Below are 57671 nucleotides of genomic sequence, written 5' to 3'. Positions count from 1 at the left end.
CGTAGTTGGCGCAGTGTGGTGGCCTCGTCGTGTGTGACGGCCACCACCGAGAACTCCTTGAAACTCTGCAGTAGGTTGCGGAAACCTTCGGCGACCAGCCGTTCGGTGTCCATGAGCAAGATCCGAATCGATGACATCGGCGACCCTCCGTCGTATTCACGATCGTGAAGAGAGTGCGCGGGTGCATCGAGATGCCCCCGTTGTCGGCCTGTCCTCCGCTGGCTGTCGGAAAATGGGCCAACTGGCGACCGATAGTACACGACTGCTCATACTATTTTCGGACAAGGTCAGGAAGTTGATGCGCGCGTAACGCGTGCTCATTGGGGGCGGCATTCCCCATTCTTGTCATTTCCTGCGCGTCGGTAATTGAACGTCTGACCTATTTTCTTCGCGTGACGGGCGTGATTCGGCCGGGGTGGAGGGGTGGGGATTTCCCCGCCGCGCGCGACGGCTCGTGCGGGGCTGCCCGCCGGGAGGCTCCGTGGCCCCGCGTCGACGCCGACGGCGCCGGCTTCGGTCCGCAGGGGCGCGGCCGGAGCGCCACCGTCTGCGCCGCCGTCGGCTGTGCGCGGCCGATGCCGCCCGGGCGGACGCGCCGCGGCCCCCTTCCGCTCCCGGACGGGGAGGGAAGGGGGCCGCGGCGCGGGGGCGGGACGGCTCAGGAGGTCGTGGCGGGGGCCTCGTCCCGGCCGGAGGCGTCGACGGCCTCGCCCTCGTCGAGCCCGACGTCCTTCGTCTCCTTGCCCAGCAGCAGCGCGACCAGGGTCAGCAGCGCCATCGAGGAGAGGTAGACGCCGACCAGCCACGGCGAGCCGTCGCCGGCCTCCCACAGGGCGACCGCTATGAACGGGGCGACGGCCGCGCCGAGGATCGAGCTGACGTTGTAGGAGATCCCGGAGCCCGTGTAGCGCACGCTCGTCGGGAAGAGCTCCGGCAGCAGCGCGCCCATCGGGCCGAACGTCATGCCCATCAGCGTGAAGCCGAGCACCAGCCACAGCACCACGCCCAGCGTGCCCAGGCCGATCAGCGGCACCCACACCAGCCCGAAGACCAGGATCCCGGCGGTGACCGCGATCAGCGTGGCGCGCCGGCCGTACCTGTCGGCGAGCGGGCCGGAGACCAGGGTGAACGCGGCGAAGAACAGCACCCCGAAGATCATCATCAGGACGAAGGTGGTGTAGCCGTACCCCAGGCCGGGCACGGCGGCGTCCTCGGGGGTGCGGCCGTAGCTCAGCGAGAACGTGGTCATCAGGTAGAAGAGCACGTACGTCGCCAGCATGAAGAAGGTGCCGAGGACCAGTTGCCTCCAGTGGTTGCGGAAGACGGTGGCCAGCGGCAGCTTGCGCACCAGCCCGGCCTCGCGGGTCTTGGAGAAGACCGGCGCCTCCACCAGGCGCATGCGCACCCACAGGCCGATCGCGACCATCACCGCGGAGAACAGGAACGGGATGCGCCAGCCCCAGCTCAGGAAGGCGTCCGAGGGCTGGGACGGGTCGGCGCCCGCCGTGGACGGCAGCAGCGCGCCGATGATCAGGAAGAGCCCGTTGCCGATGATGAAGCCGAGCGGGGCGCCCAGCTGCGGGAACGTGCCGTAGAGGGCGCGCTTGCCCTTCGGGGCGTTCTCGGTGGCGACCAGGGCCGCGCCGCTCCACTCGCCGCCGAGCGCGAAGCCCTGCGCGAGCCGCATCAGCACCAGCAGTGCGGTGGCGGCCCAGCCGGCCTGCGCGTAGGTGGGCAGCACGCCGATGAGGAAGGTGGCGATGCCCATGGTGAGGAGCGACGCCACCAGCGTGCCCTTGCGGCCGAGCCGGTCGCCGAGGTGCCCGAAGACCACGGCGCCGATCGGGCGGGCGACCATCGCGGCGCCGAACACCGCGAAGGACGACAGCAGCGCCGTCGTCGGGTCGCTGTTCGGGAAGAAGAGCTTGGGGAAGACCAGGACGGCGGCGGTCGCGTAGATGTAGAAGTCGTAGAACTCGATCGTCGTGCCGATGAGGCTCGCGATGAGGACCCGGGACCGAGAGTTGACGGGTGCCGGGGCCGGACTGGTGGTGGGTGCGGGCATTTCACGGTCTTTCCGGGGAGGAACGGTCACCGGCGGCGTACACCGGCCGCCCGCACGGAGCCACGCGTTCTCCCTCGCGGGAGGCCGCGCGAACCGTGTGGGCCGTACAACGATCTCAGACATCTCACTGGTCAGAAACGTCGTACCACCATGTGAGACGTCGATATTGCGTGGCCCGGCCCTCCCCTCCCTCCCTACACTCATCGCACAGACGCCGCCCGCCGTCGGGCCGCGCATCCATGACCAGTGGGGGGAGACGGGCCGTGCGTGATCGCGCCGCTGCCGCCGCTCCCCGTTCCCGGTCCCGTCGGTCCGTGGTGATCCTGGTGTCCCGGTCCGCCCGGTGCCCGCTGCGCGGCCGGCACCGGACGCCCCCGACGCACATCTGATCCTCGACGCCCGGCACATCAGGGGCGTCCGAGGCCGTGCGCCGGGGAGATCGCGCCGCCCTTTCCCGGAACACCCGAAAGGCCACGGGCCATGCGCACCGACCCCCTCGCCACCGTCCGCAACCTGGGCATCCTCGCCCACGTCGACGCCGGCAAGACCACCGTCACCGAACGGATCCTGTTCGCCACCGGCACCACGCACAAGCGCGGCGAGGTGCACGACGGCACCACTGTCACCGACTTCGACCCGCAGGAACGCGACCGGGGCATCACCATCTTCGCCGCCGCCGTCAGCTGCGCCTGGGACGGTCACCGGATCAACCTCATCGACACCCCGGGCCACGTCGACTTCGCCGACGAGGTGGAGCGCTCCCTGCGCGTCCTCGACGGCGCGGTCGCCGTGTTCGACGCGGTCGCCGGCGTGGAGCCGCAGAGCGAGTCGGTGTGGCGGCAGGCGGACCGGCACGGTGTGCCGCGCCTCGCGTTCGTCAACAAGATGGACCGGGCCGGCGCCGACCTGGACGCCGCCGTCGCCTCCATCCGGGAGCGGCTGCACCCCGCACCCCTGGCGGTGCAGCTGCCGATCGGCGCGGAGGACGCCTTCACCGGCGTCGTCGACCTGCTGCACATGCGGGCCCTGACCTGGACCGACGCGGGCGAGGCACGCGATCCGGCACCGGTGCCGGACGACCTGCGGGAGGAGGCGCACCGGCGGCGCCGGCTGCTGGAGGAAGCCGTCGCCGAACTGCACCCGGGCGCGCTGGAGGAGTTCTGCGCCACGGGTGCGCTCGACGCCGGCACGCTCACCGCCGCCCTGCGGGACCTGACCCGCGACGGTGACGCCGTCGTCGTCCTGTGCGGCTCCGCCTACCGCGACCGCGGCGTCGAACCCCTGCTGGACGCCGTACTCGCCTACCTGCCGTCACCCCTCGACGTGCCGCCGGTACGCGGTACGCGTGAGGACGACGGCACCGAGCAGCGGCGGTCCGCCGACCCGGCGGCGCCGCTCGCCGCCCTCGCGTTCAAGGTGACCGCCACCGCCACCGGACGGCTGACCTACCTGCGCCTGTACGCGGGAACGATCGAGAAGGGAGACACCGTGTGGGACGCCACCGCGCGCCGCTCCGAGCGCATCGGCCGCATCCTGCGCGTCCGGGCCGACCGGCACGCCCCACTGGAGCGGGCCGTCGCCGGGGACATCGTCGCCGTGATCGGACTCAGGTCCGCCCGCCCCGGCTCCACCCTGTGCGCACCGCACGCCCCGCTCGTCCTGGAGCCCCCGGGGGTCGCCGAGCCGGTCGTCTCCGTGGCGGTCGAGGCGCTGAAGGGCACGGACACCGGGCGTCTGGCGTCGGCACTCGCGCGGCTCGCCGAGGAGGACCCCTCGCTGGTCGTGCGCACCGACCCGGAGACCGGTCAGACGGTGCTGTCCGGCATGGGCGAGCTGCACCTGGAGGTCGCGGTGGAGAAGATCCGGCGTGAGCAGGGGGTGGGCGTCACCATGGGCCGCCCCCGGGTCAGTCACCGGGAGACCGTCGGGCGCGGGGTGTCCGGGTTCGTGTACCGGCACGTCAAACAGGACGGCGGGGCGGGCCAGTTCGCCCACGTCGTGCTGGACGTCGAGCCGCTGGCGGCGCCCGGCGCCGGCTTCGAGTTCCGCTCGGCGGTCGTCGGCGGGCGCGTGCCGCAGGAGTACGTCCGCGCGGTCGAGGCCGGCTGCCGGGACGCCCTGACCGAGGGGCCGTTGGGCGGTCACCCGGTGACCGGGCTCCGCGTCACGCTCACCGACGGGTCGACCCATGTGAAGGACTCCTCGGACACCGCGTTCCGCACCGCCGGCCGGTTCGGGCTGCGAGGCGCCCTGCGGGCCTGCGCGATGGTCCTGCTGGAGCCGGTCGCCGAGGTCACGGTCACCGTGCCCGAGGACGCGGTGGGCGGGGTGCTCGGCGATCTGGCCGCGCGGCGCGGCCGGGTGACCGGTTCGGTCACCCGGGCCGGCGCGACGGTCGTCACCGCCACCGTGCCGCTGGCCGAACTGTTCGGCTACGCCACGCGGTTGCGCAGCCGCACCCAGGGCCGCGGCACCTTCACCACCCGGCCCACCGGCCACGCCCCCGCACCGGCCCCCGCGCGGTGAGCGGTAAGGCGTGAACGGCGGCCCCTTTCACGACCGGAGCCGGGAGGGGCCGCCCCCGCCGGCGTACGGGCCCGCCCCGGCCGACGCCGGCGGCCGGTGCGGGCCCGTACGCCGGGTCAGGGGTAGGACACGACCTTGGACGGCACGGTGTCGCTGCCCGAGGTCGGGGCCCCGGTGTCGTTGATGACGCACTCGTACTGGCCGTGCCCGCTCAGCGAGACGACCAGCAGGTCGTGGAAGCGCACGCCGGGACGGTCCGGGGCGGCGAAGCCGTGGTGCTGGACGATGCCCGGGTTCACGTTGTAGTAGCAGTAACTGCCCATGCCCCAGCCCTCGTGGGTGGTGACATGGTCGCCGACCTTGTAGGCCGCGTAGCCCTTGATCGAGCCGTTCTGGATCGCGGCCTGGTCGGGGGCGTCGTACGCCTTCTCGTTCTGGAAGAAGACCGTGCGGCCGCGTTCGCCGTTCCACTGCACGTCGTACTTGTTGAAGTGCTCGACGAACAGGCCGGTGGCGAGCACGTCGTGGCCGTTGACGACGACGCCGTAGTCGCAGCGGTTGGTCTCCCAGCCGACGCCGTCGCCGTGGTCGGCGCGCCAGACCCAGGTGTGGTCGACGATGGTGTTCCGGGCGTTGACCACCATGCCGGTGGTCGCCTTGCCGGGTCCCGCCCCGCCGATCCGGATGAAGACGTCCTGCACGGTGACGGGGTTCGCGGAGTGGTCCCGGCGCGCCCCGTCCGGGCCGACCTCCAGCAGCGTACGGGAGGTGACCGGACCGGCGTCGATCAGGAAGCCGGCGAGGCGTACACCGTCGACGTCGGCGACCTTCAGGGCGGTGGCGCCGTGGTCGGGGATCAGGGTGGCGTAGCCGAGGCCGAGGACGACCGTGTTGGGGCGGTTCACCCGGACCGGCTGGTCGACGTGGTAGACGCCCGGCGTGAGCAGCAGGTGCAGGCCCTGGTCGAGCGCCCGGTTGAGGGTGGCCGCCGAGTCGCCCGGCCTGGCGACGTAGAAGCGCTCCAGCGGCAGGGAGGTGCCGCGCGGGGTGCCGTTGCCCCAGGTGACGCCCCGCGCGTTCCTCCGCAGCGCGGGCAGGAAGACGCGGTAGCGGTCGCCGTCGAGGTACAGGAAGGGCTTCTCGCGGGAGAGCGGCGTCGTGGCGAGCGTGGTGTACGGCGGGTCCGGGAAGCTCTGCGCGGGAGCGCCCTCGACGCCCGAGAACACCATGTTCCAGACGGCGTTGGTCCAGCCGCCGACCGAGCTGTCCCGGGTGTACCACTGCTGCTGCGAGTACGGCCCGACCGTGCCGTCGACGCGGCTGTCGGCGATGTAGCCGCCGCTCGCCCAGCCGTAGCCGGACGGGGCGAGGTCGAGCCCGCCGCGCACGTGCATCCGGCGGAACGGCGCGGCCTGCGCGACCGCCCACCGGTTGGTGCCGCTGACCGGCACCAGCGCCAGGTTCTCCGCCGAACGCCAGAAGTTCTGCGTGGCGTTGCCGTCGAACCAGCCGGCGTCGACCGTCACGTCACCGTGGATGGTGGTGTCGTCGGGGGAGAGGCCGAGCCCGGAGACGGAGGTGTAGAAGCCGATCTGCGCGTTGAGCCCGTGGTACGTGCCGGGCCTGAACAGCAGTTGGCAGCGGCCGGCGCCGAACTGCGCCGACTCCTGCCGGGCGAACACCTCGTCGAGCCTGGCCTGGATGCCCGGCGTGGACGGGTCGAAGACGATCACGTCGGGACCGAGATCGCCACCGCCCTTCAGACGGCGCGGTTTCCCGCGTTTCACCGACGGCGCGGCGAAGGCCGCCGAGGGCAGTCCGGCCAGGACCGGGGCGGCGGCCGCGGCGCCGAGCACGGTGCGGCGGCCGATGGCCGGTGGCCGGGAGGACGACGGGGAGTCGGACGTCATGGGGCGGCTCTCCTGGTTCGGGAAGTGAACGGCGTGGGGTGGTGGGAGCGCTCTCTCGCCGCTGAATGGTTCATCCGTGGAACAGATGAGTCAAGGGGTGCGGCAAGAGTCGGACGAGCCCGTCCGAACCCTTGACGTCCCGACTCGAGAAGGTTTAACTCACGTTCTAAATTAAGACGTGAGGCGCTTCCCTCGCGCCGAGGCGCCGCCCCGCGCACCCCGAAAGGGGGCACCGGGAGCCATGCGCGGAATCCGAGCCGCGGCCACCGGCGCCGTCGTCCTGCCTCCCGCACGCGCCGCCTCGGCCCGCGGAGGCGGACCGGGCACCGGCGGCGGGTCCGACACCTCGCCGGTTCCCCGCCGCGACGCCACCTCGTCGCCGGCCTGACGGCGGGAGCCGTCACGTGCCGAATCCCCCGATCCCGAAAGGACTTACGTGACCATCGACTACGCCGCCCTCCCCGACGACTTCCTGTGGGGCACGGCCACCTCGGCGTACCAGATCGAGGGGGCCGTGGCGGAGGACGGCCGCTCCCCGTCGATCTGGGACACCTTCTCGCACACCCCCGGCGCCATCGCGGGCGGCGACCACGGTGACGTCGCCTGCGACCACTACCACCGCTGGCGCGAGGACATCGGCCTGATGCGACGCCTCGGCACCAACGCCTACCGGCTGTCCCTCGCCTGGCCGCGCGTCGTGCCGGGCGGCGACGGCCCGGTGAACGCCGAGGGCCTGGCCTTCTACGACCGGCTGGTCGACGGCCTGCTCGAGGCCGGCATCACCCCGTCGGTCACCCTCTACCACTGGGACCTGCCGCAGACCCTCCAGGACCGCGGCGGCTGGCCCGAGCGCGACACCGCCGAGCACTTCGCCGCGTACGCCTCCGTCGTCGCCGAACGCCTCGGCGATCGCGTGAGCCACTGGGCGACCCTCAACGAACCCCTGTGCTCCGCCTGGATCGGCCACCTCGAGGGCACGATGGCCCCCGGCTGGACCGACCTGACCGCCGCCGTCCGCGCCTCCTACCACCTGCTGCTCGGCCACGGCCTGGCCGCCCGCGCCCTCCGCGCCGCGGCCCCGGGCGCCCAGGTCGGCATCGTCAACAACCTCTCCACGATCCACGCCGCGAGCGACCGCCCCGAGGACCGGGCCGCCGCCGTCCGCATGGACGGCCACACCAACCGCTGGTGGCTCGACCCGGTGCACGGCCGGGGCTTCCCGGAGGACATGCGCGAGGTCTACGGCGTCGAACTCCCGGAGAAGCCGGGCGACCTGGAGACCATCGCGGCCCCGCTCGACTGGCTCGGCCTCAACTACTACTTCCCGCAGGTGGTCGCCGACGATCCCGACGGCCCGGCCCCCCGCGCCGCGTTCGTGCGCCGGGGCGGCGTACCGCGCACCGGCATGGACTGGGAGATCGACGCCGGCGGCATCGAGACGCTGCTGCTGCGCCTGACGAACGAGTACGGCGCCCGCAGGCTCTACGTCACCGAGAACGGCTCCGCCTTCCCGGACGTCGTCCGCCCCGACGGCACGATCGACGACCCGGAGCGCCAGGACTACCTCACCCGGCACCTGGCCGCCTGCGCGTCCGCGGCCCGCAAGGGCGCCCCGCTGGCCGGCTACTTCGCCTGGTCCCTGCTGGACAACTTCGAGTGGGCCTACGGCTACGACAAGCGCTTCGGCCTCGTCCACGTCGACTACGCCACCCAGGTCCGCACCATCAAGGGCTCCGGTCACCGGTACGCGGACATCATCCGCGGTCACGCGGAGCGGAGCCGACGGGCGGCCTGACCGCCGCCGCCCCGGAAGCCGACGAGTGGTCCTCGTGCGGGCGAGGCCGCGCGGCGCCGGCGGCCTCGCCGCTGACGGCGGCGGACGGATTCCGTACGACGCCGCCGTGCGGGGCGAGTCCGGTGGCGCCGGCGCCGCCGATGACGGCGCGCCCGCCGAGGCGCCGACCGTGGACGCGGATCCCGGCCGGACTCCCGGACCGGAAGGGGAACGGCCCCCCGTCGCATGCGACGAGGGGCCGTTCGTACGGGTGGGGTGCCGGATCAGGCGTGACGGTGGGAGTGGCGGTTGCCGGTGATCAGGCGGTAGAGGGCGAGCAGGATGACGGAGCCGACGATGGCGGCGATCCAGGTGGACAGGTCGAAGAAGCCGTCGATGGAGTCGACGCCGAAGATCACCTTGCCGAGCCAGCCGCCGAGGAGACCGCCCGCGATGCCGATGAGCATGGTGATGATGACGCCGCCGGGGTCCTTGCCCGGCATCAGGGCCTTGGCGATGAAGCCCGCGAGCAGGCCGATGAGGATCCAAGCGATGATGCCCATGAGGGTCTCCTACCTTGTCGTATAAAGTTTCTGTTAGCGCACCGTCTTTACCGTCGGGCCGCTTCCAAACACCTCACGCCGTCATTTGTCGAGACGGCTTCCGTATTGTCCTGTGATGTCCTTCTCCGTCCGATGGAAGAGTCACCGGACAGCGGGCCCGGCATGACGTCTGCCCCCTGCCGATCGGATGACTCCGAAGGGCGGCGCCGGGCCACCGCCCGGCGGGGGCGCGACGCGGAACCGTTCGCCGGTGGCGGGACCGTACGACGCGGGCGCGCCCGAACGCTTCCGGTGCTCGCGCGTCCCGTCGGATGATCGGTGTCATGGTGCTTTCGCCCGCTGTCCGGTGCTGGCTGCTGACCAACGCCGTCCTCCTCGCCGTCATGGGCGTCTGGGGCGCGATCCGTTACCCCCGCCTGCCGGAGCGGATACCGAAGCACATCGGTGTCGACGGAGTGGACGCCTGGACGGACCGGTCGATCGGCAGCGCGTTCGTCCTGGTCTTCGTGTACACGGGCGTGACGGTGCTGATGGCCGGCTGCGCCGAACTGACCCTGCGCATGACACCACGCGACGAACTGCCGGACACGCACGGGCCGTCGTTCGCCGCCGGGCCGTCCTCGTCCGTGGTCAACAGGCCCGGCAGCCGCGCGTCGGCACGCCGGATCGCCCGGGCCCTGTTGCTGTTCAACGCGTGCATCGGCCTCACCGTGCTCACGGGCTGCGGAATACTGTGGCGTTCCACGCCCGATCCCGACGTGCCCGGATGGCTGTTCGCCGCGATGCTGCTGCCGCTCCTCGCCGGCGCCGCTCTGACGGTCGCCGCGGCCCTGGGTGACCGCAAGCGCTGAAACGCACGCGGCCCCGCCCTTCTCCCGGCGCGTGGTGTGCCGGTGGAGCGCCGGCCGGGGCGAGGGCGCGAACCGGCGCCGTGACCGGGAGGGTTCGCCGGGCCGGTGGAGTGGCACGGGAAGTCCGGGCCGTTCGGTACCGTGTTCGCCCGGGGACCTCGGGGAAGAGGCGAACAACTGCCGTCGGCGGGCGACGGCGGCCACGCCGTGACGCGTTCCACGACCACGGACGTCGGCACGCCCTTCGGCCCGGGCCCGGGGGCCGGTTCACGAGACGGACGGGGGGACACCGATGACGACCGCTCACGCTTCGTCCGGGGCGGGGAGCAACCCGCCACCGGAGAGCGACACGGTCATCGACGTACGGGGCCTGCGGATGCGCTACCGCGACCACGAGGTGCTCAGGGGCGTGGACTTCACGGCCCGGCGGGGTGAGGTCCTCGTGCTGCTCGGCCCGAACGGGGCGGGCAAGACGACCACGATCGAGGTCCTGGAAGGCTTCCGGATGCGCTCGGCCGGCGACGTGAGCGTCCTCGGCGCCGATCCGGCCCGCGGGGACGAGCGGTGGCGTGCGCGCCTGGGCATCGTGCTGCAGTCCTGGCGCGACCACGGCAAGTGGCGGGTGCGGGAGCTGCTGGACCACCTCGGCTCGTACTACGCGCCGTACTCCACCGCCCTCGTCCGGAGGCCGTGGGACGTCGACGAACTCATCGCCGCGGTGGGACTGACCGCGCAGGCGCACAAGCGGGTCGGCACCCTCTCGGGTGGCCAGCGCAGACGTCTCGACGTGGCCGTCGGCATCGTCGGCAAGCCCGAGACGCTGTTCCTGGACGAGCCGACCGCAGGTCTGGACCCGGAGGCCCGGAACGAGTTCCACGGCCTGGTGCGCGGGCTCGCTGACGAGCGGACCACCGTCCTGCTGACCACGCACGACCTCGCCGAGGCGGAGAAGCTCGCCGACCGGATCCTCATCCTGGCCGGTGGCCGGATCGTCGCCGACGGCTCGGCCGAGGAGCTGTCCCGGCAGGTGTCGGGGGAGGCCACCGTGCGCTGGACCCGGGACGGGCGGCCCTTCGAGCGGGCGACGACCGAACCCACCCGGTTCGTCCGTCGGTTGTTCGAGGAACACGGTGAGGCGATCGGCGGTCTCGAGGTGCGCCGGGCGAGCCTGGAGGACACCTACCTGACGATGGTGCGGGAGCTGGAGACGGGAAACGGCCCCGGCGAGCGGGCGGCACGCGCTTTCGAGGAGGGACCGCGATGAGTCCGGTGTGGTATGCGGCGAGGCTGGGGGTGCGGCGCGGCCGGACGGAACTCCGGCAGACCTTCACCTCGGGCCAGGACGTGTTCGGGTACGTGCTCTGGACGGTCCTGCTCATGGTGCCGCTGTTCCTGGCCGGGGACGAGCGTCTGAAGGGCGCGGGCATCTCGGCCGGCGCGTTCATGCTGCCGAGCATGGTGGGCATGACGCTCGCGTTCACCGGGATGATGACCACGGCGCAACTGCTCGCGACCGAGCGCGAGGACGGCACGCTGCTACGGGCCAAGGCCGTGCCCCACGGCATGGTCGGCCACCTGGTCGGCAAGATCGTCATGGTGTCGGGCACGGCCCTCGTCTCCATGGCGCTCCCCCTCGTCGTCGGCGTGTTCCTGGTGGACGGGGTGGCCCGGCAGGGCGGCGGAGCGCTGCTGACGCTGGTGTGGGTGGTGCCGCTGGGCCTCCTGGCGACCCTGCCGATGGGCGCCGTCATCGGCTCGCTCGTCGACAGCCCTCGCACCGTCGGCCTGCTGATGCTTCCGGTGATGGGGCTGATCGTGGTCTCCGGCATCTACTTCCCGCTGTCGAAGCTGCCCGAGTGGCTGCAGATCGTGGGGCAGGTCTTCCCCGTGTACTGGCTCGGCCTCGGCCTGCGGGCCGCACTGCTGCCGGCCGGGGCGGTCGCCGCCGAGGTCGGCGCGTCCTGGCGGTACCTGGAGACGGTGGGCGTGCTGGGCGCCTGGGCGGCCGCCGGGCTGCTCCTGGCACCGTCCGTCCTGCGCAGGATGGCCCGCCGGGAGTCCGGGGCCACGATGGCGGAACGGCACCGGAAGGCGATGCAGCGGGTCGGTTAGCGCTGCCCAGGGGCGTCCGGCCGGACCGCCGGACCGCTTCCCACGGTCCGACAGGGCCGCGACATCGCGCAGGCGTACGGAGCAGGCATCGGGTGCGGAGGGCCCGGAGCCCGTGCCGGCTCGTCACGGCTGAGGACACGCCGGGTGGGCCGGTCCGGGGCGGGGCGCCGCCCGCTCGGGCGGACCGGAAAGATATTTGGCCATAGGTATGAAGACGTACTAGGATGAGGGGATGTCCGGTTCCCACGCGTCCGACCAGGACCTCAGCCACGTAGCCCGTGCGCTGACGGCGATCCTGCCGACGCTGAACCGGGCAGTGGACCGACGCCTCGCCCAGGACGTCGCGATCCCCAAGCCCCCCGAGGGGCAGTTGGCGCTGCTGCGGCTCGTCGCGGAGCGGGACGGCATCGCCGTGCGCGAAGCCGCCGACGTGATGCTGATGAAGCCGAACAACGTCAGTGCCCTGGTCTCACAGATGACCCGGCAGGGACTGCTGGAACGCCGGCAGGACACCCGCGACAAGCGAGTGGCGCACCTGCATCTGACGGTGCGGGCACGGCAGGACCTGACCCGGGTGGACGACCTCAGGCACGGTTACGTCATCGAGGCGCTGCGCGCCCTCACCGACGGAGATCTCGACGCCATCGGATCGGCTCTCGCCGCTCTGAACAATCTCGCACAGCGTCTCCACCCCGCCCACTGACGGCGCCACCGCACAACCCGCCCGGCCGATCCGGCCCGGCGGGCGCCGCCCCCTGTTCTCTCAGCACCGTTCTCTCAGCACCCGGGAATCGTCTTCATGTCCTCCACTGCCGTGGATCACTCACCCCTGTCCGCCGGAGCCCCTCAGAGCGTCCGGCGCGGCCGCCGGAGCAATCCGTGGCTGACCCTGACCGCTGTCGCCTTCGGCCTGTTCATGGTCGGGCTCGACGGCAGCGTCGTGTCCATCGCCAACCCCGAGATCGGACGTGACCTCAACGCGTCCACCGCCGATCTGCAGTGGGTCACCAATTCCTATCTCCTCGCCCTGGCCGCCGCGTTGATCCTCGGCGGCAAGCTGGGCGACCGCTTCGGCCGGCGCACGTACTACCTGATCGGTGTGGCCGGCTTCACGGCGGCCTCCGTGGCGATCGGCCTGGCCGGCTCGATCGAGGGCGTCATCGCCTTCCGCGCCGTGCAGGGCTTCTTCGGAGCCCTGCTCATGCCCAACACCCTGGGAATGCTGCGGGCGGTCTTCCCGCCGAAGAAGTTCGGCATGGCCGTGGGCATCTGGGCGATGGTGTCATCCGTGTCGACCGCGCTCGGCCCCATCGTCGGCGGCCTGCTCGTCGAACACGTCAGCTGGGAGTCGGTCTTCTACATCAACGCCCCCATCGGCGTCATCGCGCTCGTGTTCAGCGCGCTCGTCCTGCCGCAGAGCAAGAACTCCACCGGTCATCACCGCTTCGACATACCCGGTGTCGTCCTGCTGGCGCTCGGCCTGCTCGCGGTCGTCTTCGGCGTGGTCAAGGGCGAGACCTGGGGCTGGACCTCCGCCGGCACCCTGGGCACCATCGCCGCGGGCATCGTGATCCTGCTGGCCTTCGGCTGGTACGAGACGCGCGTCGAGCACCCGCTGCTTCCCATGCGCATGTTCCGCAGCCCCGCGCTGACGATCGGCACGATCATCACCGCCGTCAACTTCTTCGTCCTGCTCGGCGTGATCTTCTTCGTGATGCTGTACCTGCAGAACGTCCGCGGCTTCACCCCCGTCGAGGCCGGTGTGCGCACCCTGCCGCTCAGCCTCGCCTCCGTCGTCGCCTCGCCGATCGGCGCCGCGCTCACCGGGCGCTTCGGCGCACGGCTGTCGATGCCGCTGGGCATGGCCCTTCAGGCCGCGGCGTCCTTCTGGATGCTCACCTGGGACGCGCACTCCTCCTACGGCGTGCTGTGGCCGCCGTTCATCGCCCTCGGCCTGGGCGTCGGCATGGTGATGGCGGCCTCCTCCGACGCCATCGTCGGCAACGCCCCCGTCAAGGACGCCGGTGTCGCCGGCGGTCTGCAGGCCACCTCGCTGCAGATCGGCGGTGCGCTCGGCACCTCCGTCCTCGTCTCGCTGATCAGCAGCCGTGTCGGCTCGACGCTCCACGGGGAGCTGACCGCCGCCGGAGTGCCCGCCCCCGTGGCGCAGGGCCTGGCGGAGGCCAAGGACGCGGTGGCGATGGGCGTCTCCCCGGTCTCCGGGGACATGCCCGACCGGCTGAGGGCCGCGGTCGTCGAAGGGAGCGGGCAGGCCTTCATGAACGGGGCCCACAGTGCCGTGCTCGTCACCGGCGTGCTGTGCGTGGTGGGCGCCGTGCTCGCCGCCGTCGGCGTACGGCGCACCGCGCAGGCCCCCGCCCCTCACTGAGGGGCGGTGAACGGGTGACGTGCCCGGCCGGTCCGCGGGGCTCCCGTGGAGACGGCGCCCCGCGGACCGGCCGGGCCGTCCCGCCGAATCGTTGTCCACCGGACGGACCAGCCCTGCCCGGGACACCGGTCGCGGGACCCGGGGGCGACATCGCTGAGGCGTACACGGTGGTCCTGAGGTGCGGGATGCCGGAAGGGCCGGAGCCTCTGCCGGCCTGTCACGGCCGAGGGGCCGTTCGACGAACCGGAAGCGGCCGTCCCGACCGAGGAGAGCCGGCGAGGAGCAGATGAGGAGGTGAGGCCGGGTCCCAGGGGACCCGGGACCCGACCTGCGCCGTCATGCGCGCGCGAGCAGCGACTCCAGGGCCTTTGACGTGGCTGGATGGCGCGTCGTGAGCGCGACGCCCGACGGGGACGGACCGGCGGTCCGTGCCCAGGTGCCGTCGCAGCCCAGCAGCCCCGCCACCGCGTCGCACGCCGCCGGATGCGTTGTCAGCAGCTCCACGCCCGAGAGGGCCGGGGCGTCGGGCCGTGTCCACCCGTCGTCGCAGCCGAGCAGTCCCGCGACCGCGTCGCAGGCCGCCGGGTGCGCCGTGAGCAGTGCCGCGCCGCGGCGGACCTCGGCCACGGGCTTCGCGGCGAACGGATTCGTCTCCGGCATCCGCCACGGCGGCACCCACGCGTCCAGTTCCGCCAGCCGGCCCGGGAAGATCCGGCCGGCCTCGCGGACCATCAGCGGGGCGAGGTCCGCCGCGCCGGAGCGCAGGGTGGTGATCAACAGCGGCAGCCACGGCAGCAACACCGTGTCCGGGAGCCGTCCGAACGCGTTCGACACCGCCTCCACGACCACGTCCGCCAGTCCCGGCACGGGCTCCAGCGCGTGCACGAAGCCGCTCAGGTAGCGCGGGTAGGCGGGCACCACCAGCGGGTTGTCCAGCAGCTCGTCGCACCGCGCCCGCAGTTCGGCCCGGGACAGGGTGCCGAGCTGCACCTGCGCCGCCCACAGCAGCGCCGTCTTCGACGGGTCGTCGGGGTGCGACTGGGCGACCGAGAGCTCCAGCTGGGTCCGGTCGCAGCCCAGTGACAGCGCCAGGCTCTCCATGGAGAACAGGAAGCCGAGCATCGCCGCGACCTGCCCCACCGTCGCGTCCTCGTCCCGGAACGCCGTCGGCAGCAGCGTGCAGTAGTGGGCGTAACCGGTCTTGACGAACGACTCGACCCACCCCGGCAGCACCGGCTCACTGGTGCGGTAGTACGCCAGCAGCGCACGCACCCGGCGCAGCACCTCCGGCGCCCCGTCGACACCGCGCTCGGCGGCGAGCACCTTCAGCGCGTGCGTGCCGAGCTCGTCGGCGAGCCGGTGACCGCCCAGGTACAGGAGCGCGTCCTCGACCGCCGCCAGCACCGTCGCCGTGGTCGCCCGCGGCCCGTACGCGTCGCGCCGCAGCCGCTGCTCCAGGACCTGCTCGAGGCTCACGCCCTCGTAGCCCAGCTCGATCAGCGCCCGCTGGTGCGTCCCGAGCGCCAGGTCCCACGACTCCTGGATCGACCGTTCGCCGAGCCGCCGCTCACCCATGATCGGCCGGGCCGCGCCCTGCGGCAGCAGGCGCCGCAGCATCCACAACACGTCGGAGCACGACCGCAGTTCCGGCCGGGAGGCCATGTCCAGCAGGGCCCGGCGCACCCCGCGCTGCTCGAGCTTCAGCTCCAGCGGTGCGAGCCGGTCGTACACGTCGCGGGCGAGCGGCGGCAGCGAGTCGTACCCGACCCGGCCGATCCGGTCGCCGCCCATCATGATCTCGACGAGGCGCCGCACGTCCCGCCGCCCCGGGACGGCGTCCTTCTCGATGCAGGTGACCGCCGCGTCCTGGAAGTCGTACGGCGTCGGCTTGGCCCGGTCCCGCATGCCGGCGAGCAGGATCGACGTCTCGAAGACGGCGATGGCGTCGGCGGTGGAGGCGAGGTAGCCGCCTCGCCGGGCCGCGCGCACGATCTCCACCGACCAGCCGAGCAGCTCGGCCTCGTCGAGCCCGTCGAGCACGGGCGGCCGGCGCAGGAAGCCGGACAGCCTGTCCGCGGCGGCCCCGGACGGCGCGGCCGGGACGACGGCCGCCTGCGTGCCCGCGGACTTCCTCTTCCCGGCCTGCCCCTGAAGCACGTACGGCTTCACCCGGGTCCGCTTCAGGCCCTTCGCCCACTCCGTCGCCGCGATCGACACCGAGCCGGCGGCGAGGCCGAACTGCGCCTCGATCGCCGCGTGGCTGGACGGGATCAGCCCGTACTGCCAGGTGGTGGCGGTGCGCGGGGAGATCGTGAACGTGTCCGAGCCGCCGTGCACGCCGAACTCCTCGACGCGGCTGGCCGCGTGGAACGCCCCGCACACGTACAGGCAGTCCTCCGGGTCCGTGCCGCTCGCCGCCAGGTGCTCGCGCATCCGGGTCCACATGTACCGCTCGCGGTCCTCGTCCACCCGCAGCCGGGACCCCTCGCCGGGGGCGAGCCGCCGGAACAGGCTGCCGACGAGGAACATGACCTGGCGGTAGGTGTCGTGGTCGCTGTCCCCGAGCGGGACCTCGACGTACTGGTGCCACCACTCCGACCAGTGCCGCACCTTGCCGTGGCGCAGCAGGTGCTCCTCCAGCTCGGCGAACCGGGGCCGCAGGTCGCCGATCCCGACGCCGACGGCCTCACCGTGCAGCGCGGCCCCGTCCTCCTGCGGGGTCCCGGTCTCCTCCCCGGCCGGCTCGTCCCTCCTGTCCCACTGGAAGACGTGGTCCGAGGACCGGTCGACGAGGACCAGCTCGACGCCCGGGGTGTCCAGGGCGTACGCGATCGCCTGGTACTCGGCGGACGCCTCCGTGATCGGCGCCACCACCGACAGCGGGGCCCAGTCGGCCGGGAAGCCGTCGACGTCGCCGGCGAAGGCCTGCACCGCCACCGGCAGCCGGCAGTTGCGCAGCTCGGTCAACAGCGGCGCCATGTCCTCGCACAGCTCCAGGTACACCACCTTGGGCTGCTTCTCGCGCAGCCGGCGGGCCATGGCGAGCGCCGAGGCGGGGGAGTGGTGACAGACGGGGAAGATCTCCAGCGGCTCGCGCACCGCCCGGTCGACGTCGTCGACCATGCCGAGCAGGATGCCCTCCAGGGCGTCCGGTCCGCCCGCGAACTCGGCCGCCGCCTCCTGGAGTTGCCCGCGCAGCGCGGCGAACGACGTGCTCTCGTGGGATCCGCTCATGACAGGGTGGCGATCGCGTCGCGGCCGCCCTCGAGGAACTCGGGCCAGGAGCCGCCCTCCTCCTTGCTGCGCGGCTCGACGACACCGTGCAGGTACTTGTTGAGGATGGCCAGGTCCTCGGGCTCGCGCCGGGTGAGCGAGCCGACCAGCGAGGAGGCGAGGGCGCGGGCGGTCAGGGTGCGCTCACCGAAGAAGTTGCCGTGCAGCACGGCGTCCTCCAGCACGCCGATCTGCTCGGCCGTCGACAGCGCGGACTCCAGCTTCTCGTCGTCGCTGCCGGCCGCCGCGGCGGACGCCCGCAGGTCGGCGAAGCTCTGCAGCAGCACGTCCAGCAGGGTCGGCGGCACGTCCAGCTCGATCGAGTGCCGGCGCAGCAGCTCCTCGGTGCGGAAGCGGACGATCTCCGCCTCGCTCTTCTTGTTCGTCACCACCGGGATGCGCACGAAGTTGAAACGGCGCTTGAGCGCGGAGGAGAGGTCGTTGACGCCCCGGTCGCGGCTGTTGGCCGTGGCGATGATCGAGAAGCCTGGCTTGGCGAAGACGATGTTGTCGTCACCGCCGCCGCTCTCCAGCTCGGGGACGGAGATGTACTTCTCGGACAGGATCGAGATCAGCGCGTCCTGGACGTCACTCGTGGACCGGGTCAGCTCCTCGAAACGGCCGATGGCGCCGGCTTCCATCGCGGTCATGATCGGCGAGGGGATCATCGACTCCCGCGACTGGCCCTTGGCGATGACCATCGACACGTTCCACGAGTACTTGATGTGGTCCTCGGTGGTGCCGGCCGTGCCCTGCACCACCAGCGTGGAGTTGCGGCAGATCGCCGCGGACAGCAGCTCGGCCAGCCAGCTCTTGCCCGTGCCGGGGTCGCCGATGAGCAGCAGGCCGCGGTCGGAGGCGAGCGTGACGATCGACCGCTCCACGAAACTGCGGTCGCCGAACCACTTCTGCGCCACCTCCCGGTCCAGTCCGTCGGCCCGCTCGGAGCCGAGGATGAACAGCCGGACCATCTTCGGGGACAGCCGCCACGAGAACGGCTTGGGGTTGTCGTCGATCGACTCCAGCCAGTCGAGCTCCTCGGCGTACTTGATCTCGGCGGGGGCGCGCAGCAGGTCGGACATGAGGGGAAGGCCTTTCCGTACGGTGGTGATCACGGCGAGGGTGCGTCCGGTGATCAGGTGAGGAACGTCTTGAGTTCGTGCACGAGCTTCTTGATGTGGCCGGAGATCACCGGCGTGCCGAGGTCCTTGAACTTCTCCCGGAACCACGGGTTGACGCTGCCGCGTCCGGAGCTGGTCACCGAACCCACCGGGATGAACTTCGCCCCCGAACGGTGGATGGCGGCCATGCTCTCGAACAGCTCGTCGGTGCGCCATTCGTAGAAGTCGGAGATCCACACCACGACGGTGTTGCGCGGCTCGGCGATCTTCGGCCGGGCGAGCGCCATGGCGACCGTGCCGTCGGTGCCGCCGCCGAGCTTGGTCCGCAGCAGCGTCTCGAACGGGTCGTGCGCCCAGGGCGTGAGGTCCAGCGCCTGCGTGTCGTACGCGATCAGATGGACGTCCACCTTCGGCAGCCCGGCGAAGATGGACGCCAGGATGGTGCAGTTGACCATCGAGTCGACCATCGAGCCCGACTGGTCCACGACCACGACGAGCCGCTGCGGTGTCGTCCTGCGGCTGGTGTGCCGGTAGTAGAGCCGGTCGACGTAGAGCCGCTCCTCCTCCGGGTCCCAGTTGGTGAGGTTCTTCCAGATGGTGCGGTCGAGGTCGAGGTTGCGGTAGACGCGCTTGGGCGGGACGGACCGGTCGATGTCACCGACCGTGGACTTCTCCACCTGCGTGCGCAGCACTTCGGTGACCTCGTCGACGTAACGCCGGATCAGCGCCTTGGCGTTGGCGAGGGCGACACCGGAGAGGTTGTCCTTGTCGCGCAGCAACTGCTCGATCAGCGACATGCTCGGCGTCAGCCGGGAGGCCAGCGCCGGATCGGCGAGCACCTCGCGCAGACGCATGCGCCGGACGAGACCGGCCTCGATGGAACCCAGCTCCGGCCCGATCTCGGGGATCAGGCGGCCGAGGTCGGGCGTGGGGCCGCCGTGACCGGTGCCGGTCGGGCCGGCGCCCCTTCCGGCTCCCGCGGGGCGCCCGCCGCGCAGCTCGCCGGGCCGGCAGCCCAGCGCCCGCTCCAGCCAGCCCGCGTCCGCCTGCCAGCGCGCCAGCTGCTCGGCGGTGACGGCGCCCGAGCCGGACGCGAAGACGTTCAGCAGCACCTTCGACGCGAGCGCCGCGCGCCGCACCTCGGCGGCCCGGTCACGCGCCCCGTCCTCGTCCGGCTCGGGCGTCATCAGCCCGTCGAACTCGGCGGCCAGCTCCGGGTGCCGCTGCACCATGGAGTCGACGGACGCCCCCGGATCCAGCAGCGCGGCCGGCAGACCGACGTCCTCGACCACGGCCAGGCTCGCCGCTTCCAGGCCGGCCTGCTCCTCGGGGTCGAATAGCCGGGCCAGCAGCCGCCAGTACAGCACCTGCCGCCGGTTCTCGTCGGGATCGGGCGCCACAGCGCCCGCAAGGGTCGGCTCGCTCATTTCCGCAGCAGCTTTCCCGCGCGCTCGCGCAGTACCTTCACGGCGTCGGTGGCGGCCTTCTCGGCGCGCACGCCGGCCTTGTCCGTCGTACCCCCGGCCCAGGCCCCGGCATGGACGGCGACGGTCTTCCTGCGCACCGTCCTCTCCACGGCGAGCGGCTGGAGCAGGAACTCCCCGGCGTCCCAGCGCAGCAGCCCGACACACGCACCGGACGAGGCGACGACCTCGGGGGTGAGCGGACCGGCGGCCGGAACGCGGTCGGTGTCGACGGCGAGACGCTGCCCGGCCACCTGGAACGCCACCCCGTTCCCGTCCTCCTCCACGGCGTACCCCTCCAGCAGGACGGGCACGGCGATCCGGGCCGGGTGCCGGTCGAGCGGAGCGGTCGCGAAGGCGGCGGCGGTGGGCAGCGCCACCCGCGCGGTGGCGAAGACCTCGGCGGGCTCGCCCGCACGGGCCCGCGCGTCGTCCCAGATCAGATCGCCCTCACCGGTGACGGGCATCGCGTCGAGGTCCATGGCACGCCCCTCGCTCACGGCGGCCAGCAGGGACAGGTGCGGCCGGAGCAGCTGCCACAGCCCCGCCCCGACGACGGTGTCGGGTTTCGGCGCGGACACCGAGGCCCGCACCAGCCTCGGCGTGCCGCCGTCCGCCGGCTCGAAGACCGCGTGCACCTGCGCCTGTACGGCGGTGGCGTGCTCCTGCACGTCGACACCGAGGGGCAGCAGGCGCCCGGTCGCCCCGGCGACCGCCGGGGCGGACGCCGCGCCGGGCAGGGTCAGCAGCACGGCGCGCGACCACAGGTCGGCCCACCGCCGTACGGGAACGTCCTCCAGGGTCGCGCCGGGGCAGGAGGCGGCGAGTTCGGCGGCGAAGCCGTCGAGCAGCGCGGCCAGGCGGCGCAGCCCCGGCTCCGGCAGCATCGCGGACACGACGGGGGCGGCACCGGCGACCAGCTCGTGGTCGATGCCGTGCCACCCGGCCCGCGCCAGATCGCACAGCCAGCTCCGGGCGGCGGCGTGCAGGTTGACCGCACGGTCCGCCCCGGCGGCCGCGGCGGTGCCGCTCTCCTCGGCCCCCGGCCGCCCGACGGCCTCCCCGACCCGCGCGACGAGCGCGTCGTGCACGGAACCGAGCAGCGCGGTGCGCGCGGCGGCGAGCGCCACGAAGTGGTCCTCGCCGGCCGCCCCCGCGGCCGTCTTCTCGGCCGCCTCGGCGACCCGCCCGGCCAGCGGTGACCCGGCGACGGCCTCGGCGAGCCCGGCCAGCCCGACGGCCTGGGCGGGCTGCGGACGGAGCAGGCCGTCCACGAGGACCCCGTCGAACCCGTCCACGGCCGCGAGGGCCTCGTCGAGCCCGTCGACGGTGTCGTTCAGCAGATCGGCACGCATCACGCCACCGCCCTCGTCGTCGGGAACCACTGCATCTCGGGCAACGGGGCGGTGGTCGGCTCGAATTCGAGATAGGCCAGATGCCGCAGGAACCGGCTGAACACCTGCGCCGCCGCCGAACCGTCGCCGTTCACGGGCCGCGTGGCGGTCATCGCGTGGGTGACGTCGTCCCCGTCGGGCGCCTCCCCGCCGACCTCGACCTTCAGGTACCGGGTCACCCGCTCGACGCCGTACTGCAGCACGGCCTCGAGGACGAGCGCCCGTATGTGGTTGCAGAACCACCCCCGCGCCCCGCCGCAGGGCCGGTTGTTGTTGGTGCTGCACGCGAACGCGTACGTCCCCGCCTCGACGGACGACACGTACACCCGCCCGATGTCCGACCCGCTGGACACCACCCCCTGCAACCGCCCGTCGGCCAGCTCCACGAACGGCACCTTCGCGAGCTTCCGCGGCCGCGCGGGCGGCACCACCCGCGCCGTACTCGACTTCTCCCGGACCGACAACGCACCATCTCCCATGCATGCGAAAGGGGACGTCAACGCCAGAACGGCGCGACGAGATCAAGCTATCGGCGGCCACTGACAACGCCCTCGGTACAGGACGGGAGCGGAGACACCGGGCGGAACGTCCGTTGTTGACGTCGTCAACGGTCGTCTTTCGTTGATGCGCGGCCGGGGCGCTGTGTACCGTAGTCGGTATGCCACAGACTCCGGCCACGCCGACGAACCCGTTGGTCACCGGCTCCGAGATCGCCCGTATCGCGGGCGTCACCCGCGCCGCCGTGTCGAACTGGCGACGGCGGTACGACGACTTCCCGGCCCCGGCCGGCGGCGGCGCCAACAGCCCGCTCTTCGACCTGGCCGAGGTCCAGGCCTGGCTGGACAAGCAGAGCAAGGGCCAGGACGTCACCGACGAGGTCCAGCTGTGGCAGCTGCTGCGGGGAGCCTACGGAGACGACGTCCTCGGCGGGCTCGCGGACCTCGCCCACGCCCTCGCCGCCCCCCGGAAGAAGGCGCCGGCCGCGCTGCCCGACCAGGCGGTCCGGCTCGCCCGCCGCATGGCGGACGGCGGCTCCGCCGCGGACGTGGTGAACGGCCTTGCCGAGCGCTTCACGGAGTCCGTGCGGCGAGCGGGTTCGGACCAGGTGACCTCGCCCCGAGTGGTCCGGGCCGTCCGGCACTTCACCGGCGACGTGGCGGCCGACGCGGTGCTGTTCGACCCGGCCTGCGGAATCGGCACCCTGCTGCTCGCCCTCGGCGCCGGACAGGGCGCCAGGCGGTACGGCCAGGAAGCGGACGCCCGCAGCGCACGGCTCGCGCAGTCGCGCGCCGACCTCGCCGGGCTCTCCGGCACCGAGATCACGTCGGGCGACTCCCTGCGCGCGGACCGGTGGCCCGACCTCAAGGCCGACCTCGTCGTCTGCGATCCGCCGGTCAGCGACACCGACTGGGGGCGGGAGGACCTCCTCCTCGACCCCCGCTGGGAGCTCGGCACCCCCTCCCGCGCGGAGGGCGAACTCGCCTGGCTCCAGCACGCCTACGCGCACACCGCGCCCGGCGGTCGCCTCGTCATGGTCATGCCCGCCTCGGTGGCCTACCGCAAGGCCGGCCGCCGCATCCGGGCCGAGCTGGTCCGCCGGGGCATCCTCACCCAGGTCACCGCGCTGGCCCCGGGCACGGCCGCCGCGCACTCCCTCCCCGTGCACCTGTGGCACCTGCGCCGCCCGCGGACCCCGGACGACGCGGCCACCGCCGTACGCATGGTGGACCTCACGTCCAACGACCCGGACGACCCCCTGGAGCCGCGGCCCCGGCAGATCACCGAAGTCCCCCGGATCGACCTGCTCGACGACCTGGTCGACCTCACCCCGGGCCGTCACGTCGAGGAGTCCCACCGCGACTACGCGACCGAGTACGACACCCTGCGCCAGGAGCTGACCGAACAGGTGCGGCGCCTGGCCGAACTGCTCCCCACCCTGGTCGCCGGCGAGGGCACCGGCGCCCTGGACGGCCCCAGCGTCAGCGTCGCCGACCTGATCAGGGCCGGACTGGTCGAGCACGCGGACCCGGAACCGGTCTCGGTCAGCGACCAGCTCGACACGGACTTCCTCCAGGGCTTCCTGCACAGCGCCGCCAACAGCCGCCGCTCCACCACCGCCAGCGGCACCTTCCGGCTCGACGGCAAGGGCGCCCGCATCCCGCAGATGGACATCACCGCACAGCGCGGGTACGGGGCCGCCTTCCACGCGCTGCGCGAGTTCGAGGAGCGGTCGCGGAGGGTGGCGGACATCGGCCGGCAGATCGCGGCACTGGCGCGGGACGGACTCGGCAACGGGGCGCTGAAACCGGGCGCCTGACACCTCCGCGTCGAAAACGTGTACGCGCATCCCCCGGGCGTCTGGCACGATGAGACGCTGCGTCGAAGCGTCTTCACGCGGGCCGAGCACCTTGACCGAAGGGGATTCCATGGCGGACTGGATCTACATCCTCGATCCGCGCAAGGACACACTGGACGGTGAGCCGTCCGACAAGGAGACGATGCTCCAACTCGCCCAAGAGGAACCGGAACTGGAGCTCTGGCTCAGCCGCCGCAACCGCATGGAGCCGGGCGACCGCCTCTGGTTCTACTTCGCGCGGCCCGAGGCGGCGGTCGCCGCGGTGGCCGAGGTCGACGAGGAACCCCGCCCGGACGACGAGGACCCCGGCGTCCCCTTCCTGGTCCCCGTCACCCTGCTGACCGAGGCGACGAAGGAGCTGTACCGGGACCCGGTGAGCCGCGAGGAACTCGGCCTGGGCCAGGTGCGTTCGGTGCAGAAGGTGAAGCCGCAGGCCCTGCCGGTGCTGCTGGCACGGGCGGGACTGCAGGCGGGCGCGGCGGCGCCGGCCGGGGGAGCCGGGCGAGGGCAGGGCCGCCCGTGACACGGAGGAGGCCCGGCTTCTGCGCGCCGGCGCTCCCGGTCGCCGCCGTCGCGGGATCTCCGGCCCGGGCCTCCGGGCCGGAGATCGCGCGGATCCTTACGGGGCGTTCCTTTGGCCGAAGGCCTTGACGGCCGCCCGGCGTTCCGGATCGAACGCGTCGACCGTCCCCGCTCCCAGGCCCGGCGTGTCCCTCCAGGACCGGAGCTTGCGGGCCACACCCCGCACCTTCGGGTGGGCCGGACCGAGAGCGATCTCGAAGTGCGACTCCTGGGGCGAGGCGAAGTCGCCGCCCCAGACGACGGCGCCGTCCAGCTCGGCCAGGATGTCCCGCACCACCACCAGCTCCTGCGGGTACAGACCACCGCGTACCCCCAGCGGGTAGGCGTGCGGCCGGATCGCCATCGCCGTGCCCGACAGGTAGTTCGACTCGTGGGGCCGACGCACCTCGCGGGACGTGGTGTGGCCCGCCACGTCCTTCTCGCGCAATGGGTCGATCTCGTAGTGGAAACGCCGGGCGACGTGCAACAGGAGCGTCGCGGCGTCGCCGTCGGCCAGACGCACGGTCAGGCCGCTGCCCTCGATGGTGTGGGACGCGGCCTCGTCGAGGATCTTCCAGCCGTTGGCCGAGCGGCTGCCGCGCCAGGCGGCCGCCGCCCGGTCCGTCCGGGCCGGGGCGGCGGCCGCGGCCGGGGCCGTGTCCAGGAGGCCGAGGGCGGCGGCCCCGGCCAGGCTCCCGGTGGCGCCGAGCACACGGCGTCTGCTCAAAGCGGTCATGGAGTGCCCTTCTTGTCGGTACGGAGTCGGATGACGGTCAGGCCCACGGCACAGGCCAGGCAGAGCAGCGCCAGGACCGGGAGCACGACCAGAGCCGGGTTCACCCACGCCGGGACCAGGTCGTACCCCGCATGACACTTGTCGTGCAGCGGGAACCACCGCGTGTACTCCTCGAAGTTCGCCCTGCGGTACGCCCGGTCGTAGGTCTGGCCCGCCTGGTGGCAGGCCTCCTCCGGGTCCAGGGACGCCCCGGCGAGGGAGCCGATGAGATAACTGACACCGGCTCCCAGCAGGAGGAGCACCGCGCTCCAGGTGAACCACGCGGGACTGCGCCGCCACGTGCCGGAGAGCAGCGGGCGGCTCCAGAACCACAGGCAGACCAGGAGGGGCAGGAGGAGCGGGATGAGAAGGAGGGCCATGGGCTGAACTCTGCCGGTTCTTCCCCGCCTACCGTGCCGCGGCCCGCTGCGCGGCCTGCTTGCGGTAGACGGCCAGGTTCTTCTCGTACGTGGCGGCCAGGCTGTTCTCCAGGCCGATGAGGGCGAGCTGACGGTCGGAGAAGCCCTGACAGAACTGGGCCAGCTTCTCCGTGTTGCCGGGAACGAGGACGAAGTCGGCCGGCAGGGCGACGCCCGCACCCGTGATGAGCGCGAGCCGGGCCGCGTCGACGGTGATGTCGGACGGGCCGGCCAGGATGTCCCAGCAACTCGCGCGCGCGTTGGTGGCGTTCTCCCAACGCCGGTCGAAGTGGCTGCGGAAGCGGGTCAGAGCGCCCCCGTCGTTGTAATGCGCCTTCATCCAGCCGACGACGTTCCCGCCCCCGGCGACATGCTTGGCCAGCAGGTACCCGTCGACGTCCTCCAGCATGTCCGTGTAGCCGAAGCTGGAGACGGTGCCGGGGACGGCCAGCTTGGCCTGGCAGAACGTGAGCGGCGAGGCGTACTCGTCCACCGAGTTCCGCCAGTCCGCCCAGAACGTCATGATGTCCCCGCCCCAGCCGGCGATGTCGCCGCCGGTGGACTCCTTCTTGTCGGACGGGTCGGAGTTCTCCAGGAAGCCGTTGGCCGTGGCCATCAGGTGGGTGGCGTCGAGCTGGTAGCCCGTGACGGTGTCGGTGAAGGAGTCCTGGACCGACATCCCGCGGCTGTCGCAGTACTCGACGAAGTCCTCGTCGTAGCTGTTCGCCAGCCACCACCACTTCAGGCCCCGGTACTTCTCGTGACGGATGTACTCCATCACCAGCCGGCTGGCGTTGGTGCCGACGTCGTTCGACGCCTTGTACGCGACGGCGTGGTCGTAGAGGCGCTGCACGTAGGCGATGTACGTGTCGGCGGGACCGCCCGTGCTGTTCACCGAACGGACGCCGGGCTCGCCGTCGCGCCGCCAGACGTCCCGGTCCAGGTCGAAGGTGTCCGAGCCGTTGGTGACCTGGAACTCCTTGATCTGGTTGATCGCCCAGTTGGAGGGCAGGGGGTAGCCGAGGTTCCCGGAGAAGCCCCAGGACATGCCGGAGACGAAGGAGAAGCGCGCACCGGTCTTGGCGGTGACGTTGATGCAGACGTTGCGGGAACCGTAGACGCCGTGGAAGTACTTCTTGCCCCGGCTGGCGAGGCCGGCCACCACACCGTTGAAGTAGACGACGATGCCCTCCGGTTGACCGTCGATCTCCCACTGCTGGGCGTCGTAGTCGACCGCGAAGTAGATCGTCGTGCCGCGGTTGAAGCCGTACTCGCTCGCCAGGTCGTGCGCTTTCAGGGCGTGCTGGAAGCCCTGGCTGTAGGTGAAGTCCGCGAGCCGGCGCGCGTTGTCCTGGTAGATCGGGAAGACGCGCAGGCCGGCGTCGAAGATGGTCTGCAGCTCGCCGGGTTTGATCTCCTTGTCGAGCGTGGACCCCGGCGGATCGTAGAGGTAGCGGCCGACCAGGCGGTAGTCGTTGTCGTACAGCCAGCGGGCACGGGAGGCGGTGATCTCGAATCTCGTGTCCGAACCGGTCGCCGCACGGTCCGCGTTGCCCATGGACACCAGCAACTGGGACCAGGTGTCGTACTCGCCCACGCCGTAGGCGGCGTCTTCCGGCGCGTACAGCTGGGAGAACTTCTGGAAGACCTGGACGAACTCCTTGGTCTTCGCGTCGAAGGTGCTCTTGAACGTCGTCCGGACCTCCGAGTCGTCCAGGCCGCGCAGGATCACCGGCTCGTTGAAGACGCAGGCCGCGGTGAACAGCTGCACGAAGATGCCCGAGTCGCCCTCCCGCACGGGATGGCTGCGCAGACCGGCCTGGGTGCCGGGGCCGAAGTTGCCGTTGGGGCTGAGTCCCAGTTCGTACTGGATGGCGATCACCAGGGACTTCTGCACGTCCCGGGAGTAGATGCCGTCGCACGGGCCGATCGAGTAGGCGTCCCGCTGCCAGTAGCGGTTGTTGAGCCACTGCTGGATGGACCGGATCTTCTCCGTTCCGCCCGCCACGACGACGTACGCGTCCATGTTGAGGATGCACTTGAAGATCTTCGGAGTGGTGACGCCGCCGGACGTCCCCGTTCCGCCGTCGGGCAGGCCCATGTCGACCAGGAGGGCCTTCACCGCCTCCGTGGTCACGGCCCCGTACTCGCCGTAGCCGTTGGCTCCCCAGTAGCCCTTGCAGAACAGGCCGTGCTGGAGGATGCGGACGATGTTGGCGTTCTTGTCCCAGCCGAAGCCGATGTCGCCGAGCGCCTGGAGCCTGGAGAGGGTCGTCGGGCCGAAACTCGCCACCACGGGACTGATGCCCAACTCGTGCTGGAGACCCATGGTCAGCGCGTACATCGTGGACCAGCCGGTGCGCCCGTCCTCGGGGCACCTGACGTATCCGGCGACAGATCCGTAGGTGGCATTCACCCATTGCTGCGCCTCGAGAACCTTAGCGTCAGCCAAGTCCGCCACTCCTTCTGTGGTGAGAGCCGCAGCGATGGCGGCTGGTGGGAAATCGAACTGGGCGTGGAAGAACGCGCCCGTGTCGTCAGCGGTCGCCCGGACGGGACGCGCCCGGAACAGGAAACACGGAATACGGAATGTGAATGCGGAGTGCGGTGCCTGTGCGCCGGAAGGGGGCGACGCATCACGTGAGAGAGGCAGGCGGAATTTCCTCACCGCGTGATTCCCGGGACGTCGGCGAAGAATTCCGTTTCATTCCGTGGAACGGTGGCGTGCGGCAGTCCCGTCGGCGCCGCGCACCATGCGCTTCCCGCGTCCGCGTCCGCCGGACGTCACGGGCCCGCCCTCACGCCGCGGCGCGGGCCCGATCAGTTGCAGCTCCCGACCGTCTGAACGCGGTCGACGAGAACATTGCCGTTGGACGCCTCCATGTAGGAGTAGACCGTCCCGCAGTAGCCCCGCTTCTGGTAGACGGGGCCAGCGTAGGAACCGAAGGCGCCGAAGTCCTCGGCGGGGGCGTCGGCGGTGTAGTTGGAACGCAGACGCACACCCATGTACTTCGTGTAACCGCTGTCGTTGAAGAACACGGCACAGATCGGCTTGTCGTAGTACCCGCTGCCGGACGTGCCGTTGGTCCAGGTGTACGTGGTGCCGTAGCCGTCGTAGCGCCACGCCCCGGTGGAGATGGTGTAGCCGGATCCGCACACGTTCGCGGCGGCGACGGCTGTCGGCGCGTCGGCCTCGATGATCCGTCTCGTGTCCGCCGACGCCCTCTCGTCGACCTGAACGCCCTCGACGTCGACGGTCGCGAGCGTCGTGCTGGTCTGCTTCGTCCGTGCGGGGGCGTGCTCGGCCGCGGAGGAGGCGGGTGCGGCGGTCATGAGGCCCAGGGCGGCGGTGGCCGCGATGCCGATGCGTATCGCTGTCTTCACTCGTGCTCCTCGTCAGAGATTCCCGCCGGGATATTCGGCCCGCGTCACCGCACATCTCGGTGCGGGGTTTTCGATGGAAGGCTCATGTCCTGGGAGGTGATGTCGCCCGAGAGCGCTGCGGTCGCCCTGACCATAGATCAATTGCAATGCAGGGGGAAGGGCGCGAGTCGAGAGTCCGGACGACGGGGCGACGTCGTCGCCGAGCGTTTTACGGGACTTCCGATTTCCTCTCTTTGTGAGGCCGTCACGCACTTTGCCGCCTTTCCCATGCATTCAATCGGCTGTTTCCGGCCAATTTCCCGTACGGCCGTGGGCCGGCCCCGCACCGTCCGGATCTCCGGCCCGGGGGCGGAGAACCGGGTGCTCGAGGGGGCGTGGAGTCGTCACTGCCGCGGTGCACGCCCGCGATGTGCCGACGAGTTCCGGCCACGCCGGGCGGAGGGGTGGCGCACGGAGGGCGCCACCGCGACGTGAGCGGAGAGTGAGGACCCCACGCTGTGACCCTGCTCACCTCGGCCGGAAGGGCCGTCGACGAGGAGGGGAGCGGCGGGACTTGGGCTCCCCGACGATCCGAAACGGTGCGGGTTCCGGATCGTCGGCGGTGCGGGAGCGGTCCGGTGGGGACGCGAGGCGTCTGTCCCCCGCGGGCGCGGGAGGCCCCGCGGCCGCGGGCGGTGGCCGCTTCGGTGGCCGGGCCGGATATTCGCGGTCGTGGCACTTGCCGAGGGGGTTCCCGCGGTCGGCCCTCGCCGCACCAGCCGCGCCCACGTGGTACGCGTCGGACGCCGGGACACCGGGAATCTTCACGCGCGTGCGCGCAGGTACGCCTCCAGCTCCGCCGCCCCGGTCAGCATCGCGCGCGAGCGGGCGGACAGCCGATCCCGCCAGTCGCGCAGCGCGTCCTCCAGGGGCTCCAGCCCGCCCGCCGTACGCACCTGCTGGATCAGGGGCGCGATCTGCTCCAGCAGGTAACCACCGCGCCTGAGTTGGTGCGCCAGCCGGGCGTCGCGTACGTCGGACTCGTCGTAGACCCGGTACCCGGTCACCGGATCCCGGCGCGGTCGCACGAGCCCGGCGTCCTCCCACTTGCGCAGCGTCGCCGGCCGGACCCCCAGCTCCTCGGCCAGCGGCCCGATGAACGTACGGCCGGGCCGGATCGGCGCGGCGTCGTGCGCGGCGCCCGTACGGCGGGAGAGGCCGCGCAGGGCCCTCTCGACGGCCTGGAGCGTGCGCCGGTCGTCGAGCGACCGGGCGTGGCTCTCGTCGATCAGGCGGAACGCCTCGTCGGCGGCGCCCCGGTTCACCGCCTGCATGATCGCCGTCGCCGTCGGGTGACCGTGCCCGGGCACCAGGGCGAGGAAGGCGCGCAGGGCCCGCGCGTGCAGCGGGGTGTAGGTGCGGTAGCCGGCCGCCGTGCGGTCGGCGGCGGGGAGGATGCCGGCCGCCTCATAGTTCCTGACCGCCTGGGTGGACAGACCGTGCCGTCGTGCCAGGTCGACCGGCCTGAGCTTCTCGCCGTTTTGAAGGTTTTGCCCCACCTGGCGGACGATATCGCGCCCAAGTCTCCACCGAAAGTTCAACGATACCGTTGAAGGCATGGCAACCGACATCACGGACATCGCCCATGCCGTCGAGGCCGCGGCCGTCATGGAGCTGCTTCCGGCCCGCCCGCGCGTTCTCGCCCTGGGCGAGCCCACCCACGGCGAGGGCGCCCTGCTCGCCCTGCGCAACGACCTCTTCCGGCAGCTCGTCGAGCAGGAGGGCCACCGGACGATCGCCCTCGAGAGCGACTGTGTGAAGGGCCTGGTCGTGGACGCCTACGTCACCTCGGGCACGGGCACCCTCGACGAGGTCATGGAGCACGGCTTCAGCCACGGGTGGGGAGCGTTCCCGGGCAACCGCGAACTCGTCCGCTGGATGCGGGCGTACAACGAGGACCGCCCCGCGCCGGAGCGGCTCCGCTTCGCCGGTTTCGACGGCCCGCTGGAGATCACCGGAGCCGCGAGCCCGAGGCGCTCCCTCACCGCGCTCCACGACCACCTCGCGGCCCACGTCGACGCGGACCTGCTGCCCTGCACCGCGGAGACCCTCGACCGCCTGCTCGGCCCCGACGAGCCGTGGACGGACCACGCGGCGATGACGGACCCGTCCCGGTCCGTGGGCCGCTCGGCCGAGGCCGGGGAACTGCGGCTGCTCGCCGACGACCTGGTGGCGCTGCTCGACACGCAGGCCCCGCACCTGATCACCGCGACCTCGCGGGACGACCTGGACCGTGCGCGCCTGCACGGCCGCACCGCCACCGGCCTGCTGCGCTACCACTCCTGGATGGCCGACGCCTCACCGGCCCGCATGACCCGGCTGCTGGCCACGCGGGACGCGATGATGGCCGGCAACCTCCTCGCCCTCGCCGACCGGGGCCCGGTACTCGTCCACGCCCACAACAGCCACCTCCAGCGGGACAGGAGCACGATGCGCATGTGGGGCCACCCGCCGCTGGAGTGGTGGAGCGCCGGCGCCCTCGTGAGCGCCCGGCTCGGCGAGCGGTACGCCTTCCTGGCCACGGCCCTCGGCACGCTCCGGCATCACGGAGTGGACACCCCGCCCCCGGACACCCTCGAGGGACTCCTGCACACCCTCCCCGAGGACCGCCGCGTCATCGACGCACCCCGGCTGGCCACCGCCCTCGCCGACACGCGCCCCGCTCCCCGGGTGTCCCCGTACTTCGGCTACGCCCCCCTCGACCCGGCCCACCTGCCCCGGACCGACGGGGTGGTGTACGTCAGGGACGTCCCACGGGGCTAGGGTCTTCCCGCCACGCACCGGAACCCCAGCCCTTCATGGCGTGCGGCCGTGGACGGCGTCGTCCCGGAGCATGTCTCCATCGAGAGCGTGCGGGCGCTCGCGCCGGGGGCGCCGAGCGGGAACGGCTGCGGCAGGAGCCGGCCCGGCCGGAGCCGCCCGTCCGGCGGAGCGCGAGCGCGGGCCCCCCGCCGGGGGGGGCGCGGGCGGGGAACATGCCGGGGCGGGGGGGGCCGGCCGGACGCCGGTCCCCGCCGCACCGCTGCCGACGGCTCAGCCGTAGGGGATCACCAGTACGGACTTGTCCGTGCCCGTCTGGAGCTTGGATGTGCCGTTGCCGATGGCGCTCCACACCTCGAGGCGTACGGTGCCGCCCTTGAGGTCGCCCGGTGTGCCCGTGGCCGCCTTGAGGCCGCGGGCCTGCGTGTACTCCTCCCATCCGGTGACCGGGTCGGTCGCGAAGTAGTGGTACGTCTCGGTCCGGTCGAAGCTGCCGTCGCCGGTGAGGTCGTAGCTGATCCGGGCCTGCTGGCCCAGCCCGACCGCGGTGCCCGCGTCCACCTGGAGCCGGAAGGCGGTCTGCGCGCCCGGGGTGAGCGTGCCGTTCACGCCGCGGACCTCGTAGACGAGGGGCTGGTACGGGGCGCCGTCGCGGTTGACGCCGCCGGCGGAGGCGATGGTGTCGCTGCCCGCCGTGCCGCCGGTCGCCGTGGTCAGGGCGCCGCCGCTGCGCAGCTGGAAGGTGTTGCCGGTCGGCGGCTCCGGTTCCGGGTCGGGATCCGTGGACCCGGTGCCGCTGCCGGTCGCGGTGGAACGGGCCGGTACGGAGAGGGTCTTGCCGTCGGAGAAGGTGACGGTGCGGGCCGTCGATCCGTGGTTGTGGGCCGCGTAGGTCCGGGTCGTCCCCTTGGTGAAGACGGCGGAGGTGGGGATGTCGCCGGTCACGGTGGCGTCCGGGGCGCCGAGGGTGTCGAGGGTGGTGAGCCAGTGGTAGGTGTGCGCCTTCGACTCGCCCTCCTCCGGGGTGTAGCCGGCGTGACCCGCGTCCCACTTCGCCTTGGCCGCACCCGGGTCGGCGAAGGACTGGAACTCCCAGAGGAGGTCGCGCCATTCGACGGCCGGACCGCCGTTCTCCCGCTCCATCTCGGCGATGTTGCGCCGGATCGCGGCCTTCTCACCGCCGAGGTGGAGCGAACCGCCGGTCACCGGAAGGACGTTGATGCCGTGGATCTCCTCGGGGTTGGCGGTCCACCAGGTGGCGTAGGCGGCGCCGCTGCCCCACACCATGCCGGCCGTGTCGTGGCCGAAGGAGGACGGGAAGACCTGCTCGTCGGCGTCGAACCAGTACTGGGCGATCGACTCCGACTCGGTGGTCAGCAGGAAGGCGCCGAGGTCGCGCAGCGAGGTGTCGCCGGTCGCGGAGCCCCACAGGACGAGCGCCGTGCTGAGGTTGGTGGACTCGGAGGAGGATTCCTGGTTGTTGCCGGCGGCGAAGCCCTGGTGCCCGGAGGCCCAGCCGTGGCCCGCGTAGACGTCGAAGCCGCGCAGGAAGGGGAAGGCGGTGTCGGTGCGGCTGGGGTTGGCGGTGTCCCGGACGAGGGCCTTGACCATGCCGCCCCAGGCGGAGTCGGCGGCCCACGCCGGGTCGTACTGGGCGACGATCGCCGCCGCGTAGACGTAGTAGCCGTAGTGGAAGTGGTGGTCGTTCAGTTCGGTGTCGCTGCCGTAGGAGGCGGGGTAGCCGGTGAGCGTCTTCCAGTCCTTGTCGTAGCTGAACTCGTTCGCGCCTCCCGCCGTGAACCAGTCCTGGAGCTTGCCCTTCATCAGGCCGAGCATCCGGTCGCGGACGGCGGTCTCACCGATCTGGTCGGCCACCGGGACGAGCTGGGCGAGGCGGCCGAGGGCCTTGCCGGTCCAGTAGGTGTCGGCGGCTCCGGAGAAGGGGTCGGAGGCGTTCACGACCTCGTTCAGGTAACCGCGCAGCCGGGCGGTGTCCACGCCGTTCGACTTGGGCAGCGCGGGCAGCACCGCCGCCGCCTTCTGGCGCGTGGTGAAGGAGGCCGACTCGCGGACCTTCATGGTGCCGCGCGGGGAGACGTAGGTGTAGGAGGTCAGGGGGTCCGTGGTGTTCAGCCACTGGTGGCGGTAGAGGGCCTGGAGCGTGCCGCGCTCGGTGCCTTCCTTCGCCTCGGTGGTGAGCGTGTAGGTGGCCCCGACGGTGCCCCCGGTGTAGCTCCAGGTCACCTTGGAGCCGGTGACGAAGCTGTAGGCGTACTTCTTGAACGTCGCCAGCGCGCCGGTGGACGGCAGCACGGCGACGGAGAAGTAGTCCTTGGAACCGAGGCCCGCGGTGACGGTGGATCCGGCGACGTTCCAGTCGCTGCCGGTCGGCGCGAAGAGGGCGTAGTGGTGCCCGGCGACGGTGATGCCGAGGACGTTGCCCTGGTCGGCGAAGACGGTGGGCGCGCCGGCGGTGGTGATCTGGGCGTTGCCGCCGGAGCCCTTGGCGTACACGAACGGGGAGCCGTGACCGATGGTGGTGCGCAGGGTGCGGGCGCCGTCGGACCAGTAGGGGGTGACCGTCCAGTCGGACCAGTCGTCGGCCTTGGTGTCGGGGGAGTTGAGGCCGGTCAGTCCGATGGTGAGGTCGCGCTTGTGGGCGTACTCGTACTGGCGGCCGTCGCCGACGATCGCGGGGGTCGTCGGGTAACCGACGTCGAGTCCGCCGGCCGTGGCCTGGTAGGTGAGGGGGTGTCCGTACATGGGGGTCGAGTACGGGTTGTCGCCGTAGCGCTGGAAGGCCAGGGAGGACCACCAGTCGTTGGTGGGCACGGGCCGGTTCCTGGCGGCCGCGGTCACCTTGGGCGTGACCGGCGTTCCCGTGTTGGTGGTGGGGCCCGACGTGCCGGGGGGCCGGGTGTCGGAGTAACTGCCGGAGCCTACGGGGACGGTGGCGGCGGCCGCCGGTGCGGCGGCCGGGCCCAGGCCGACGGCGGCGAGGGCTGAGGCCAGCAGCAGAACGGTTGCCGGTCTGGTGCGTGGGGATGGCATGCGTCACCTCGAGTCGTGACAGGGGGGAGGCTCTGAGAGCGCTCTCAGATGGCCGGAACGTAAAGCCCATGTAATGCACGTGTCAATGCCTTGAACGCAGCGGGTACGTACCGGGCCCGTGATCCGTCAGGTCTTCACGTCCCGCCCGGGGCCGGCGGAGAGGCCGGATCGCGCCCGGGGACGCCCCGGTCGTCGGCCGGGGCGGTGACGAGGAGGCCGCGGCCGGACCCGGCCCCGGGCCTGGTGCCGGTGCCGGGGGCCGTGGGGGCGGTGGCGGCGGGCCGGCGTTCCGCGCGGGTGCCGGAGACGTCCACGTAGCCGTGCGCCGTCCGCCTCGGTGGCCGGACGGGGCGCCCCGGTCGGGGACGCGCCCGTGTCGTACGGCGCTGACGCACGGCTCGGCGGTGATGAGAGACGGCCTCTCGTTGACGTGGCTGCCGTAAGGGCGGCCCCAGGCGCCCAGGCGGTGCGAGACGAACAGCCGGGCCGGGGGCGGGCGCCTCGGTGGACGGACAGGGCGCGTGTCCCCACGGCGGGCGGGGAGTGCGGGTCGCGTGCCGTACGGGCGGCTTCCGCACCGGTGCGTCCGCATGGGCGGGACGAGAGGGCTGCTCCTCACCCGCACGGCTTCCCAGCGGGACCACCGGGTTGCCTTCCTCCCCGCGTTCCCCCTGCTCACGCCTTGTTTCCCGGTCGGCCGCCCGGCGGGCAACAGGAAACCCGTCGACCTCCGCCGGCAGCGGGGCAACTCTGGATCCGTCGGCGAGCGACAGCGAAGGGGGTCGGATCCATGAGACGGGTGCTCGTGTCCTTGTGCGCGGTCGTGGCGGCCGTCACGACCGGATGCGCCGGCGGCGGAGACGGCGGCGACGTCCGGCCACGCCAGGACCCGCGCCCGCGTCCACCGGCGCTGACCTGGCAACAGGAACTGCGCGTCGCCGACGCGCAGCAACGCCTGACCGGGCAGTGCATGAACCGCCAGGGCTTCACCTACCGGGAGGACCGCGGCCTGACGCTCCGGGAGAGCCGCCCGGTGCGCTACGTGCAGGACGACGTGGCCTGGGCCCGTGCGTACGGGTACGGCGGCCGGATCGAGGCGAAGAGCCTGCGCGTCCACGAACGCAACCCCAACGGAACCTACCGCCGGAGCCTCTCCCCGTCCCGGCGCGCCGCCTTCGACACCGCGCTCGACGGCGGCGCCGGCGCCCGCATGCTCACGGCGTCGCTGCCGGGCGGCGGACAGACGCGCAAACGCGTCGGCGGCTGCACGGAGGAGGCCGAACGCGCCCTCTACGGCGACCCGGCCGAGTGGTACCGCACCGGGAAGGTCGCCACCGGCCTCAACGCCCTCTACGGCGAGGAGCTGATGAAGGACCGTCACCTGACCGCGGCGGTGCGGGCCTGGTCCCGGTGCATGAAGAAGGCGGGCCTGCCCCACGAGGACCCCGGGGCCGCCCGTGAGGCCGTCCGGACCGACACCGCCCGGCTGGGCGCGGCCCGCGCCGACGAGGCGTTCGCCGCCGAGCGGAGGACCGCCGTCGCCGACGCGACCTGTGCCCGCGAGACCTCCCTGCGCGCCGTGGCCACGGCGCGGGAGACGTACTACCTGGACCGCCTGCGCGACCGGTTCGGCGAGGACGTCGACACCTACCGGCACCTCGGCCGGAGGGCCTACGACCGGGCGGTGCGCATCGTCCCGGAGCGGGGCTGACCACCCCGCTCCCGGGCGGACACCGCCCCCGGTGAGGGCGTACCGGGCCACCGGCCCGGTGCGCCGGCACCGACGCATCATCACACCATCAGAGAAAACGAGGGGAAACAGCATGCGCAAGTTCACCGTCACGGCCGCCCTCCTCGGGCTCATCGCCCTGGGCGTCGTCGTGCCCGCCACCTCGCAGGCGGCCGGGAACACCGTCGCCGGGCCGGGCTGCGACAGCAAGTGGGGGCCGCGCAACGGCAACGTGTACGCCTGGGAGAACCTGGACTGCTCGGGCGCCCAGCTGATCAGCACCGCGGGCAACAGCGACTGGTGGGTCGGCTCGCAGGACAGGGCGACGTCCGTCATGAACCGCGGCTTCACCGGAGGCCTCGACCACGTCGCGTTCTACGAGAACTCCGGCTTCGGCGGCGGCCACGCCTGCCTCGCGCCGGGCGAGCTCTACGCCGACAACCTGACCGACAACCGGCTCACCAACGGGGTCGGCGCGAACGACACCATCTCCTCACACCGTTGGGTGGCCCGCAGCGCCTGCGGGGCCTTCCTGACCTGACCCGACCTGTCCCGTCCCGTCCCGTCCCGTCCGTGCGACGGGGGAGCGAACGTCCGGAACCGCCCCATGGTTCCGGACATTCGTGTTTTCGCCGGACCGGGTGAAAGGTCCGGCTCCCCTCACCACCCCGGCAGTAGCCTTGACTTCCACCGTCTCACGGCCGCACCGCATGGGGGACTCCGTGGGAGATCCGCAGTACGGGCATGAAGTCGACCAGGGCGACGAGCGGGACCGGGACGCACCGGCCACGCCCTCCTTCCCCGCGGAACTACGACGACTCAGACAGGCGCGCGGACTGTCGCTGACCGACCTGGCGCGGCGGACGCACTACAGCAAGGGCTACCTCAGCAAGATCGAGACCGGCGCGAAACGGGCGACCGCCGACATCGCCCGTATCTGCGACCGGGTCCTGGACGCCGAGGGGGAGCTGCTCAGGCTCGTGCGGGAGGGACCGCCCGCCGACAGCGGGAGCGGCGCCGAGGCCGCCGCTCCCGAACGGCAGTGCGACGGGGCGTGTCCGTACCGCGGCCTGTCGGCGTTCACCCCGCAGGACGCGGACTGGTTCTTCGGCCGGGAGCGCGCGACGGCCGCACTGGTGGAGCGGGTCTTCGAACGGGTGGGAAACGGCCCGCTGATGCTCGTCGCCCCCTCGGGCGCGGGCAAGTCGTCCCTGCTCAACGCCGGACTGGTGCCCGCCCTGCGGCGCGGCGACCTCCCCATGCCGGGCGCCGACCGGTGGCCGGTCGTGACGTTCACCCCCACCTCGCGCCCCCTGGACGAACTCCTGGAACGCACCGCGAAGGCGGTGGGCGGGGACCTCGCCGTCACCGTCGAGGAGATGCGCGAGAATCCCGACGCGATGCCGGCCGCCGTACGCGCGAGGATGGACGACTTGCCGGCGCCGCCCGGGGAACGCCGGCCCCCGCCCTGCCGCCCGGTGCTGATCGTCGACCAGTTCGAGGAGCTCTTCACCCTCTGCGCGGACCAGGACGAGCGGCGCTCCTTCGTCCGGGTGCTCCGCGCCCTGGCGGCCCCCCGGCCGGAGGGGAGCGCACCCGGCCCCGCCGTCGTGGTGCTCGGCGTCCGGGCCGACTTCACCGGCCACTGCCTGGACCTTCCCGAACTGGCCCCGGTCCTCACCGACGGACTGTTCGTCCTGCCGCCCATGTCCGTGGCGGAGCTGCGGGAGTCCATCACCCGGCCGGCGCGGCTCGCCGGACTGACCCTCCAACCGGGCCTGGTGCCCCTCCTCCTGCGTGACGCGGGACTGCGCGACACGGGACCGCGCGACGAGCAGGGCGGCCCACCGCCGGGCAGCGGGACGGACGCCGGCAGCGGAGCCGACGCGGCACCCTCCGGCGTCCTCCCCCTCGTCTCCCACGCCCTGCTGGCCACCTGGCAGCGGCGCGAGGGGGCCACGCTGACCGTCGCCGGGTACGAGCGGGCCGGCGGGATCCGGGGCGCGATCGCGCGGACCGCCGAGAACGTCTTCGCCCGGCTGTACCCGGCCGAGCAGAGGACGATCCGCCGCGTCCTGTCCCGTCTGGTGTACGTCGCGGACGGCGGCGGGGCGACCCGCCGCCGGACGAGCGGGGCCGCCCTGAGGGAGCAGTTCGCCGACGCGGACGGCGCGGCCGCCGCGCTCGACGCCTTCGTACGGGCCCGGCTGATCACCATGGACAGCGACACCGTCGAGATCACCCACGAGGCCCTGCTGCACGCCTGGCCCCGGCTGCGGGACTGGATCCACGCCGACCGCGCCGGACTGCTCCTGCACCAGCAACTCGCGCACGCCGCGGCCGAATGGGAGCGTGAGGGCCGCGACCCGTCCGCGCTGTACCGCGGCACCCGGCTGAGCACCGTGCGCTCCTGGGCCGACGAACTGGACGGCCGGAGCCGGCTCGGCCCCGGCGAGGAGGCGTTCCTCCGGGCGAGCCTGGCCGCGCGGGAGGGCCACGAGAGACAGGCCAGACGCCAGGTCCGGATCCGGCAGTCGATGCTCGCCACGCTCGTCGTCCTGCTGGGGCTCGCCCTGACCGCCGGAGGCCTCGCCCACCAGCAGCGCGAGAGCGCCCTCGCCCAGGAACGCGTCGCGCGTTCCCAGGCGCTCGCGGTGCGGTCCGCCTCACTCGCCGGGGGCCAGCCGGAGGCGTCGATGCTGCTGGCCGGGGAGGCCTACCGGGCCCACGCCACCACCGAGGCGCGCGGCGCGCTGCTGAGCACGCAGGCCCAGCCCTTCTCCGGCCGGCTGAGCGGTCACCGGGGGCCGGTCAACGCGGTGGTCTTCGCACCGGACGACCGGACCCTGGCGAGCGCCGGCTCCGACGGGACGGTGACCCTGCGACGGGTGTCGGACCACCGCACGACCGCCGTGTTCGACGTGTCCGGGCCCGTCCGCTCGATCGCCTTCAGCCCCGACGGCCGCACCCTCGCGGCGACCTCGACGCGCGGGCCCGTGAGCCTCTGGGACATCGCCGGGCGCCGCAGGAAGGCCGTGCTCGCCGACGGCACGAAGGGCGCCAGGGCGCTGTCCTTCGCCCCCCGCGGCCACCGGCTCGCCGTCGCGACCGCCAAGGGGCCGATCCAGGTGTGGGACACCGCGCGCACCCCCCGCCTCACCGCCTCCCTCGACGGGCACGAGGGGGCGGTCAACGCCCTGGACCACTCCCGCGACGGCCGCACCCTGGTCTCCGCCGGAGCCGACCGGACCGTACGGCTGTGGGACACCGACCGGGCCCGGCCCCTCGCCGTGCTCAGGGGGCACACCGACGAGGTGCTGGGCGCGGCGTTCTCCCCGGACGGCCGGGAGGTGGCCTCCGGCGGCGTCGACCGGACCGTACGGCTGTGGGACGTGCGCGGCGGCCGGCTCGACGCGACGCTGTCCGGCGGCAACGACGACGTCAACGCCGTCGCGTACACGCACGAGGGCGCCACGGTCGTCGGCGCGGTCGGCGACGGGACGACCCGGCTGTGGGACGTCCGCAGCCGCCGGCAGACCGCCGCGCTCGCCGGCCACACCGACTACGTGATGGGGGCGGCCGCGACCTCCGACGGCACCCTGCTCGCCACGGCCGGTTTCGACCGGTCCGTGGTCCTGTGGAACCTCGGCGGACCGGTGCTGACGGCCCGTCCGTTCACGGAGGTCTGGCAGGCCCGGTACAGCCCCGACGGGCGACTGCTGGCCACCGCCGACGCCGATCACACGGTGCGCCTGTGGGAGGTGGGCCGGCGCCGGCCCCTGGCGACGCTCCGGGGACACACCGAGGCCGTCTTCTCGGTGTCCTTCGCGCCCGACGGGCACACCCTGGCGTCGGCGGGCTCCGACGGCACGGTCCGGCTGTGGGACGTGGCCGCACGGAAACCACTGGCGACCCTGACCGGCCACACCGGGCAGGTCTTCTCCCTCGCCTTCGCCCCCGACGGCCGCAGTCTCGCCTCGGCCGGCGCCGACCGCACGGTGCGCCTGTGGGACGTGGCGCGGCGCGCGCCGCTGGCGACGCTCACCGGCCACCGGGACTTCGCCAACTGCGTCGCCTTCAGCCCCGACGGCCGCATCCTGGCCAGCGCCGCCGACGACCTGACCGTACGGCTCTGGGACGTCCCCTCGCACCGCCCGCTCGGCACGCTGGAGGGCCACACCGGCGCGGTGCGCGGCGTGGCCTTCACCCCGGACGGGCGCACCCTGGCCAGCAGCGGCAACGACGGCACCGTACGGCTGTGGAACGTCCGCGCACGCCGGTCCGAGGCCGTCCTGAGCGGCCACACCGGCTCCACCCGGGGCATCGCCTTCGCCCCCGACGGCCGCACGCTCGCCAGCAGCGGCAACGACCGTACGGTGCGCCTGTGGGACGTCGCCGGACGGCGTCCGTGGGCGACGCTGACGGGCCACACCGACGCGGTGTGGAGCGTGACCTTCGCCCCCGGCGGGCGCACGGTGGCCAGCGCCGGCACGGACGGCACCGTACGGCTGTGGGACCTCGATCCCGGGGCCCGGCTGGCGCGGATCTGCCGGCTGCGCGCCGGCGTCGGCACGAAGGCGCACGCGAAGTTCCTGCCCGGTGTCCGCCTCACCGACGGCAAGGCGGCCTGCGACGGGCGGGGGTGAGGGTGACTCACCTGGCCCAAGGGGGTTTCCCGGGTGTTTCCCGTCGCCCGTCGACGGGAGGCGACACCCGGCTCCTCGACAAGCGCGCGGCGCGGCCAGCAGGCTTCTGAGCGACCGCTTCTCCCACCAGCCACAGGAAACGGGGGTCCTGGCATGGCCTGCCGGACCGGTCTCATCCGCACACTGACCGCGTTGCTCGCCTTCCTCCTCTGGACGCCGGTGACCGCCGCCGTCGCGCACACCCGGGCGCCCGTGCAGCGTACGGCCGCCGACGCGTGCGGCGCCCTCGCGCCCGGGGCCTCCGCGGCGGCCGAACGCGCGCTCGCCGCCGCCTGCGCCGAGGTCGCGGCCGGCACCTGGTACACGTGGGGCGGCGGGCACGGCGCCCGGCCGGGATCCACGTACGGCCGGGTCGACCCGACCGACCCGGACAGCGCACACGACCCCGAACGGCTCGGCTTCGACTGCTCGGGCCTGGTCCGCCACGCGTACGCCGAGGCGGCGGGCTCCGACATCCTCGACGGCGTCGCCGCCCAGCAGTACTACACGCACCGCGCCGCCGCCCGCTTCACCGCCGCGCAGGGCCTGGCACCGCTGGTCCCGGGCGACCTGCTCGCCTGGGGCACCTCGGAGGACCTGCACCACATCGCCCTCTACCTGGGAGCGGGCAGAATGGTCGAGGCCAGGGAATCCGGCACCAGGCTCATGGTCAGCGACGTTCGCCTGAACGGCGACTACTTCGGCGCCGTCCGCGTCGACACCGGGCCCGTCACCGGTCACCTCCACCGGACGTGGGGCGCCGGCGTGTGGACCAAGGCCGCACCCTCCCTCGACGCCGCCCGCGTCTACGCCTTCCCGTACTCCACCACCATCCGCGTCCAGTGTCAGAAGCACGCCGAAGAGGTCACCTCCGACGGCTACACCAACGACGTGTGGTCGTACCTGCCGGACTACAGGGCGTGGGTGACCAACATCTACATCAAGGGGGCGGCGTGGCTCGACGGCGTGCCCGAGTGCGGGACGACGGCGCCGACGACGCCGTGACGGGCCGGCGCCGGGCCCGCCCTGAGTCGGGCTGGTCGTCGGCGTCCCGGTCGGACACGCGTCCCGCGAACATGCTTGACCAAAAGGCGTAGCACCATGTGAAGGACCCAAGGCCGATACAACAGCGGTCGCCCGAGACCGCTCCTGAACCATTGCACGGTCATGCGGTGGGAGTTGACTGTCACTGTGATGGATACTCTGCGTGGGGACAGATCACTCACAGGTTGGGGGCGGCATGGGGTTGGCGAACGAGAAGATCGTTTCTCAGGTGGAGGACCTGCTGCACGGCAGGGTCGTCATTCCGTCCATCCAGCGCGACTTCGTCTGGATGAGGCCCGACGTGCGCGACCTCTTCGACTCCCTCTACCGGGGTTATCCCGTCGGCGCCCTGCTCCTGTGGAAGACCAACCTGACAGTCCCCTTCAAGACCGCCGCAGTGGTCCAGGCCGACAAGTCAGCGCACCAGCCGCTCTATCTGCTCGACGGCCAGCAGCGGCTGACTTCCCTCGCCTGGGTGTACCGACCGGAGTCGAAGGCGGACGGACGCCTCATCGACCTGCGCTTCGACGTGCGCACCCAGGAGTTCGTCAATCCGAGTGCGGTCCAGGGCAGAGACCCCATGCTGTTCCGCGTCTCCACACTCCTGCAGGAGAACGTGCAGTACCACGAGGTCCTCAAGGACGCCGGAGTGGAGTACTCCGACCCGGACTTCGGCGAGTGGATGCAGCGGTTGCAGAAGGTGCACGACATCCGCAGGCAGCAGATCGCCGTGATCACCTACGAGTCGGACGACTACGAGGAGGTCGCCGAACTCTTCGCCCGGCTCAACAAGGGCGGGCGTCGGCTGTCCAAGGGCGACCTCGTCTACAGTGCCATCGCGGCCCGTTGGGCAGACGGCCTGGCGACCATGGACGCCTTCCACCAGTACCTGCGGGACAGTGACTTCTCCCTCGACCGTGAAGCGGTCCTCCGCCTGATGAGTCTGCTCGCGGGCACCAGCGCCCGGCACATCAAGCTGATCGAGGCGGCAGTCGACGAAGTCGCGTTGAAGGAGGCGTGGCAGGCCACCGAGAAGGCCCTCCGATTCGCCATCGACTTCCTGCGAGAGGAATGCGGGATCCCCCGTTCCGGGATCCTGACGTCGCCCAACGTCATCGTCGTGCCCGCTCTGCTCCTGCACCAGCGCGACGGGAAGCTCCAGGGCAACGAACAAGCCTTGCTGCGCCGTTGGGTGTACACGGCGATGGCGTTCAGCCACTACTCCTTGCAGGTCGAGACCAAACTCGATGCGGAAGCACGCCTGTTGAGGACGAGGAGCGGCGAAGAACTGTTCACCGAGCTGATCCGCCGCGCCTCGGGCAGCCGCTCCGCGGACACCCCCCTGCACCCGAGGGATCTGGAACAGAAGTACTCCACACATGCCTTCTTCCGGCTGCTCTACATCGCGGCCCTACGCGACAAGGTCCGGGACTGGGCCACCAACATCGCCATCAGCGATCAGCCGATGAGCAGCGGCGCCAAGATCGAGTTTCATCATGTGTTCCCGCGTGCCCGTGTCCAGTCGGCCTACGCGAAGGAGGAGTGGAACAGCCTGGCCAACCTGGCCTTCGTGACGGGGCAGACCAACAAGATGATCAGTTCGAAGCTCCCCTTCGAGTACATGGGAGGGATCGCACCGGACCGCCTCGCCGAACAGTGGGTTCCCGACGATCCCGCGCTGCGCTCGCTCGACCGGTTCCCCGAGTTCCTGGCCGCGCGACGACGGTTGCTCGCCAATGTCCTCAACGACCTGCTCGGCCTGCCCATCCCCGACGAGGAGGCTCCCCGCAGGGATGTCGACGAGCCGCCCGCCGACGACGAGCTGATCGCGGAAGATCCGTCCGCACCGTCCCTGGTCGCCGCGCGTGTCCAGGCACTCCGCACGGAACACGGCGTGGAGGTTCACGCGGTCTACGACGGGCGGCGTGTCGACGGCTACTACGACCCGTCCTCCCGGACCGTGACCATTCCTTCCGGTCCCGGCCGAGGTGAGTACGACAGCCCCAGTGGAGCGGCGCTCGCTGTGGTGCGGGCGCTCAATCCTCACGTCAGTCCGCAGCGCAACGGTTGGTCCTTCTGGATCGTCACGGCCACGGGGGAGTTCTTGCAGAGCATCCGGTAGGTGGCACGATCGGCAGGCTCGGTCATGTGCCTCCACGCTTGTGGGGCCTCACGTACGTGTGGCCCTTCGGCAGCTTGTGGCTGCCGGTGAGGCCTGCCTTCCGGTGAGCCTCTGAGTACGCGGCACGTGCTTCGTCGCTGGCCTGCTTGCCCAGGTGCTCGATTTTCATCAAATGCCCGGCTACTCCGTGTTGGGAAGAGGCGCTCGGTAGTTGTACGACCCGTAGCTGTTCCTTCTCACGCACGGGAAGTACGAAGGGCGTGTAACAGACGAGGCGAATTGTTCTTTCACCCGGACGTGCCGGGTAGTTGAGAATGCCGTCGGCAGCGCAGCTTCCTGTCGCCCACTTGAGACGCTGACGGCTGATGAGTCCGTTCACTGCGGCACGAACGGCTGCGCCTGACCAGTCCTGCGGGCCGCGGTGGCTGCGAACGTTGGTGATCAGGTTCTGCATCGGCAGAAGCGCGCGGCCCTCCTCGTCGAGGTAGCCGAGCTTGCGGATGGTCTCCTGTACCAGGAGGTCGAGCGAGGGAGCGACGCTCTCGCTGTCATGCTGTGTGATCGCAGGTAGTTCCCTCGCGATGATCCGCGGGTCGTAGTCGTGGAAGAACTGCCTTCTTGCGACGTGGACAGGACGTTCCAGAGGGGTGAGCGACAGACACAGCCGGCTCCGGCCGAGCTCGGCCGTGATGCGCAGGCCCGGCATGACTTGGGATTGCGGCCATCGCACGCCCCGGAGACGTTCCCTTGTGATCTTCTTCCCGAGAGTGGCCGATAGGACGGTGGGAAAGGCCCGGCCGTAGTCGAGATGCACCACTTTCACCGTCCGCATGCGGCGCACCGCCTGTACAGGCAGTGGGCAGTACCCGTGGTCCAGGTGATGCTGGCGCAGCACGAATGTCCACTGGAGACTTGATTCCGTTTCGATCACATCGTGCGGTCGACCGGGGTCGGCCTGCTGGATCACAACCTCTTGTTCGGGGTCCTCGGCTGCTTCGCTGCGAGTGCTGTCGGGTTCTGGAGCAGTGGCTTCAGAGGCGGCGTGGTGATCACGGGCGTTGAGAGTGCTGGTGATTTTTCGCCGGTGACAATCCGTGCAGTGTGGGAGTTTTCTGCCCGAGCTCGTGGTCTTGATGGCGACAACACTGTCCCTGACCGTTCGTTGGCACTGATTGCAGGGGAACGAAACAGGCGCGGAGTACTGCTGCAACGTCCAGCGAACGTGGGTCCTCGTGCTTTCGATGAGCTCCACATCTGGGAACTGCGGGTCTCGAGCGCCCATGGTCGGCCCTCCTGCCACACGGTGCGCACCTAACCTCAATCTCACGGTGCGGTGGAAAATCTGCCCGACGAATCATGGCAGAAACAGCTCAGACAGCTCGTTGCTTCGGTACACCTGCCTCTGCCAAGAAGGAACTCGGTTCGCCTGACCAGGATACGTACAGGCTGTCGCGGGCCCTCGTACAGGCGACGAACAGCAGGCAGCGCTCGGACAGCATGTCCGTCTCGTGCTGCTTGGGATCCACCTCGGGCGGTGTGACCGCCTTCGGGAACGGCAGTGCCTCGTCGTTGACGCCGATGACCGCGACACAACGGAACTCCAGGCCCTTGAACGAGTGCATGGTGCCGACCCGTACGCTCGTCGTCTCACCTGTGGCGGCTTCGGCGGAGCGCAGGGTCACCGCGGGGACACCGGCGTCCTTCAGGTGCGCCACCGCCTTCGCGCACGTCTTGTTGAACCGGGCGCTCACCCCGATCTCACCCGCGCCGACCCCCGCGTCCAGCCACGTCCGCACCTGGGCCACGAGCGCGTCCAGCTCGGCCTCCTCGGTCGTCGCGCCGAGCACGACGGGCCCGTCCCCGTGCAGGGCGGAGCGGTAACCGAGCAGGGTCTCGTTGCGGCCTTCGTCCTCGAGCTGGGCGATCGGGCGGCCGATCAGCAGAGCGGTGGACCAGCGCAGGATCTCCTGCGTGCTGCGGTAGTTCTTGCGCAGCTTCACCGACCGCCCGGCCACCTTGATGCCGAGCGACTTCAGCGACACCTTCGAGTCGTAGATGCGCTGGTGCGGGTCGCCCGCGATGAACAGGTCGTCCGGACGGGCCGGGACGGCGGCACGCAGAAGCCGCCACTGTGCCGGATGCAGGTCCTGTGCCTCGTCCACCACGACGTGCCGGTACTGCGGTCCCTTCTCCTCCAGCAGCCGCGCCGCCTCCGCGCACGTCTGCAGCCAGGTGCGGGCCCCGTCCTCCGTCAGGCCGGCCGTGAACCGTTCCACCGTCTCCCACACCAGCGGCCGCTCGGACGCCGCCAGCCGGCTGCCGCGGCCTCGCCGGTCCGCCGACTCGTACTCGGCGAGGGAGGTGATGCCCTGGGCCAGGACGACGTGCCGGTACTCCTGGGCGAGGAACTGCGCGCTGCCGGTGAAGCCCGTCGCCTTGGCGGCCTTGCCCCACCGGCTCACCTCCTCGTTGCTCATCAGCGGACGCAGGGCCACCGCGCCCGGCGCCTCCGCGACGACACGGCTGGCGAAGCCGTCCACCGTCGAGATGTCCACCCGCTCACGCAGCTCCGGGTCGTCCACCAGGGACTCCAGACCCGAACGGAGCGCGTTGACGAGTGCGTTGGTGTACGTCGTCAGCAGAATGCGGTCCCCGTCGCGCAGGTGCCCGAGCAGGTGCTTGACCCGGTGCAGCGCCACGACGGTCTTGCCGGTGCCCGGCCCGCCCGTGACCTGAGCGGGCCCCGAGTACGACGCCCGGTACGCCACCTTCCGCTGGGAGGGGTGCAGGAAGACCCGCCAGGCCGCGAAGGGCTTCTCGAGGATGTCCCGCAGTTCCTCGGGGGCCGTCACCAACGCGATACGGGCCCGGGTGTGCTGGATCGCCGTCTCGTAGTCCCGCGTGTCCACCGGCTGCGTGGACGCCTGCAGGGCGGGCGCCACGATGTCCTGCCAGACCTCCTCCACCGTGCAGCCCGCGGCGAGGTACTGCAGCACCTCCCGCTGGTCCTGCGGCAGCAGCGGCGCGAAGACGTCCAACTGCTCCTGGTCGACCAGCGAACGGGCCTGCCGCAGCGTCTCGGCGTCGATGCCGAGCGCGGTCAGGTCCCCGTCGGAGAACTTCGCGAACAGCCGGGGCTTCGACGACGACTCCGCCACCCGCTCGTACGCGGGCGTGATCTCGTCCAGGGTCGCCGCGTCCCGGATCTCGACCGCCCGCGTGACCTCGTTGATGCTGGACTTCTGCTTCATCGCCCAGTCGATGGCCTTGTCGTGCGGCATGACCCGCAGCAGGACGAAGGTGTCCCCGGTGGGCGGTGCGAGCACTACACCGCGCCAGAACTGGTCGATGCGGATCGTCCGGATCTGCTTGTCCTTCGCCTTCGTCAGGCTCTCCAGTTTCAGCCCCTGGTCCTTGAAGAGCTGATCGAGGGTGAGCCGGTCGAACTTCTCCCAGGCGTCCAGGACCCCTTTCCTGACCGGCGGCTGGAGCTTGGGGAGTTCGGCGAAGAAGCCGATGTCGAAGGCGAGTCGCGGCATACGTGGATCCTATGGGTCGGGCGGACAGGGGGTGCGGACGAACAACCAGGTCAGGGAGTGGGACCGGAGGAACCGCCGTCGAGGTCCAGGCGGATCACGGCCAGTGTCTCGGCCACCTCGGCGGTCAGCTCGTCGTCCGGGCCGAACACCACGCACAGGTCCGCATGCAGCGGCTCCAGGACGTCGTACGCCTCCGCCGCCCGCTGCTGCGCGAGCAGGAGCATGCCGATGTCGCGGCGCAGCTCCACCGCGTTCTCGCTCACGTCCCCGTCGACGACCCGGACGGTGTCGAGTACGCCGTTCAGCCCGGCCAGCGCCTCGGTCACCTGGCCGAGTTCGCCACGGCAGCGGGCGGCCTGGGCGCGGCTGTCCAGGGCCTCCTCGCTGCTCGGGCCGCTGACGCGCGCGTAGGCGTCGGCGAGCGACTCGAACTCGGGCAGCGCGGCCCGGTGGTCACCGGCGAGCTGACGGCTCACCGCGCGGCGCATCCGCAGTCCCAGTACCGGCTTGCTGTCGGCGCCGAGCGCCCGCGCGGCCGGCTCGATCATCTCGCCCACCACCTCGGCGGCCTGCGCGTACCGCTCCTCCTCCATCAACGCGAGGTAGTGCGCGTGGACCTCGCGGACCTGTTCCCGCAGCGCCTCCCGCTCGGCCGCGGGGACGGCGGGAGGCGCGTCCGACGCCGCGGCGGGCCGGGCGCTCGGGGGAGCGGCACGCGAGCGGGGCGCGTAGGGGCGGCGGAAGATCCCGGTGGGGTCGGGCGCCCCGGCAGGCCCCGCCTCGCCCGGTGCGGACTCCTCGCCGGGCGCCGGTAGGAACGGCCGCAGCCGCTCGTACACCTCCTGCACGTCCGCCGGTCGTGACTCGGGCGCCTTGCGGAGGAGATGGAGGACGAGTTCCTCCAGGGCCTCCGGTATGTCGGCACGCACCTGCCGCAGCGGCGTCGGTGCCGCGTTGACGTGCTGCATCATCAGCTGCCACTCGCTGTCCCCGGTGAACAACGGCCGTCCGCAGAGCAGTTCGTGCAGCACGCACCCGAGCGCGTACAGGTCGGTGCGCGGTGTGACGCGGGCGCCGCGCACCTGCTCCGGCGCCATGTACTGGTGCGTCCCGATCGGACTGCCGGTCGCGGTCAGCTTGGTGACGTCCGTGCGCAGGATCGCCGCGATGCCGAAGTCCAGCACCTTCACCGTGCCGTCCCGGGCGACGAGGATGTTGCCGGGCTTCAGGTCACGGTGGACGACGGGCACGTCGTGCGCGTACGACAGCACGGTCGCCACCTGCGCCGCCACGGCCGCCGCCCAGCTGAGGGGGAGAGGCGGCTGCTGGTCGGGGCGTACGTACGCGGTCAGCGGCACGCCGTCGACCAGCTCCATCACCAGGAACAGCTGCTCGTACGACTCGTCGAGGACCGCGTCGTACACCTGCGGCACACCCGGGTGCTGGATCCGCGCGGTGACGCGCGCCTCGCGCCGGAAGCGTTTCTCGAACTCCTCCGCCAGGTGCGGGGACGTCACGGCCTGCGGCCGGATCAGCTTCACGGCGACTGGTCGGTCCAGCACGGCGTCGTAGCCGCGCCAGACGTCCCCCATGCCGCCGTGATTGAACTGCTCCAGCAGTTCGTAGCGTTCCGCGATCCGTCGTACGTCCGGCACCTGGTTCCGCCCCCACTCGCGTCGAGTGCCCGAAGAAGTCTGATCAGTCTTCCGGGCGAGGGCGCGTGCGTCCAACCAGGGTGGGCGCTGGTTGCGTGATCAGGTCAGGCGGGGTAGGCGGCGTACTCCGCCCAGACGGTCTTGCCGGGCCCGCCCCCGGCGCGGGGCGAGCAGCCCCAGCGGTCGGCGAGCGCCTCGACGAGCAGCAGACCGCGTCCGTCCTCGCTGTCCTGAGAGGGTGCGGCGGGGAGGTGAGGGACGGTTTCGTCCCGGGTGTCGGTGACCTCGATCCGTACGGTACGGGTGGCCGGGTCGGCGGTCAGGCGTACGTGGAAGTCCCGGCCCGCGACGTGCCCGTGCTGGACGGCGTTGGCGCACAGCTCCGCGGCCACGAGCGTGACGACGTCGTGCGCGTCGCTGTCGTACGGCACGCCCCAGGCGTCGAGGCAGTGCTCGCACATGCGCCGGGCGAGACGGGCACCGCGCGGGGTGGAGCTGAAGCGCATCGTGAACTGGTGCACCGTATGGGGTGATCGTGTTGCGGTCATGCACACACGGTGGCGTGTCGTGGCCTAGCGTGACCAGTGGTGACGCGCCGCTCACGGGCCTTCGTACGGGGTGGGCGCGGGCGCTGTACGGGACGGTACGCGGGGAGAGGCGGCAGGGCGATGACCGAGGTACGGGACGAGGAGACGGTACGGCAGCAGCGGCGGCCGGAGGACGAGCCGGGGACGGGCGTCGTGACCGCGTTCGGACGGCAGTTGAAACTGCTGCGGACGCGGGCGGGGATGGAGCGGGTCGAGTTCGGGAAGCGGGTGGGGTACTCGGCGGACTCGGTGGCTTCGATCGAGCAGGGGAGGCGGATTCCGCAGCCTCAGTTCATCGAACAGGCGGATGAGGTGTTGGGGGCGGGTGGGGTGCTCACGGCGCTGAAGGAGGAGATGGCGAAGGCTCAGTACCCGGCCTTCTTCCGAGACATGGCTCGACTGGAAGCGAGTGCTGTGGGGCTGTGTGTCTACGCCGCTCATGCAGCGCCCGGCCTGCTGCAGACAGAGGAGTATGCCCGGGCTGTCTTCCGCATGCAGCGTCCGTTGCTGGAAGACGACGTCATCGAGCAGCGTCTGCAAGCACGGATGACGCGACAGGACATTTTCACGCGCCGTCCTGCACCGCTGCTGAGCTTCATCATCGAAGAAGTGGTGCTGCGTAAGCCGATCGGCGGGAGGGCATCGCTGCGCGGGCAGTTGGAACAGACCCTGCTCGTGGGGCAAAACCGCAACGTGGAGATCCAGGTGATGCCGACGGCACGTGAGGACCATGCAGGCTTGGGCGGTCCCTTTACCTTGATCGAGAACTCGGACGGGCGACGGCTGGCGTACACGGAGGTACAGGACGACAGCCGTCTGTACAACCGACCAGGCAAGATCCGCGAGTTGGAAGCCCGATATGGCATCCTCCGGTCACAGGCGCTCACTCCTTGTGAGTCGTTGGCTTTCGTTGAGGAAATGTTGGGAGAGACATGACGGATCAGCTCACTGATTCGGCCGTGCCGGAGTCGGCCTGGTTCAAGAGCAGCTACAGCAGTGGCGGGGGAGGGGAGTGCGTGGAGGTCGCCGCAGTCTCCGAAATCGTCCTCGTCAGGGACTCGAAGCAGCCCGCAGCGGCCAGGCTTGCGTTCGGCCCCGACGCATGGGGCGGCTTCGTACGGATGGCCGCCGCGCGCTGAACCGGCAGGTTGATAGACGAAGGGGCCCGGTGCGCGCGTCGCACCGGGCCCCACTCGCCTCAGAAGTCGTCCAACCCTTCCTCCCGGCGGATCATCCGCCAGGCCGCGCGGCGAGCGCTGCGGTCCAGGTTGGACTTGAAGTCCCGGTCGGTGCCGAAGTACCGCTTGCCGAGGGTGTCGATGGTGGAGACATGATCCATCATGTTCTCCTCGAACTTCTTGTCGAAGACGATCCCGAAGTTCTCCTCGTCGTTGACGACGGCGGCGGCCCGGACCTTGGGGTCCTTCTTCGTCGCGTTGAAGGCCGGGAGGACGTCCTCCTCGGTGAACTCCGTACCGAACTTGGAGTTGAACTTCTCGATCAGCTCGGACAGCAGTGACTTGTCCGCGTCCTTCGCACCGCCGGCCCCGTCGCCGAAACCTTTGAGCTCGGCGGCACCCTCGGGGTTGAGGGACACGTCGTGCTCGCCGGTCTTCTCGACGCGCAGGTGACTGAGGTCGACCTCGCCTATGTCGACTCCACCGTCCGCGAGGCGGGGGAGTCGGTTGAGCAGGTGGCGCCCGTAGAGGTGCAGGCGCTCCAACTCGGCGTCGCGGTACCGGACGATCTGCGCGAGGAAGCCGTACTTGCGGACGTAGTCGTTGAGGTTGGCGCGGAACTCCTCGGCCGTCTCGACGTCGTCCTCCTCCTCGCTCTCCAGGAGGGCGGTGAAGCGGGTGACGGCGGGGGAGAGGAGCCGGTACAGCTCGGCGTGCAGCTTCTCCCACTTGGACTGGACCCCGCCGGCCTTCTTCTCCGCTTCCAGGTACGCGGCGACGAACTCGTTCATGTCCTGTTCCGAGATGATCGGCGCGGACATGACGCGGCTCTGGGCCGTGTAGAGGAGGTTCGGGTCGGAGGGCAGGGTGTGCGCCTCCTCGAAGTACGGGCGGAAGGCTTCCTGGATGTCCTCGGCCTCGTTGACGAAGTCCAGGACGGCCAGGTCGGCCTGGGACTTGCGTTCGGCGGGGCGGTTGAGGCGGGAGAGGGTCTGCACGGCGGCGATGCCGGTGAGCGTCTTGTTGACGTACATGGTGGTGAGGAGCGGCTGGTCGAAGCCGGTCTGGTACTTCTCCGCGACGACCAGGATCCGGTACTCCTGCTGCCCCTTGCCGCCGGCCTTCGCGGCCTTGTCGTCAGCGCGGGTGTAGCCGAAGGCCTTCGGCAGCGCGGCCTCGGAGATACCGCCGTTCTCCTTGACCTCGGTGGTCTCCTCACCGTCGATGGTGAGGGTGCCGGAGATCGCGACGAGCACACCCAGGTCCGGGTGCTTCGTGTCGTACTCGCGGTCGGCGATGTAACTGCGGATGGCGCGGGCCATCTGCACGGCGGAGTGCCGGGAGGCCGTGACCACCATGGCCTTGGCCCGTCCGCCGAGCCGGCCGCGGGAGTGGGTGACGAAGTGCTCGACGATCACCTGGGCGTGCTGGGACACCGTGTGCTCGTGCATGAGCGCGAACCGGGCGAGCAGGCTGTTCGCCTTGGAGGGGTCGACCTCCTTCTCGTCGCGGTTGAGGTTCGCGAGCTTCCAGTAGGTGTTGTAGGTGACGTAGTTGCGCAACGGGTCGAGGATGAAGCCTTCCTCGATGGCCTGGCGCATGGAGTAGGTGTGGAAGGGGCGGTAGACGGTCTTGCCGTTCTCGACGCCTTCCGTGCCGAAGAGTTCGAGGGTCTTCGACTTGGGCGTGGCGGTGAAGGCGAAGTAGGAGAGGTTGGCGGCGCGGGAACGCGCGACCGCCTTCGCCTTGAGCTGGTCGTCCACGGTGACCGTGGTTGCGCCTTCGTCGTCGGAGTCGGCGTCCAGGCCGAGGTCACGCAGAGCGGACTTCACGGCGGTGGCGGCGTCGCCGGACTGGGAGGAGTGCGCCTCGTCGACGATGATCGCGAAACGGGTGCCCTTGATCTCGGTGGGGTTGCGCTTGATGTAGTCGAGCAGCGCCGGGAACGAGTGCAGGGTGACGGTGACGATCTTCCCGGTGTCCCGGGAGAGGGCACGGGCGAGCTGTTCGCTCTTCGCGCCGTGCTTCTCGTCAACCTTCACGACCAGGCCGTCGGTCTGACTGAAGCTGCCTACGGTCTCCCGGAGTTGGGCGTCCAGGTTGCGCCGGTCGGTGATGACGATGACCTTGTCGAAGACGGGCTCGCCCGGCTTGATACGGCCCTCGGCCAGGGCATCGGGCCTCAGGACGCTCGGGTCGGTGCGGGCGTGCAGATCACTGAGCCGGTGGGCCAGCCAGCCGATGGTGTTCGACTTGCCGGAGCCGGCGGAGGCCATGACCAGGTAGTTCTGGTCGGCGCCGTGAACGGAAGCGTGCGCGGTGAGCTTGCGGACCACGTCCCACTGGTGGAAACGGGGGAAGATCGTCGACTTGGTGGTGCCACCGCCGGGCGTCTTGTGCTTCTGCTGGTGCACGAAGCGCTGGAGGAGGTCGAGCCAGTTGTCCCGCTCCCAGACCTGTTCCCAGAGGTAGGACGTGGCGTACGTGCCGTGGGCCGTGGGAGCGGGGTTGCCGGCTCCGCCGGGCTGGCCGGGGCCGTTCGAGCCGGTGTTGAAGGGAAGGAACCGGGTGTTCTTGCCGCGCAGCTGCGTGGTGACGAAGACCAGGTCCGGGTCGACGGCGAAGTTCGCGATGACCCGCCGCGTGAAGATCAGCTCGGTCGGGTCGCGTTTCATTCGGTACTGCTCTTTGGCGTCCTCGACGCCCTGCCTGGTCAGCGGGTTTTTCAACTCGGCCGTGGCGACCGGGATGCCGTTGAGGAACAAAGTTAGATCGAGCTCATGTCCCCAGTCGGCCTGCTTGGTGGCATACCGCAGCTCGCGAACAACGGTGAGACGGTTGGCCCGGTAGCCGTCGAGAACGGAGTCGGCGGAGATGAGGTTGGGCTTGAAGTAGGCGACGCGGAGTCGCACACCTCGGTCCTTGACACCATTCCGGAGGACATGGAGCAGCCCGTCATCGGCGATGGCCCGGTCGAGCCGCTGAGCGAAACCGCGCTGGGCTTCGTTGGTGTCGCCGCCGTAGACGGTGGCCAGCTCATACCATTCGTCGGCTTGGGTTGCACCGATGAAGGTGAACAACTCGTTGGTGTCGAGCCCAAGATCGGCCTGGTAGTCCTCGGGATTCGCCTCCCGCCAACCGCGCTCGCAGAGAGCGGCGACGATTGCGTCGCCGAAGGCCGACTCGTCGTGCACGGGGCTCATGCAGAGGCTCCTTCGGTTACGTTGCGCCCGCTGGCGGTGGTCACGTCGAACTGGCCGGTTACGGCGGCGGTGATGAGGGATTGCCGACGTTCCTGCAAAAGCCGAACTTGACGCTGCAGCTTTTCTTCGAGTGTGACGGTGCGTGCAGTAGCGGCTGCCAACCTTGAGAGTCGGGAAGCTTGTTCCCGCAACGGGGGCACTGACATCAGGAAGGAACCAACTTGACCAGCGCTGATGACTTCCTGGGCTGCGCCATACTGCGAGAAGGAAACTTGCCCCTTTCCTGGCATAGAATTAATAAACGCTTCCAGATATCTAGGATAGACCGTCTCGGATTTTCTGAGAATTAGTACCGACGCGCAGTTCGCCCCATTGAATTCGTCGCCAACCATGGATGCCCTTCCTGCAGTCGCGCCTGCCCGCACGACCAGCACATCTCCGGCGTAAACCTTGGAACGTCGATGGGCTTCGTTGCTCTCGGCAGTCATGTACTTCATTCCCGTCATGGAAATGAATCCTTCGCGTACGTTGAAGCCGTGGATGAAAGGGACTCCGGAGTCGGTGAAGTAATGTGACGGGTTGATGACAACCCCAACGTTGATTGCTGGCAACACCCGACGAAGTGGCACCACCTTCCACTCAGGGTTGAGGCTGCCCAGGATGGGATGGTGAACAGCGTCAGGTTCGCTGTACGTGACGCTTTGCGTCTTGAGTGCCGCTCGCCTGTCCTGCAGTAGACTGAGTTGTTCGGTGCGTGCTCGTAGAATTCCGTCGATGCGAGCGGTCTCGGTATTGAGGAATTCGACAATGCGTCGTTGCTCACTTAGTGATGGAAGGAGCACCGGAAGGTCTCGCAGGAAACTGTCCGGCACGCGCTGCTGTCCGGCTACGCCGTACATCTCCGCCTGACCGAGCTTTAGGAACCTGTGCGTGTTGACGACGTACAGGAGAAACCTCGGGTCGATGTCCCTTCCGGGCCTGAGCACATGGAGTTCTGTCGTTCCGGCGCCGACTCCGCCGAACAGTCCCTGGATTAGTACGGCACGGCCGGCCTCGAAGGTGGGGGTGATCTTCGGGACGAGGATGTCGCCGTTCTGAAAACGGGTGTATCCGGTGCTAACTGATTTCTTGACGCGCCGTTGTGAGATGTCAAGGCGGGAGTCGGGCCAGACCGCCTCCATGGGGAGGAAAGTCATCTCTTCGTCATCGGGTAGCCGGTCGAAGGGAGGAGTGCCGGGATTGATCTGTGCGAGATGACGCAGTCGAATTGTGGTCTTCATTCCGTGGCATCCTCTAGCAGGCCCTGGATCTCCGCTTCTAGTGCCTTCAGTTCGGCGTCGATTTCTGTCAGAGGGCGTGGCGGCTGGTATACATAGAAGTGCCGAGCGAACGGGATTTCGTACCCGATCTTCGTCTTGCTGTGGTCGACCCACGCGTCCGGTACGTGCGGGTGAATCTCCCGCGCTAGGTACTCCTCGACGTCCTCACCCAGCGGCACGTTCTCGTAGTCCCGGAGTTCCCCATCCGGCTCCGGCTGCCCCTTGATGAGCTGCACCTCGCCCTCCAGATCCCGCACGCCGATGACATCCCGCAGCGCCTTGTTGAACGGTGCCCCCGTGGGCCACGTCCCGCCGGCCTGGACCACCGCGTCCTTCAAGGCGAGCCACGCGTCCTGCTTCGTGCCCCAGCTCGCCCCGACCAGCGACTTGCACGCATCCGTCAACGCCGGAGCCTGCGGAAGCTTCTGGATCGCCTTCGACGCCTCCAGCGCCGCCAGCGTCTCCTCCGTCACCTCGAACCGCAGCTTCAGTGGACGCTCGACCGTGATCCGCTGGTACCCGAAGTCCTCGTTCGCGAAGACCTTCACCTTGCCGTGCAACGGATGCTCCGCATCCCCCGCTACGGCCAGCGCCTCCCCGTACAGCTTGACGACCTCCGCGATGTGCTCCTTGCCCAGAGCCTTCCGCTTGTCGCCCAGCGACTTCCGCATCTTCTGCCACTGGTCGCGCGCGTCCAGCAGCACGACCTTGCCCTTGTGGTCCGGGCTCTTCCTGTTCGTCAGGATCCAGAAATACGTCGAGATACCGGTGTTGTAGAAGAGCTGATCCGGCAGTGCGACGATGCCCTCCAGCCAGTCGTTCTCCAGGATCCACCGCCGGATCTCCGACTCACCCGACCCCGCCGCCCCCGTGAACAACGGCGAACCGTTGAAGACGATCGCGAGCCGCGAACCGCCCCCGCCGTTCACGTCCACCGGCTTCATCTTCGAGATCATGTGCTGGAGAAACAGCAGCGACCCGTCGTTGATCCGCGGCAGCCCCGCCCCGAACCGGCCGGCCTCGCCCAGCGCCTTGTGCTCGTGCTCGACCTCGTCCTTGACCTTCTTCCACTCCACGCCGAACGGCGGGTTGGCCAGCATGTAGTCGAAGGACTTCCGGGCGTGCCCGTCGTCGGAGAAGGAGTTGCCGAAGGCGATGTTCTCCGGGTCCTGCCCCTTGATCATGAGGTCGGACCGGCAGATCGCCCACGACTCGGGGTTGAGCTCCTGCCCGAACACCTCCACCGTGGCGTCCGGGTTCAGCTCCTTGATCAGGTCGTCCACTGCGGAGAGCATGCCGCCCGTGCCGCAGGCCGGGTCGAGGACCGTGCGCACCGCACCCGGCAACTGCAACGCGTCACCGTCCGGAGCGACCAGCAGCCGCACCATCAGCTGGATGACCTCGCGGGGCGTGAAGTGCTCACCGGCCGTCTCGTTCGACTGCTCCGCGAACCGGCGGATCAGCTCCTCGAAGATGTAGCCCATGTTGTGGTTGGGCACGACGTCGGGATGCAGATCCAGGTCCGTGAACTTGCCGATGACCTTGTAGAGGAGCCCTGCGCCGTCCAGCCGCTTGATCTGCTGCGCGAACTCGAAACGCTCCAGCACGCCCCGCGCGTTGTCGGAGAACGCCCCCACGTACACCTGGAGGTTCTGCGCCGCGTTCTGCGGGTCCGCCGCGATCTTCTTCAGGGTCAGGCTCGACCGGTTGTAGAAGGAGTGACCGGAGGCCCGCCGCAGGAAGCGGTCCGGGTCGATCCCGCTGTCCTTGTGCTGCTCCGCGATCTCCGCGACCTTCTCGCGGGACGGCTCCAGCACGCACTCA

General features: G+C 70.9%; 39 protein-coding genes (2 of these 39 cut by a window edge). 17 read left to right on the top strand and 22 right to left on the bottom strand.

Features of this window, described 5'->3' with window-relative positions; genetic code table 11:
* Window positions 1–113 carry the start of a response regulator transcription factor gene (locus ADK41_RS13540; RefSeq protein ID WP_234318513.1) on the bottom strand. It extends 529 nt beyond the left edge of the window, so 113 of the gene's 642 nt are visible here — the first part of the coding sequence; its start codon is at window positions 111–113; the stop codon falls past the left edge of the window.
* Between the two features lie 545 nt (window positions 114–658).
* Window positions 659–2065, bottom strand: a complete 1407-nt coding sequence (locus ADK41_RS13535; protein WP_030818936.1) for an MFS transporter — start codon at window positions 2063–2065, stop codon at window positions 659–661.
* 480 nt (window positions 2066–2545) lie between these two features.
* Here ADK41_RS13535 and fusA point away from each other — a divergent pair, with 480 nt between their 5' ends.
* Window positions 2546–4591, top strand: a complete 2046-nt coding sequence (gene fusA, locus ADK41_RS13530; protein WP_030818934.1) for an elongation factor G — start codon at window positions 2546–2548, stop codon at window positions 4589–4591.
* A gap of 116 nt (window positions 4592–4707) precedes the next feature.
* Here the strand turns inward: fusA and ADK41_RS13525 are convergent, their stop codons facing one another.
* On the bottom strand, window positions 4708–6501 hold the full coding sequence (locus ADK41_RS13525) for a hypothetical protein (protein ID WP_030818933.1): 1794 nt from the start codon (window positions 6499–6501) through the stop codon (window positions 4708–4710).
* 436 nt (window positions 6502–6937) lie between these two features.
* On the opposite strand from ADK41_RS13525, the gene ADK41_RS13520 reads away from it, so the two are divergent.
* Window positions 6938–8296 (top strand): GH1 family beta-glucosidase, encoded by a 1359-nt coding sequence (locus tag ADK41_RS13520; RefSeq protein ID WP_030818931.1) that lies wholly within the window; start codon window positions 6938–6940, stop codon window positions 8294–8296.
* A 263-nt stretch (window positions 8297–8559) separates the two neighbouring features.
* Here ADK41_RS13520 and ADK41_RS13515 read toward each other — a convergent pair whose 3' ends face one another.
* Window positions 8560–8838: a GlsB/YeaQ/YmgE family stress response membrane protein gene (locus tag ADK41_RS13515; protein WP_030818927.1), complete on the bottom strand. Its 279-nt coding sequence runs from the start codon at window positions 8836–8838 to the stop codon at window positions 8560–8562.
* 323 nt (window positions 8839–9161) lie between these two features.
* Between ADK41_RS13515 and ADK41_RS13510 the strand changes: the two genes are divergently transcribed.
* From ADK41_RS13510 to ADK41_RS13490, 5 genes are all read left to right on the top strand, one after another.
* The gene (locus ADK41_RS13510; protein WP_030818925.1) at window positions 9162–9689 is read left to right on the top strand and encodes a DUF1648 domain-containing protein; all 528 of its coding nucleotides are present in this window, start codon (window positions 9162–9164) and stop codon (window positions 9687–9689) included.
* Window positions 9690–9981: 292 nt separating this feature from the next.
* Window positions 9982–10953, top strand: a complete 972-nt coding sequence (locus tag ADK41_RS13505) for an ABC transporter ATP-binding protein (RefSeq protein WP_030818924.1) — start codon at window positions 9982–9984, stop codon at window positions 10951–10953.
* Window positions 10950–11801, top strand: coding sequence for an ABC transporter permease (locus ADK41_RS13500; protein WP_030818922.1), 852 nt, complete (start codon window positions 10950–10952; stop codon window positions 11799–11801). Before ADK41_RS13505 ends, ADK41_RS13500 begins: the two co-directional genes overlap by 4 nt.
* Window positions 11802–12033: 232 nt before the next feature.
* On the top strand, window positions 12034–12504 hold the full coding sequence (locus ADK41_RS13495; RefSeq protein WP_030818920.1) for a MarR family winged helix-turn-helix transcriptional regulator: 471 nt from the start codon (window positions 12034–12036) through the stop codon (window positions 12502–12504).
* A 96-nt stretch (window positions 12505–12600) separates the two neighbouring features.
* On the top strand, window positions 12601–14190 hold the full coding sequence (locus tag ADK41_RS13490; protein ID WP_030818917.1) for an MFS transporter: 1590 nt from the start codon (window positions 12601–12603) through the stop codon (window positions 14188–14190).
* 336 nt (window positions 14191–14526) lie between these two features.
* On the opposite strand, the gene ADK41_RS13485 is transcribed toward ADK41_RS13490, so the two are convergent.
* The 5 genes from ADK41_RS13485 to ADK41_RS13465 are packed head-to-tail and all read right to left on the bottom strand — an operon-like array spanning window position 14527 to window position 21920.
* On the bottom strand, window positions 14527–17424 hold the full coding sequence (locus tag ADK41_RS13485) for a DUF5682 family protein (protein ID WP_030818916.1): 2898 nt from the start codon (window positions 17422–17424) through the stop codon (window positions 14527–14529).
* On the bottom strand, window positions 17421–18545 hold the full coding sequence (locus ADK41_RS13480; protein WP_030818914.1) for an ATP-binding protein: 1125 nt from the start codon (window positions 18543–18545) through the stop codon (window positions 17421–17423). The genes ADK41_RS13485 and ADK41_RS13480 overlap by 4 nt, the downstream gene beginning before the upstream one ends.
* A 53-nt stretch (window positions 18546–18598) precedes the next feature.
* Entirely contained in the window at window positions 18599–20011 is a 1413-nt protein-coding gene (locus tag ADK41_RS13475; RefSeq protein WP_030818911.1) for a VWA domain-containing protein, read from the bottom strand.
* Window positions 20008–21402 carry a hypothetical protein gene (locus ADK41_RS13470; protein ID WP_030818909.1) on the bottom strand — a complete coding sequence of 465 codons (1395 nt, stop codon included), beginning with the start codon at window positions 21400–21402 and terminating at the stop codon, window positions 20008–20010. Before ADK41_RS13470 ends, ADK41_RS13475 begins: the two co-directional genes overlap by 4 nt.
* Window positions 21402–21920, bottom strand: coding sequence for a hypothetical protein (locus tag ADK41_RS13465; RefSeq protein ID WP_051842765.1), 519 nt, complete (start codon window positions 21918–21920; stop codon window positions 21402–21404). The genes ADK41_RS13470 and ADK41_RS13465 overlap by 1 nt, the downstream gene beginning before the upstream one ends.
* 179 nt (window positions 21921–22099) lie before the next feature.
* Here ADK41_RS13465 and ADK41_RS13460 point away from each other — a divergent pair, with 179 nt between their 5' ends.
* Together ADK41_RS13460 and ADK41_RS13455 are read left to right on the top strand one after the other, a co-directional pair.
* Window positions 22100–23758, top strand: a complete 1659-nt coding sequence (locus ADK41_RS13460) for an N-6 DNA methylase (protein ID WP_030818905.1) — start codon at window positions 22100–22102, stop codon at window positions 23756–23758.
* A 109-nt stretch (window positions 23759–23867) separates the two neighbouring features.
* A complete protein-coding gene (locus ADK41_RS13455) occupies window positions 23868–24320 on the top strand; it encodes an EVE domain-containing protein (RefSeq protein WP_051842763.1) in 453 nt (150 codons plus the stop codon).
* A 96-nt stretch (window positions 24321–24416) separates the two neighbouring features.
* On the opposite strand, the gene ADK41_RS13450 is transcribed toward ADK41_RS13455, so the two are convergent.
* From ADK41_RS13450 to ADK41_RS13430, 5 genes are all read right to left on the bottom strand, one after another.
* Complete coding sequence (locus ADK41_RS13450; protein WP_030818903.1) at window positions 24417–25094, bottom strand: hypothetical protein; 678 nt, start codon at window positions 25092–25094, stop codon at window positions 24417–24419.
* A complete protein-coding gene (locus ADK41_RS13445) occupies window positions 25091–25513 on the bottom strand; it encodes a hypothetical protein (protein ID WP_030818902.1) in 423 nt (140 codons plus the stop codon). Before ADK41_RS13445 ends, ADK41_RS13450 begins: the two co-directional genes overlap by 4 nt.
* A gap of 28 nt (window positions 25514–25541) precedes the next feature.
* Window positions 25542–28004, bottom strand: a complete 2463-nt coding sequence (locus tag ADK41_RS13440) for a glycoside hydrolase domain-containing protein (RefSeq protein ID WP_030818900.1) — start codon at window positions 28002–28004, stop codon at window positions 25542–25544.
* Between the two features lie 368 nt (window positions 28005–28372).
* A complete protein-coding gene (locus ADK41_RS13435; RefSeq protein WP_030818898.1) occupies window positions 28373–28936 on the bottom strand; it encodes a hypothetical protein in 564 nt (187 codons plus the stop codon).
* 803 nt (window positions 28937–29739) lie between these two features.
* The gene (locus ADK41_RS13430; protein WP_030818895.1) at window positions 29740–30474 is read right to left on the bottom strand and encodes a TioE family transcriptional regulator; all 735 of its coding nucleotides are present in this window, start codon (window positions 30472–30474) and stop codon (window positions 29740–29742) included.
* A 58-nt stretch (window positions 30475–30532) separates the two neighbouring features.
* Between ADK41_RS13430 and ADK41_RS13425 the strand changes: the two genes are divergently transcribed.
* The gene (locus ADK41_RS13425; RefSeq protein WP_030818892.1) at window positions 30533–31738 is read left to right on the top strand and encodes an erythromycin esterase family protein; all 1206 of its coding nucleotides are present in this window, start codon (window positions 30533–30535) and stop codon (window positions 31736–31738) included.
* Between the two features lie 270 nt (window positions 31739–32008).
* Here ADK41_RS13425 and ADK41_RS13420 read toward each other — a convergent pair whose 3' ends face one another.
* Window positions 32009–34786 (bottom strand): glycosyl hydrolase, encoded by a 2778-nt coding sequence (locus tag ADK41_RS13420; protein WP_030818889.1) that lies wholly within the window; start codon window positions 34784–34786, stop codon window positions 32009–32011.
* Window positions 34787–35576: 790 nt separating this feature from the next.
* On the opposite strand from ADK41_RS13420, the gene ADK41_RS13410 reads away from it, so the two are divergent.
* The 5 genes from ADK41_RS13410 (at window position 35577) to ADK41_RS13390 (ending at window position 44366) form a co-directional block, all read left to right on the top strand.
* A complete protein-coding gene (locus ADK41_RS13410; RefSeq protein ID WP_158717615.1) occupies window positions 35577–36497 on the top strand; it encodes a hypothetical protein in 921 nt (306 codons plus the stop codon).
* 112 nt (window positions 36498–36609) lie between these two features.
* The gene (locus ADK41_RS13405; RefSeq protein WP_030818881.1) at window positions 36610–37056 is read left to right on the top strand and encodes a peptidase inhibitor family I36 protein; all 447 of its coding nucleotides are present in this window, start codon (window positions 36610–36612) and stop codon (window positions 37054–37056) included.
* A 181-nt stretch (window positions 37057–37237) separates the two neighbouring features.
* Window positions 37238–41161 (top strand): helix-turn-helix domain-containing protein, encoded by a 3924-nt coding sequence (locus tag ADK41_RS13400; RefSeq protein ID WP_037803275.1) that lies wholly within the window; start codon window positions 37238–37240, stop codon window positions 41159–41161.
* A gap of 153 nt (window positions 41162–41314) precedes the next feature.
* On the top strand, window positions 41315–42205 hold the full coding sequence (locus ADK41_RS13395) for a C40 family peptidase (protein ID WP_030818879.1): 891 nt from the start codon (window positions 41315–41317) through the stop codon (window positions 42203–42205).
* 235 nt (window positions 42206–42440) lie between these two features.
* Window positions 42441–44366 (top strand): GmrSD restriction endonuclease domain-containing protein, encoded by a 1926-nt coding sequence (locus ADK41_RS13390; RefSeq protein WP_030818875.1) that lies wholly within the window; start codon window positions 42441–42443, stop codon window positions 44364–44366.
* A gap of 22 nt (window positions 44367–44388) precedes the next feature.
* Here the strand turns inward: ADK41_RS13390 and ADK41_RS13385 are convergent, their stop codons facing one another.
* The 4 genes from ADK41_RS13385 to ADK41_RS13370 all read right to left on the bottom strand — a co-directional run bounded on the left by ADK41_RS13385 (window position 44389) and on the right by ADK41_RS13370 (window position 50108).
* The gene (locus ADK41_RS13385) at window positions 44389–45648 is read right to left on the bottom strand and encodes a hypothetical protein (RefSeq protein WP_158717614.1); all 1260 of its coding nucleotides are present in this window, start codon (window positions 45646–45648) and stop codon (window positions 44389–44391) included.
* Between the two features lie 88 nt (window positions 45649–45736).
* The gene (locus ADK41_RS13380; protein WP_030818873.1) at window positions 45737–47905 is read right to left on the bottom strand and encodes a UvrD-helicase domain-containing protein; all 2169 of its coding nucleotides are present in this window, start codon (window positions 47903–47905) and stop codon (window positions 45737–45739) included.
* 50 nt (window positions 47906–47955) lie between these two features.
* Window positions 47956–49560, bottom strand: a complete 1605-nt coding sequence (locus ADK41_RS13375) for a serine/threonine-protein kinase (RefSeq protein WP_030818871.1) — start codon at window positions 49558–49560, stop codon at window positions 47956–47958.
* A gap of 104 nt (window positions 49561–49664) precedes the next feature.
* Complete coding sequence (locus tag ADK41_RS13370) at window positions 49665–50108, bottom strand: ATP-binding protein (protein ID WP_051842806.1); 444 nt, start codon at window positions 50106–50108, stop codon at window positions 49665–49667.
* Window positions 50109–50228: 120 nt separating this feature from the next.
* Between ADK41_RS13370 and ADK41_RS13365 the strand changes: the two genes are divergently transcribed.
* Together ADK41_RS13365 and ADK41_RS13360 are read left to right on the top strand one after the other, a co-directional pair.
* On the top strand, window positions 50229–51083 hold the full coding sequence (locus ADK41_RS13365; RefSeq protein ID WP_030818869.1) for a helix-turn-helix domain-containing protein: 855 nt from the start codon (window positions 50229–50231) through the stop codon (window positions 51081–51083).
* Window positions 51080–51286 carry a DUF397 domain-containing protein gene (locus ADK41_RS13360; protein ID WP_030818867.1) on the top strand — a complete coding sequence of 69 codons (207 nt, stop codon included), beginning with the start codon at window positions 51080–51082 and terminating at the stop codon, window positions 51284–51286. Before ADK41_RS13365 ends, ADK41_RS13360 begins: the two co-directional genes overlap by 4 nt.
* A gap of 59 nt (window positions 51287–51345) precedes the next feature.
* On the opposite strand, the gene ADK41_RS13355 is transcribed toward ADK41_RS13360, so the two are convergent.
* The 3 genes in view from ADK41_RS13355 to ADK41_RS13350 are tightly spaced (each overlapping or abutting the next) and all read right to left on the bottom strand, a layout consistent with a single transcriptional unit that may run on beyond the window.
* Complete coding sequence (locus tag ADK41_RS13355; RefSeq protein ID WP_030818866.1) at window positions 51346–54528, bottom strand: type I restriction endonuclease subunit R; 3183 nt, start codon at window positions 54526–54528, stop codon at window positions 51346–51348.
* Entirely contained in the window at window positions 54525–55808 is a 1284-nt protein-coding gene (locus tag ADK41_RS39205) for a restriction endonuclease subunit S (RefSeq protein ID WP_078661746.1), read from the bottom strand. The genes ADK41_RS13355 and ADK41_RS39205 overlap by 4 nt, the downstream gene beginning before the upstream one ends.
* A protein-coding gene (locus tag ADK41_RS13350) for a type I restriction-modification system subunit M (protein ID WP_030818865.1) crosses the window boundary here: on the bottom strand, window positions 55805–57671 show its 3' portion. Its footprint extends 125 nt past the window's final position; the window shows 1867 of its 1992 coding nt (coding positions 126–1992); its start codon lies beyond the right edge, outside the window; the stop codon is at window positions 55805–55807. Before ADK41_RS13350 ends, ADK41_RS39205 begins: the two co-directional genes overlap by 4 nt.

Source organism: Streptomyces caelestis (assembly GCF_001279005.1).
GTDB classification, from domain to species: Bacteria; Actinomycetota; Actinomycetes; order Streptomycetales; family Streptomycetaceae; genus Streptomyces; species Streptomyces heliomycini.
Note: the sequence above shows the minus strand (reverse complement) of the source record. Positions and strands in the feature narration are given on the sequence as shown.

Coding starts and splice junctions, on each gene's coding strand:
- fusA (WP_030818934.1), top strand. CDS start 2,546: ATGCGCACCGACCCCCTCGCCACCGTCCGCAACCTGGGCATCCTCGCC.
- ADK41_RS13490 (WP_030818917.1), top strand. CDS start 12,601: ATGTCCTCCACTGCCGTGGATCACTCACCCCTGTCCGCCGGAGCCCCT.
- ADK41_RS13370 (WP_051842806.1), bottom strand. CDS start 50,108: ATGACCGCAACACGATCACCCCATACGGTGCACCAGTTCACGATGCGC.
- ADK41_RS13385 (WP_158717614.1), bottom strand. CDS start 45,648: ATGGGCGCTCGAGACCCGCAGTTCCCAGATGTGGAGCTCATCGAAAGC.
- ADK41_RS13395 (WP_030818879.1), top strand. CDS start 41,315: ATGGCCTGCCGGACCGGTCTCATCCGCACACTGACCGCGTTGCTCGCC.
- ADK41_RS13445 (WP_030818902.1), bottom strand. CDS start 25,513: ATGGCCCTCCTTCTCATCCCGCTCCTCCTGCCCCTCCTGGTCTGCCTG.
- ADK41_RS13510 (WP_030818925.1), top strand. CDS start 9,162: ATGGTGCTTTCGCCCGCTGTCCGGTGCTGGCTGCTGACCAACGCCGTC.
- ADK41_RS39205 (WP_078661746.1), bottom strand. CDS start 55,808: ATGAAGACCACAATTCGACTGCGTCATCTCGCACAGATCAATCCCGGC.
- ADK41_RS13475 (WP_030818911.1), bottom strand. CDS start 20,011: ATGAGCGAGCCGACCCTTGCGGGCGCTGTGGCGCCCGATCCCGACGAG.
- ADK41_RS13485 (WP_030818916.1), bottom strand. CDS start 17,424: ATGAGCGGATCCCACGAGAGCACGTCGTTCGCCGCGCTGCGCGGGCAA.
- ADK41_RS13460 (WP_030818905.1), top strand. CDS start 22,100: ATGCCACAGACTCCGGCCACGCCGACGAACCCGTTGGTCACCGGCTCC.
- ADK41_RS13465 (WP_051842765.1), bottom strand. CDS start 21,920: ATGGGAGATGGTGCGTTGTCGGTCCGGGAGAAGTCGAGTACGGCGCGG.
- ADK41_RS13495 (WP_030818920.1), top strand. CDS start 12,034: ATGTCCGGTTCCCACGCGTCCGACCAGGACCTCAGCCACGTAGCCCGT.
- ADK41_RS13535 (WP_030818936.1), bottom strand. CDS start 2,065: ATGCCCGCACCCACCACCAGTCCGGCCCCGGCACCCGTCAACTCTCGG.
- ADK41_RS13425 (WP_030818892.1), top strand. CDS start 30,533: ATGGCAACCGACATCACGGACATCGCCCATGCCGTCGAGGCCGCGGCC.
- ADK41_RS13505 (WP_030818924.1), top strand. CDS start 9,982: ATGACGACCGCTCACGCTTCGTCCGGGGCGGGGAGCAACCCGCCACCG.
- ADK41_RS13480 (WP_030818914.1), bottom strand. CDS start 18,545: ATGTCCGACCTGCTGCGCGCCCCCGCCGAGATCAAGTACGCCGAGGAG.
- ADK41_RS13525 (WP_030818933.1), bottom strand. CDS start 6,501: ATGACGTCCGACTCCCCGTCGTCCTCCCGGCCACCGGCCATCGGCCGC.
- ADK41_RS13470 (WP_030818909.1), bottom strand. CDS start 21,402: ATGCGTGCCGATCTGCTGAACGACACCGTCGACGGGCTCGACGAGGCC.
- ADK41_RS13500 (WP_030818922.1), top strand. CDS start 10,950: ATGAGTCCGGTGTGGTATGCGGCGAGGCTGGGGGTGCGGCGCGGCCGG.
- ADK41_RS13360 (WP_030818867.1), top strand. CDS start 51,080: ATGACGGATCAGCTCACTGATTCGGCCGTGCCGGAGTCGGCCTGGTTC.
- ADK41_RS13405 (WP_030818881.1), top strand. CDS start 36,610: ATGCGCAAGTTCACCGTCACGGCCGCCCTCCTCGGGCTCATCGCCCTG.
- ADK41_RS13450 (WP_030818903.1), bottom strand. CDS start 25,094: ATGACCGCTTTGAGCAGACGCCGTGTGCTCGGCGCCACCGGGAGCCTG.
- ADK41_RS13365 (WP_030818869.1), top strand. CDS start 50,229: ATGACCGAGGTACGGGACGAGGAGACGGTACGGCAGCAGCGGCGGCCG.
- ADK41_RS13355 (WP_030818866.1), bottom strand. CDS start 54,528: ATGAGCCCCGTGCACGACGAGTCGGCCTTCGGCGACGCAATCGTCGCC.
- ADK41_RS13515 (WP_030818927.1), bottom strand. CDS start 8,838: ATGGGCATCATCGCTTGGATCCTCATCGGCCTGCTCGCGGGCTTCATC.
- ADK41_RS13390 (WP_030818875.1), top strand. CDS start 42,441: ATGGGGTTGGCGAACGAGAAGATCGTTTCTCAGGTGGAGGACCTGCTG.
- ADK41_RS13380 (WP_030818873.1), bottom strand. CDS start 47,905: ATGCCGCGACTCGCCTTCGACATCGGCTTCTTCGCCGAACTCCCCAAG.
- ADK41_RS13420 (WP_030818889.1), bottom strand. CDS start 34,786: ATGCCATCCCCACGCACCAGACCGGCAACCGTTCTGCTGCTGGCCTCA.
- ADK41_RS13410 (WP_158717615.1), top strand. CDS start 35,577: ATGAGACGGGTGCTCGTGTCCTTGTGCGCGGTCGTGGCGGCCGTCACG.
- ADK41_RS13455 (WP_051842763.1), top strand. CDS start 23,868: ATGGCGGACTGGATCTACATCCTCGATCCGCGCAAGGACACACTGGAC.